At 65.3% G+C, this 53,826-nt stretch carries 55 protein-coding genes (2 of these 55 running past the window's edge); 26 read left to right on the top strand and 29 right to left on the bottom strand.

Annotation, left to right across the window (positions count from 1 at the left end):
• The 15 genes from AB3G45_RS19100 to AB3G45_RS19030 form a co-directional block, all read right to left on the bottom strand.
• Positions 1–3,386, bottom strand: partial view of a hypothetical protein gene (locus tag AB3G45_RS19100; protein WP_367832038.1) — the 5' portion only. Its footprint begins 16 nt before the window's first position; the window shows 3,386 of its 3,402 coding nt (coding positions 1–3,386); it begins with the start codon at positions 3,384–3,386; its stop codon lies off the left edge, out of view.
• A gap of 2 nt (positions 3,387–3,388) precedes the next feature.
• Positions 3,389–4,462 carry a hypothetical protein gene (locus AB3G45_RS19095; protein ID WP_367832037.1) on the bottom strand — a complete coding sequence of 358 codons (1,074 nt, stop codon included), beginning with the start codon at positions 4,460–4,462 and terminating at the stop codon, positions 3,389–3,391.
• A gap of 126 nt (positions 4,463–4,588) precedes the next feature.
• The gene (locus AB3G45_RS19090) at positions 4,589–4,918 is read right to left on the bottom strand and encodes a hypothetical protein (RefSeq protein WP_367832036.1); all 330 of its coding nucleotides are present in this window, start codon (positions 4,916–4,918) and stop codon (positions 4,589–4,591) included.
• A gap of 102 nt (positions 4,919–5,020) precedes the next feature.
• Positions 5,021–5,317, bottom strand: a complete 297-nt coding sequence (locus AB3G45_RS19085; RefSeq protein ID WP_367832035.1) for a hypothetical protein — start codon at positions 5,315–5,317, stop codon at positions 5,021–5,023.
• Positions 5,310–5,492: a hypothetical protein gene (locus tag AB3G45_RS19080; protein ID WP_367832034.1), complete on the bottom strand. Its 183-nt coding sequence runs from the start codon at positions 5,490–5,492 to the stop codon at positions 5,310–5,312. Before AB3G45_RS19080 ends, AB3G45_RS19085 begins: the two co-directional genes overlap by 8 nt.
• Complete coding sequence (locus AB3G45_RS19075) at positions 5,489–6,400, bottom strand: YdaU family protein (protein ID WP_367832033.1); 912 nt, start codon at positions 6,398–6,400, stop codon at positions 5,489–5,491. The genes AB3G45_RS19080 and AB3G45_RS19075 overlap by 4 nt, the downstream gene beginning before the upstream one ends.
• 1 nt (position 6,401) lies before the next feature.
• On the bottom strand, positions 6,402–7,832 hold the full coding sequence (locus tag AB3G45_RS19070; RefSeq protein ID WP_367832032.1) for a replicative DNA helicase: 1,431 nt from the start codon (positions 7,830–7,832) through the stop codon (positions 6,402–6,404).
• The gene (locus tag AB3G45_RS19065; protein WP_367832031.1) at positions 7,829–8,275 is read right to left on the bottom strand and encodes a hypothetical protein; all 447 of its coding nucleotides are present in this window, start codon (positions 8,273–8,275) and stop codon (positions 7,829–7,831) included. Before AB3G45_RS19065 ends, AB3G45_RS19070 begins: the two co-directional genes overlap by 4 nt.
• Positions 8,272–8,580: a hypothetical protein gene (locus AB3G45_RS19060; protein WP_367832030.1), complete on the bottom strand. Its 309-nt coding sequence runs from the start codon at positions 8,578–8,580 to the stop codon at positions 8,272–8,274. The genes AB3G45_RS19065 and AB3G45_RS19060 overlap by 4 nt, the downstream gene beginning before the upstream one ends.
• Entirely contained in the window at positions 8,577–8,789 is a 213-nt protein-coding gene (locus AB3G45_RS19055) for a hypothetical protein (RefSeq protein WP_367832029.1), read from the bottom strand. Before AB3G45_RS19055 ends, AB3G45_RS19060 begins: the two co-directional genes overlap by 4 nt.
• Positions 8,790–8,800: 11 nt before the next feature.
• A complete protein-coding gene (locus AB3G45_RS19050) occupies positions 8,801–8,977 on the bottom strand; it encodes an AlpA family transcriptional regulator (RefSeq protein WP_084437816.1) in 177 nt (58 codons plus the stop codon).
• Positions 8,978–9,131: 154 nt separating this feature from the next.
• The gene (locus tag AB3G45_RS19045) at positions 9,132–9,878 is read right to left on the bottom strand and encodes a hypothetical protein (protein ID WP_367832028.1); all 747 of its coding nucleotides are present in this window, start codon (positions 9,876–9,878) and stop codon (positions 9,132–9,134) included.
• Positions 9,871–11,076, bottom strand: coding sequence for a tyrosine-type recombinase/integrase (locus AB3G45_RS19040; protein WP_367832027.1), 1,206 nt, complete (start codon positions 11,074–11,076; stop codon positions 9,871–9,873). Before AB3G45_RS19040 ends, AB3G45_RS19045 begins: the two co-directional genes overlap by 8 nt.
• 226 nt (positions 11,077–11,302) lie before the next feature.
• Positions 11,303–12,118 carry a tyrosine-type recombinase/integrase gene (locus AB3G45_RS19035; RefSeq protein WP_367832026.1) on the bottom strand — a complete coding sequence of 272 codons (816 nt, stop codon included), beginning with the start codon at positions 12,116–12,118 and terminating at the stop codon, positions 11,303–11,305.
• A 240-nt stretch (positions 12,119–12,358) separates the two neighbouring features.
• Positions 12,359–13,414, bottom strand: coding sequence for a porin (locus AB3G45_RS19030; RefSeq protein ID WP_367832025.1), 1,056 nt, complete (start codon positions 13,412–13,414; stop codon positions 12,359–12,361).
• 640 nt (positions 13,415–14,054) lie between these two features.
• Between AB3G45_RS19030 and AB3G45_RS19025 the strand changes: the two genes are divergently transcribed.
• Positions 14,055–15,095 carry a porin gene (locus AB3G45_RS19025; RefSeq protein ID WP_367832024.1) on the top strand — a complete coding sequence of 347 codons (1,041 nt, stop codon included), beginning with the start codon at positions 14,055–14,057 and terminating at the stop codon, positions 15,093–15,095.
• Positions 15,096–15,239: 144 nt separating this feature from the next.
• Here the strand turns inward: AB3G45_RS19025 and AB3G45_RS19020 are convergent, their stop codons facing one another.
• Both AB3G45_RS19020 and AB3G45_RS19015 read right to left on the bottom strand, forming a co-directional pair.
• Positions 15,240–16,115 (bottom strand): alpha/beta fold hydrolase, encoded by an 876-nt coding sequence (locus tag AB3G45_RS19020; RefSeq protein WP_367832023.1) that lies wholly within the window; start codon positions 16,113–16,115, stop codon positions 15,240–15,242.
• A gap of 39 nt (positions 16,116–16,154) precedes the next feature.
• Positions 16,155–18,224 (bottom strand): transglycosylase SLT domain-containing protein, encoded by a 2,070-nt coding sequence (locus AB3G45_RS19015; RefSeq protein ID WP_367832022.1) that lies wholly within the window; start codon positions 18,222–18,224, stop codon positions 16,155–16,157.
• A gap of 323 nt (positions 18,225–18,547) precedes the next feature.
• Between AB3G45_RS19015 and dapA the strand changes: the two genes are divergently transcribed.
• Together dapA and smpB are read left to right on the top strand one after the other, a co-directional pair.
• Complete coding sequence (gene dapA, locus AB3G45_RS19010) at positions 18,548–19,432, top strand: 4-hydroxy-tetrahydrodipicolinate synthase (protein ID WP_367832021.1); 885 nt, start codon at positions 18,548–18,550, stop codon at positions 19,430–19,432.
• A 1-nt stretch (position 19,433) separates the two neighbouring features.
• Positions 19,434–19,913, top strand: coding sequence for an SsrA-binding protein SmpB (smpB, locus tag AB3G45_RS19005; RefSeq protein WP_367832020.1), 480 nt, complete (start codon positions 19,434–19,436; stop codon positions 19,911–19,913).
• A gap of 130 nt (positions 19,914–20,043) precedes the next feature.
• On the opposite strand, the gene AB3G45_RS19000 is transcribed toward smpB, so the two are convergent.
• Both AB3G45_RS19000 and AB3G45_RS18995 read right to left on the bottom strand, forming a co-directional pair.
• Complete coding sequence (locus tag AB3G45_RS19000; RefSeq protein WP_367832019.1) at positions 20,044–20,520, bottom strand: hypothetical protein; 477 nt, start codon at positions 20,518–20,520, stop codon at positions 20,044–20,046.
• A 201-nt stretch (positions 20,521–20,721) separates the two neighbouring features.
• Positions 20,722–21,297, bottom strand: coding sequence for an NYN domain-containing protein (locus AB3G45_RS18995; RefSeq protein ID WP_367832018.1), 576 nt, complete (start codon positions 21,295–21,297; stop codon positions 20,722–20,724).
• Between the two features lie 410 nt (positions 21,298–21,707).
• Between AB3G45_RS18995 and rpoZ the strand changes: the two genes are divergently transcribed.
• From rpoZ to era, 8 genes are all read left to right on the top strand, one after another.
• On the top strand, positions 21,708–22,112 hold the full coding sequence (gene rpoZ, locus AB3G45_RS18990) for a DNA-directed RNA polymerase subunit omega (RefSeq protein WP_367832017.1): 405 nt from the start codon (positions 21,708–21,710) through the stop codon (positions 22,110–22,112).
• A gap of 110 nt (positions 22,113–22,222) precedes the next feature.
• Positions 22,223–24,451: a bifunctional (p)ppGpp synthetase/guanosine-3',5'-bis(diphosphate) 3'-pyrophosphohydrolase gene (locus AB3G45_RS18985; protein WP_367832016.1), complete on the top strand. Its 2,229-nt coding sequence runs from the start codon at positions 22,223–22,225 to the stop codon at positions 24,449–24,451.
• Positions 24,452–24,620: 169 nt separating this feature from the next.
• Complete coding sequence (locus tag AB3G45_RS18980) at positions 24,621–24,773, top strand: DUF3563 family protein (protein ID WP_367832015.1); 153 nt, start codon at positions 24,621–24,623, stop codon at positions 24,771–24,773.
• A 107-nt stretch (positions 24,774–24,880) separates the two neighbouring features.
• On the top strand, positions 24,881–25,474 hold the full coding sequence (locus tag AB3G45_RS18975) for a DUF2062 domain-containing protein (protein ID WP_367832014.1): 594 nt from the start codon (positions 24,881–24,883) through the stop codon (positions 25,472–25,474).
• The gene (gene acpS / locus AB3G45_RS18970) at positions 25,471–25,872 is read left to right on the top strand and encodes a holo-ACP synthase (RefSeq protein WP_367832013.1); all 402 of its coding nucleotides are present in this window, start codon (positions 25,471–25,473) and stop codon (positions 25,870–25,872) included. The genes AB3G45_RS18975 and acpS overlap by 4 nt, the downstream gene beginning before the upstream one ends.
• A gap of 102 nt (positions 25,873–25,974) precedes the next feature.
• Positions 25,975–26,718: a signal peptidase I gene (lepB, locus tag AB3G45_RS18965; RefSeq protein WP_367832012.1), complete on the top strand. Its 744-nt coding sequence runs from the start codon at positions 25,975–25,977 to the stop codon at positions 26,716–26,718.
• The gene (gene rnc / locus AB3G45_RS18960) at positions 26,715–27,434 is read left to right on the top strand and encodes a ribonuclease III (RefSeq protein WP_367832011.1); all 720 of its coding nucleotides are present in this window, start codon (positions 26,715–26,717) and stop codon (positions 27,432–27,434) included. Before lepB ends, rnc begins: the two co-directional genes overlap by 4 nt.
• 8 nt (positions 27,435–27,442) lie before the next feature.
• Positions 27,443–28,387 carry a GTPase Era gene (era, locus tag AB3G45_RS18955; RefSeq protein ID WP_367832010.1) on the top strand — a complete coding sequence of 315 codons (945 nt, stop codon included), beginning with the start codon at positions 27,443–27,445 and terminating at the stop codon, positions 28,385–28,387.
• A gap of 31 nt (positions 28,388–28,418) precedes the next feature.
• Here the strand turns inward: era and AB3G45_RS18950 are convergent, their stop codons facing one another.
• The gene (locus tag AB3G45_RS18950) at positions 28,419–30,782 is read right to left on the bottom strand and encodes a putative bifunctional diguanylate cyclase/phosphodiesterase (RefSeq protein ID WP_367832009.1); all 2,364 of its coding nucleotides are present in this window, start codon (positions 30,780–30,782) and stop codon (positions 28,419–28,421) included.
• Positions 30,769–31,818, bottom strand: a complete 1,050-nt coding sequence (locus AB3G45_RS18945; protein WP_367832008.1) for a spermidine/putrescine ABC transporter substrate-binding protein — start codon at positions 31,816–31,818, stop codon at positions 30,769–30,771. Before AB3G45_RS18945 ends, AB3G45_RS18950 begins: the two co-directional genes overlap by 14 nt.
• Before the next feature lie 229 nt (positions 31,819–32,047).
• On the opposite strand from AB3G45_RS18945, the gene AB3G45_RS18940 reads away from it, so the two are divergent.
• Positions 32,048–34,357, top strand: a complete 2,310-nt coding sequence (locus tag AB3G45_RS18940; RefSeq protein WP_367832007.1) for a Tex family protein — start codon at positions 32,048–32,050, stop codon at positions 34,355–34,357.
• A gap of 144 nt (positions 34,358–34,501) precedes the next feature.
• Complete coding sequence (gene bla / locus AB3G45_RS18935) at positions 34,502–35,395, top strand: BKC/GPC family carbapenem-hydrolyzing class A beta-lactamase (RefSeq protein ID WP_367832006.1); 894 nt, start codon at positions 34,502–34,504, stop codon at positions 35,393–35,395.
• A gap of 29 nt (positions 35,396–35,424) precedes the next feature.
• Here the strand turns inward: bla and AB3G45_RS18930 are convergent, their stop codons facing one another.
• The gene (locus tag AB3G45_RS18930) at positions 35,425–35,748 is read right to left on the bottom strand and encodes an ArsR/SmtB family transcription factor (protein WP_367832005.1); all 324 of its coding nucleotides are present in this window, start codon (positions 35,746–35,748) and stop codon (positions 35,425–35,427) included.
• Between the two features lie 71 nt (positions 35,749–35,819).
• Here AB3G45_RS18930 and AB3G45_RS18925 point away from each other — a divergent pair, with 71 nt between their 5' ends.
• Complete coding sequence (locus tag AB3G45_RS18925) at positions 35,820–36,308, top strand: SRPBCC domain-containing protein (protein WP_367832004.1); 489 nt, start codon at positions 35,820–35,822, stop codon at positions 36,306–36,308.
• 123 nt (positions 36,309–36,431) lie between these two features.
• Here AB3G45_RS18925 and AB3G45_RS18920 read toward each other — a convergent pair whose 3' ends face one another.
• Complete coding sequence (locus AB3G45_RS18920; protein ID WP_367832003.1) at positions 36,432–37,163, bottom strand: L,D-transpeptidase; 732 nt, start codon at positions 37,161–37,163, stop codon at positions 36,432–36,434.
• Between the two features lie 203 nt (positions 37,164–37,366).
• On the opposite strand from AB3G45_RS18920, the gene recO reads away from it, so the two are divergent.
• Together recO and AB3G45_RS18910 are read left to right on the top strand one after the other, a co-directional pair.
• On the top strand, positions 37,367–38,131 hold the full coding sequence (gene recO / locus AB3G45_RS18915; RefSeq protein ID WP_367832002.1) for a DNA repair protein RecO: 765 nt from the start codon (positions 37,367–37,369) through the stop codon (positions 38,129–38,131).
• Positions 38,128–38,637 carry a PaaI family thioesterase gene (locus AB3G45_RS18910; RefSeq protein ID WP_367832001.1) on the top strand — a complete coding sequence of 170 codons (510 nt, stop codon included), beginning with the start codon at positions 38,128–38,130 and terminating at the stop codon, positions 38,635–38,637. Before recO ends, AB3G45_RS18910 begins: the two co-directional genes overlap by 4 nt.
• Positions 38,638–38,659: 22 nt before the next feature.
• Here the strand turns inward: AB3G45_RS18910 and AB3G45_RS18905 are convergent, their stop codons facing one another.
• Positions 38,660–39,190, bottom strand: coding sequence for an alkaline phosphatase PhoX (locus AB3G45_RS18905; protein ID WP_367832000.1), 531 nt, complete (start codon positions 39,188–39,190; stop codon positions 38,660–38,662).
• A 163-nt stretch (positions 39,191–39,353) separates the two neighbouring features.
• On the opposite strand from AB3G45_RS18905, the gene AB3G45_RS18900 reads away from it, so the two are divergent.
• From AB3G45_RS18900 to AB3G45_RS18890, 3 genes are all read left to right on the top strand, one after another.
• Positions 39,354–42,179 (top strand): DUF2339 domain-containing protein, encoded by a 2,826-nt coding sequence (locus AB3G45_RS18900; protein ID WP_367831999.1) that lies wholly within the window; start codon positions 39,354–39,356, stop codon positions 42,177–42,179.
• A gap of 34 nt (positions 42,180–42,213) precedes the next feature.
• Positions 42,214–42,867, top strand: coding sequence for an HD domain-containing protein (locus AB3G45_RS18895; RefSeq protein WP_367831998.1), 654 nt, complete (start codon positions 42,214–42,216; stop codon positions 42,865–42,867).
• 80 nt (positions 42,868–42,947) lie between these two features.
• Positions 42,948–43,793, top strand: coding sequence for an MOSC domain-containing protein (locus AB3G45_RS18890; RefSeq protein WP_367831997.1), 846 nt, complete (start codon positions 42,948–42,950; stop codon positions 43,791–43,793).
• A 6-nt stretch (positions 43,794–43,799) separates the two neighbouring features.
• On the opposite strand, the gene AB3G45_RS18885 is transcribed toward AB3G45_RS18890, so the two are convergent.
• Positions 43,800–44,792 carry a magnesium transporter CorA family protein gene (locus tag AB3G45_RS18885; RefSeq protein ID WP_367831996.1) on the bottom strand — a complete coding sequence of 331 codons (993 nt, stop codon included), beginning with the start codon at positions 44,790–44,792 and terminating at the stop codon, positions 43,800–43,802.
• A 299-nt stretch (positions 44,793–45,091) separates the two neighbouring features.
• Between AB3G45_RS18885 and AB3G45_RS18880 the strand changes: the two genes are divergently transcribed.
• The 7 genes from AB3G45_RS18880 to AB3G45_RS18850 all read left to right on the top strand — a co-directional run bounded on the left by AB3G45_RS18880 (position 45,092) and on the right by AB3G45_RS18850 (position 51,565).
• Positions 45,092–46,327 (top strand): MFS transporter, encoded by a 1,236-nt coding sequence (locus tag AB3G45_RS18880; RefSeq protein ID WP_367831995.1) that lies wholly within the window; start codon positions 45,092–45,094, stop codon positions 46,325–46,327.
• A 171-nt stretch (positions 46,328–46,498) separates the two neighbouring features.
• Positions 46,499–47,578 carry a quinolinate synthase NadA gene (gene nadA / locus AB3G45_RS18875; RefSeq protein ID WP_367831994.1) on the top strand — a complete coding sequence of 360 codons (1,080 nt, stop codon included), beginning with the start codon at positions 46,499–46,501 and terminating at the stop codon, positions 47,576–47,578.
• 215 nt (positions 47,579–47,793) lie between these two features.
• Positions 47,794–49,392: an L-aspartate oxidase gene (locus AB3G45_RS18870; protein WP_367831993.1), complete on the top strand. Its 1,599-nt coding sequence runs from the start codon at positions 47,794–47,796 to the stop codon at positions 49,390–49,392.
• A 60-nt stretch (positions 49,393–49,452) separates the two neighbouring features.
• Positions 49,453–49,710, top strand: coding sequence for a type II toxin-antitoxin system ParD family antitoxin (locus tag AB3G45_RS18865; RefSeq protein ID WP_367831992.1), 258 nt, complete (start codon positions 49,453–49,455; stop codon positions 49,708–49,710).
• A complete protein-coding gene (locus AB3G45_RS18860; protein ID WP_367831991.1) occupies positions 49,707–50,078 on the top strand; it encodes a type II toxin-antitoxin system RelE/ParE family toxin in 372 nt (123 codons plus the stop codon). Before AB3G45_RS18865 ends, AB3G45_RS18860 begins: the two co-directional genes overlap by 4 nt.
• On the top strand, positions 50,075–50,980 hold the full coding sequence (gene nadC, locus AB3G45_RS18855; protein WP_367831990.1) for a carboxylating nicotinate-nucleotide diphosphorylase: 906 nt from the start codon (positions 50,075–50,077) through the stop codon (positions 50,978–50,980). The genes AB3G45_RS18860 and nadC overlap by 4 nt, the downstream gene beginning before the upstream one ends.
• A gap of 69 nt (positions 50,981–51,049) precedes the next feature.
• Positions 51,050–51,565 carry a superoxide dismutase family protein gene (locus AB3G45_RS18850; RefSeq protein ID WP_367831989.1) on the top strand — a complete coding sequence of 172 codons (516 nt, stop codon included), beginning with the start codon at positions 51,050–51,052 and terminating at the stop codon, positions 51,563–51,565.
• A 6-nt stretch (positions 51,566–51,571) separates the two neighbouring features.
• Here the strand turns inward: AB3G45_RS18850 and AB3G45_RS18845 are convergent, their stop codons facing one another.
• The 4 genes in view from AB3G45_RS18845 to AB3G45_RS18830 are tightly spaced (at most 2 nt apart) and all read right to left on the bottom strand, a layout consistent with a single transcriptional unit that may run on beyond the window.
• Positions 51,572–52,546: an NAD regulator gene (locus tag AB3G45_RS18845; protein ID WP_367831988.1), complete on the bottom strand. Its 975-nt coding sequence runs from the start codon at positions 52,544–52,546 to the stop codon at positions 51,572–51,574.
• Positions 52,543–53,076 (bottom strand): tyrosine phosphatase family protein, encoded by a 534-nt coding sequence (locus AB3G45_RS18840; protein ID WP_367831987.1) that lies wholly within the window; start codon positions 53,074–53,076, stop codon positions 52,543–52,545. The genes AB3G45_RS18845 and AB3G45_RS18840 overlap by 4 nt, the downstream gene beginning before the upstream one ends.
• Before the next feature lie 2 nt (positions 53,077–53,078).
• A complete protein-coding gene (locus AB3G45_RS18835) occupies positions 53,079–53,708 on the bottom strand; it encodes a YfbR-like 5'-deoxynucleotidase (protein ID WP_367831986.1) in 630 nt (209 codons plus the stop codon).
• On the bottom strand, positions 53,705–53,826 hold the 3' portion of the coding sequence (locus tag AB3G45_RS18830; RefSeq protein WP_367831985.1) for a folate-binding protein YgfZ. The gene runs 724 nt beyond the window's last position; the window shows 122 of its 846 coding nt (coding positions 725–846); its start codon lies off the right edge, out of view; the stop codon is at positions 53,705–53,707. The genes AB3G45_RS18835 and AB3G45_RS18830 overlap by 4 nt, the downstream gene beginning before the upstream one ends.

The following is a 53,826-nucleotide window of genomic DNA, read 5'->3' as shown; positions in this document are numbered from 1 at the left end:
GGCACCGTGATTTCCAACGGCACCTTGTCGGTGTCACCGTTGCGCTGCCCTCTCCAACGAGATGCGGGAGTGTTCGGGCTCTGTCCCAGCGTACCTTCCAGGATGTACCGGATAGCTGCCCCCTTATCGGCCTCGGAGAGGTTCATGCGCTCCAAGCCGATAAGGTCTTTCATCACTCTCCCGGCGGCCCCCGATCGATCGGAGCGCAACGCATCCATGACACCGCTGATTTCATCGTCACCCATGCCACCGAATGCACTGAGGCGTTGCGCAATCCACTGGTGCGTTTGATTGCCGCCGCCGAGCCGAGCCGCCTTCTTCTGGCGCTCGCCGTCATCGCGAATGGTTCCGGCCGTAGCGCCAGGCACACGACGGTAAAGCTCCGTCAGCCGATCAAGCGCGCTGCTTTCGACGTTCTTCGGCATCTGCTGCAACAGGAGCTTGGCGCGCGCCGGGTTCAAAAGGGCGTCGGCAAGGATATCATCGACGCTCTGGAAACCGGCCTCGCGAAGGGCTGACGCCATCTTCCCACCCACCGCGGACACGATGCTGCCGCCCGTCGCATATGCCCCCAGGATCCGAGAAAGAACCGAACCGGCCGCATCGCTCTTGGCCGCGGCGTAGATATCTTGGGCGGTGTTGCTGCCGCCGGGAATGCGCAACGCAGAAATCGAGCGGTTCGACTGGCGAATGTCTGCGGCAATGTTCTGGATGGTCTTGATTTCGTCATCGGTGAAGCCGGCGGATCGCAGCGCACCCACCTTTTCCTTCACGAACGTCTGGAAGGCCTCGCCCCTGATGAGGGATTGGCCGCTCGTACCGGCCTCAGCATTGCCAACGAATTTCCCGAGAATGTGGTCCACGACTGCACGGCGAAGGCCGGCCCGCGCCTCCGGGTCGCCCCGCGTGGCAAGGTTCAGCTTCATCATCTCCGATCCGGCATCCTGTCGGGCGAAGACATTGCCGATCTGCCTGACGACGGCTTCACCGCTGTCTGCGTTCATGACCTTGCCGAGGCGGCTGCGCTGCGCCGCGTCCGTCATGAGCCGCTGGCGACGGGCGGCCGCGGCAATCTCCGCGTTCGACGCCTTGGCGGCATCCTTGCCAATCCGAGTGGCCGCCTCTGTCCGATCGGCAAGACCGCGTGAGGACATGGCAAGCTGGTCAACCTGCTGGCGGAGGGCAGGAAGCTTGTCGAGTGCATCAGCATGCGAACGCCGCCAGGTGTCCAGCTTGGACGGGTTGACCGTGCCATCGGCATTGAAGGCGGCCTGCCGCAGCTTCGAAACCGCATACTGCTGGATTTGCTGGTCGGCGACTTCCTGGCCGACTGCCCGGCGATATTGATCGATGGCGCGCGCGCTCTCCGGCCGGCCATAGAACACCTTCGCCGGCACCGATTCAGCCGCCATATCATAGGGGGCGGTATAGGCGGGGCGGCGGCGCATCGGGCCGAGCGTCTTGTTGTCGAACGTGTCAGCGCGCTCTCGGGTGGCCGAGCGGGCGGCGTCTAGTCGGTCTCGGGCGCCGGGGTCGAAGTTGGGGAGGAGGCTCGTCTCCTGTACGCCCGGATTGCCCGAAGCGTCGTTATGTCCGCTCCGCGCTTGGCTTCCGCCTCCAGATGCTGGAGAAATAAAGGCCTGTCGGCCGGCTCCAACGGTTCCAGTGCTTTCGAAAGCTCCCTCACCAGCTCCGCGTCCGCGATTTTCGAGCCATCGATTTCGAGATTGTTCGACAAGGGAGCCCCAACGCGCGGCGAGCGTGTCAGCCTCAGCCATTTGCCCGTTGGCAACCGCCTGCGCTTCCTGTTGGATCCTGCCCGCGACTGCAGATTCAATATCAGCATCGGTCGCCTTGCTCAACATGGAGAGGCGGCGATAGGCGGGCGTCTCCCCGAAGTTGCGGCGCTCGGCGCGCATCTCCGTCTTGATGCGGCTCTGGAGCGCGGTCAGTTCGGAAAACGGTATCGTGTCGCCATACTGACCCGCCACCTCGAAGATGGCGCCCTCTTCCCCGCTCGGGGGCTTGGCAGAGCGGGGAAGCTCAGCAATCAGGGTTGCCGCCTGCTGGCGCGTGTTCTGCGCAGGAAGGGCGAGAGAGCCGTCCGGGTCCACGGCCTGCCACAGCGAGCGTTCTGCGGCCTTGGCGGCGGCGCGAGCCTCCTCAAGAGACGAACGCATTGCATCACCGCTGGCACGCGAGCCGACACCTTCGCCCATGCGCTGAGAGAGGATGCCGAGACCACCAGCCGCGTCATCGACAGATCGGCGAGCATTTGCGGCGGTTTCATCCGCCCGCGCCGTCGCCCTGGTAACCACATCGTCATAGGCCGCCTGCGCCCGCTCGCTGACGGCCTGGACGATCTGCCGGGCGGCATCGGCCACCTTTTCAGGAGAGCCGTCACGCTGGACGCCTTCAAGGGCGGCAAGCCGGGCCGAATTCTGATCAACACGCCGCTGCTGGAAAGCTTCAGGGCGTTTCGTCTGAATACCACGCTCCAAGCCGCCAACGCCCATATCGCCTGTCTGCTGGAACGTGGTCGGCCGAGATCCGGCGACAAGCTCCTCTGCGGGCTCCTCCAGAGAGCGTCGGAACGTGGACAGGTCTGTCGCGCTATCTGCGAGTTGGCTGGCTGCCAGTCGTTCACGGCCGGCCTGATAGAGCGGGGCGGCTGCATCCCTTGCCATGCGGTATCCACTCTGAACCATCGCAGGGATACCCGCTGCAAGCGCACCAACGCCGCCGCCGGCCATACCACCGCCGATACCGGCCAAGGCGTCGTATTCGTCAGGGGCGGCATCCATGGCGGCGGCAGCACCGGCACCGGAGGCGCCGCCCACTATGGCGTCTCCAGCCAAGCGCCCAACACTGTTGCCGGGGCCGAACATCCGCGTTGCTGTATCGAGCGCGCGCCCAGTCAGCGCACCAGTTCGCGCGGCACCACCAACGACACCGGCAGGCGTGACGGTATAGCCGACACCTTCGCCGACACCGCGGGCAATCCGCTCCTCGGGGGTGAGCGCCTGAATGTCCTTCGGTTCGGGGACGCCTACTGCGCCGAACATGGAGGAAATGGATTCGCTGCCCCCGAAGCTGTCAGACGGGATGGAGGGAAGGTCTGCGCCGAGTGCGTTCGCGCCCGCGACACCCTTATTGATCAGCCAGCGCGAGAAATCGACCGGGGCGCCGAGGGTGTTATAGATCCCCTGGTTAAGCCCGGCCGTCGCGTTCAAAGCCAGCCCATCACCCTCCGGTGCTGGCTCCTGCGCGGCCGACTGCTCCCGGCGCATGCGGCCGACCTCGCGGGCAAGCTCGGTTGCCGCCTCCGTGTCGCCGGCTGCATCAGCATTGATGAGGGCCGTTTCAAGCTGTTGAAGAGTGGCCATGCTTAGCCCCCGTATTTCTTCACGAGTTCGTCAATGCGGCCCGAACCCTGCTGAGGCGATTGGAAGCCACCACGGCCCTTACCAGCCTCCGACGCCGTGGCCTGAAGCTCTGCGGTGAGGCGGTCCAGCTTTTGAACGGCTGTTTCGGCCGTGTCCATGGTGCCCGGCAGATACCGGCGGGCGTAGGCTTCTGCCTCGGTTTGGTTCATGCCGGCACCCGTCAGAAGGCGCATCAGAACATCGACGCCGGACTCCAGTTCCTGATAAACTTGCCCTTTTTCACCAAGCCCGTTTCGGGCCATACGTTGGTCCCAAGGGCCTGTGACATCGCCCTGAGCGAGCCGCTGGCGAAGCGCTGGGGCTCGCTCCAGAAAAGATTTGGCCATGCCGATCCGGGCGGCAAGTTCGCCGGGGATTTCCTCGCCGGGTCCGCCAGGGATGGGTTCAAGCGCGGACTGCGTGTCATCGGTCCAACGGTAACCTGACGGAGCCTTACCGCCCTGGCCCCCGTTGGCACCGCCGCTCTTCTTCAACTGAACATAATCGGTGAAGCCGCCTTCAAACCCATTCTCTTTCGCGAACTGGTATTCCTGCGCAAGGGCGGGCTGGGTCTTTTCCTTCGGCGCCGTGCCCAGAGGCATCCACGTTCCCGCATTTTCGTCAGCCCATCCGAACGTGCCATCGGGCAAGGTCTGAAATTTTCGGCTGGGGCGCTGAGCCTTCTTCGCTTCCTGCGCCTCTTTGTAGTGCAGGCTGAAGGCGTCGGATGGGGTGAGGATACCGGCTTCGACGGCCTGCACGAGCTGAGGGTTGTCCTTCCCCAGTATTTCCAGCGTGCGGTTTCGCTGGCGCGCGTCCTTGCGGTAGTTGGCGAACCCCATGGCCGCGTTGCTAAGCTGCTCCTGAGGGTTGCTGCCGGTCAGGAGCCCTGTGCTGATCGCGAGGAGCGCATCGGGGTTGAAGCCGCCCAGGAAACCATTGCCCTGCGCCCGCTGAGGTGTTGCGGCAGGCGTTTGCGTGCCTCCAGCATTGCCGGCGCCCATACCGCGGAAGAGATCCAGAAAAGTGCCTGCCATGGCGGAATTCCTTGGTTTGAATTTCGAAAAATATACAGTTGTTTCAGTCATTTAGCAACGTGGACACCGTTGGACATAGTTGCCCACCGTTGGACATGGTTGGACATTCGGGCCAACTTTTTTTGCTCAATCGAGGTCGGCAAGCACTCGGTAGAACGTCACAAGGCGGTGAGCGCGGTCGCCAGCCTTCAGCCGCTCCAACGCTGGCCAGTCGCCATGGATCACCATGTCGAGCGCGATCCGGGAGACCTGAACCGGGGAGTTCTTGCGCACCTGGCGAGAAATGCCGAACTCCTCGCACCAGCGCCGAATGGTTTTCGTGGTCTTGCCGGCATGGGCCGCTGCCTCGGCAACTGTCATGACCTCGTCGGGCAGGATGTGGAGCCTGACTGTCGAAGCATCGACGAGCGCGATGACGTTGCCCTCCTCGGGCTCGATCCGATTGGCGGCGTTCATCGGTTCAGCCTCCAGATGGTGAGCCCGTAGGCCGGAACGATGCAGACAGCGAAGACGATGAGGCAGGTTTGCAGGTAGTCACCAATCGACATGACCGCCCCCTCACATCTGTGCACGCCGCGCGGCCGGAAGCGTGCAGTCGACGAGAGGCACGCCGAAGCTCTCGGCAAGGCCAACAGCACTGTCCCGGATATCAGCCAGCGGAGAGCTGAGAGCGATGCCCACGGCCGTCCGGTTGTTGTCGGTGGATACCAGCTCCAGCACGATGCACGGCAGATCCGTGATGGTCTGAACAAGAACGAGGTCGTTCCTGCTGTCCTCGCGGAAGTAGGCGCCAAGCGTGACACTCACGATTTCGAGCCGCACCCACGGGGCGCCGGTTTCAATCTCTTCATTCATCGTTCTGGCCTCCTGGCTGGGGCGTGATGTTTCTTGCGAGGGCGATGGCCTGGCAGGCTTGGAGCCCGGTCAGGCCGAAGCGCTCCTTCAGGGCGGGGATGACGTGCGGGACAGGCTCGGACTGTGCGGCCAACCAGAGAGCGGCGGCGCGCATCGGATCGTCGGGCGCCGTCATGCTGCCACCTCGAATTTCGTCCAGCCGTCCCCGTCGCCAGCTTGGAGCAACGAGGCCGGGACGAGGCAACCATCGGAGCCAGGGCACGGCCCCCATCCCGCGAAATCCCACTTCCCATGGTGCCGGGCATAGTTGAGGCGGGTCGCCCATCGAGCGTCGTCCACCGCCGCGGCTGAGGAGGTGGCGGTCGCAACGAAACCCTCGAACCGGCGCTTGCTGATGAAGCGGCAGGCGTGGATCGTCTCAAGGTCGGGCTTCGTCTTGAGGAAGGCGACATAGCCGGGAATGGCCTGGAGGCACTGGCCCCGCTCTTCGTCGGTCAGTTTCTTCCAGGCGTCGAAGGCTTCCTTCTTCGCCATGTTGGGGGTCTTCGGATATGCAGTCCAGAAGGCTTCGAATGCCTCGGGGTAGCTGGTCCTGACCTTCTTTCCGGCACCGTGGTCCGAACCCGTTTCGGACAAAATAGAAGAAGATTTATCTTCTTCTTTAAGGTTCAGGGTTTGGGAGGCATCAAGGTGGCATCCATTCGGGATATGCGAATGGGGGTCAGTGGCATATGCATCGGCATGCCTCATATCTCTATTTTTCCTCCACTTAGCCCGTGCGTTGTCAGACTGCTTGGCCGTCTTCTGTCTGACGGCAACTAGCTCATCTGTCAGACGGCCTTGGGTGATGCTGTCAGGAGAGACCTTGAAAAACGGCATCATCGTCGGCTTGATCCGAGCCCACTGCGCAGCCGTCATTCGCGCATATCGGGCAAGCTGCTTATCGTCGTTCGGGAGGGAGCCGCCAGCGCGCCACATGGTCATGAGCAGGAGCATGTAAGCGCCGTGCTCGATCGTGGTCAGGTGGCCCGTATCGGCGAGATAAGCGTCCGTCCAAAGGGGGAAGGCAGGGAACTGTGCCATGCTATGTCCTCGCTGCGTTTCTCACCGCGGAGCTGGCAACGTCGATGAACAGGTCCACCGTCCTGGTGGCGCCCATCCGCTGCTTGGCGATGATGAATTCAAGCTTGTTCTGGCAGGCCGCAAGCTTCTCCATGCGGTCGGCCTCGTCGTCGGCGTTCTTGCCCTTGGCCTTGCCGAGATAGTAGGCCTCGCGGAACAGGAAGATGACCGTATCGGCGTCCTGTTCGATCGAGCCGCTTTCCCGCAGATCGGAGAGCATCGGGCGTTTATCGTCCCTGCTTTCGACCTGGCGCGACAACTGTGAGAGCGCCAGCACCGCCACATTGTATTCGCGGGCGAGATTTCGCAGGCCGGCCGATATCTCGGTGATTTCCGCCGTGCGGTTGCCCTGATAGCGTGCCGAGGCCGCGATGAGCTGGAGATAGTCCACCGCCAGCACCTTCAGCGGCGTGCCGGCCCGCTCGGCGTTCTCCGCCATGCGATCCACCTTGGCGCGGATCTCGGGCATGGACAGGCCGGAAGCGTCCTCGATCATCAACGGAAGCGCATCTAGCTTGCGTTGCGACAGGACGATGTGTTCGAACTCCGCTTCACTGACGCGGCCGGTCAGGAGGTCGGCATAGGCAATCGAACCATGTTCGTTGAAGGCAATGTCGGTCAGCGCGCGCAAAGCCAAGGAGCGTGCGGCCATCTCCAGCGAGATAAATCCTACACCGGCACCGGCCTGTGCCGCCTGGATGGCGATGGAGAGGGCCACGGCCGTCTTGCCCATCGACGGGCGGGCGCCGATGATGGTCATCTCCCCCGCCTGTATTCCACCCGTGGCGCGGTTTACATCGGCGAGGCCCCAGGTCGTGCCCGTGAGGCCGCCGCCCTGCTTCATCGCTTCAGATACCGCCGAGACAGCATTCTCTGAAGCTTCGCCGATGCTGAACAGGGTCTTGCGATGCTTGCCGCGCCGGAGAGCGGACGAAACATCGTCAAGAGCGTGAGACGCCGTGCGGATCAACTCGGGTGGACTGGTGCCAGGATCGGCCGCGGCGAGAAGCAGGCGTTCAGCCTCCCGCCCAACCGAAAAGCGTGCCCATTGGTGCATCATGGCAGGAACGCTGTCCTTCAAGCCGGCGGCGCCGCGGACGGTGCCCCCGACCAGACGGGCGAGGTATTCCGGCACGGGAATGCCGATCTGCTTTGCGACCCCCTCCAGGTCGACGGTCGCGGCCAGCACATTGCGGACGAGATCCAGCCGGACGGAACGATATTGGTCGGCCGCCTGCTTCATGCTGGCGAACAGTTCGCGGTGGAAGGGTTCGATGAAGTGTCCCGGCTCCAAAGAGCCGGGTACATGTTTGACGTCACCGGAGAGGAGGAGCGCGCCAAGCACCTCTTGCTCCAGTTCAGGGATATAGCTGGCGTCGAGGGCGGTGCTCATTTTCCACCCCGCATGAATGGGCCGCCCTGATTGTGAAAGGCATCGGCAAGCTGCGCGATGGGCAGCGGCCAATGGTCAGCCATCATCTGGCCAGCAGCTACGCAGTACGCGGTTTCTGCCGGGCCGCCGCCCCATTCATCATCGGATTTCTGATAGTCGTGTAGTTGGTCGATTGCGCCGCAGAGGCCTTGCGCCATGGCGTGGCACATGATCGTCACGATTGAGCTACCGTTTTGAGCAGCTACTACGGGCCGATTATCCCGGTCGAAGTTTTGACAATGCTCCAGCATCCGGCGCGCTGCGTCTTCTGGCAAGAACGCCCCGGCCAAAGCCTCAACCTCGACCCACAGGAAATCCGGTTCGCCGTGCGGCGGGGTAAAGAACCCCACCGCCCGGCCGTTGATTTCTTTGCAACCGATGTGGCGAGCTTTGATATTCTTCATGCTGCCACCGCCTTCCGGCTGTCCGAAATGATCCGGACCCTAGACAGGAGGCGGAACCGCCCATGTCTTCCCGGGAATTGCCCCCCGTGGTCTTCATACTCGGTATCGATGTCGAAACCGGCTCCGCGAAGGCGGAAAATGTAGTGTGAAATCCGTGGTGCCGGCCGCTCGATCGATGTCAGGCCGCGGGGTCCTGCCTGTATCAACTGATCGAGCATCCAGGCCTGCCGGCCGATGACGGTAACCGGCAGGCTTTCGGAGCCGTCCGGCAGGGTGATGACTGCGCGCAAGGTGAACTTTTTCATGCTGCCGTACCTCCAAGGCCATGGAGCTGGCAGACGGTTACGGCATGGAAATAGGAGATGCCGAACCTGCGCATGACGGAGCGGGCCGCCAGCATTTCAGATTGAGTTTTGTGGGTGTTTTCGGTAAGGTTCGAAACATCAGCTCCGCCAAGATGCTGGATATTTCGAGCCTCGCCCCGGATACCCGCGGCGGGGTTCTTCCTTTTCATGGTCGCCCCCGTTAAGCGGCAACCGGAAGATTCTTAAGGTAGGCCTCAAGCTCTTCCACGATAACGAGAGTGCGCGAACCGATTTTCCGCGGCTTCAGCGTGCCGTCCTTGAAAAGCTGGTAGAGCTTCGTGCGGCCGATGCCGCTCAGCGCAACAGCTTCAGGAAGAGTTACAGCGATTTTCGTCATGTTGTTCATCCTTGCTCGCTAACAGACGAGCGGATGGTCACATGAGCGCGAGGGTTATGCGCTGCCCCAAATACAAATAATTTTCATCGACTTAAATGGGGTAAAACTCCACCAAATACTTCTCTACCAGTGCGCAGTATTTGGGGGTGGCACGCTACTTGGCCTCTAATTCCCTCTCCAAGCGTCTACCCAGTGCAGACGCGCGTTTAACACTTGAACGATATGCCTCGGGGAAGTGCTGATTAAGCCGGAAGAGGAAAATAGCTAGCGGCGTCCCGTCCGGCCTGTTCGTCTTGTCCAGAAACCCCTTGGGGAATTCGTGCTCGCTTGCCCACGCTCTGACCTTCACGCCAAAACGTTTGAATGACGACCCCGGCTCAAAGTGCTTCGGCTTCTCGGCAATCGCCTGCTCATAGTCCTGTCTCACTCGGTTCAGGGCCACCTTCATCTCTATGGCGACGTTGCTCACGTCATTCATTGTAAGTTCGTATCGGGTTGGTAGCGCAGTTTCATAGTCCTCTCCCGTCTCCGGATCGCGCATCGATAGGCGCGTCGGTGAGAGGGGAATGTCGCTCGACCGCAAAAAGTATTCGAAGTCAGCCATGACCTTATACGATGCGTCGGACTGGTCTGGCGCGTGGACAAGCTCCCAAAATCCGGCCAGCTGCTTCTCCATTTGACCTACAGCACGCAAGGCGTCGGCATATGTCGCCGCGTTATCTTCCGCTCGTTTGTGATCGAAGTAGTTGGACACAAGGTGGAGCAGCTTTTCCCTGGCGCTGGCGTGGATCTTACGCTCCAGAAGTACTTCGAGCTCTAGCCAATCCTCCTCTGTGAGGTTCAATTCGGGCGTAGGGCCATCAAACGAGGAGAAAGGCAAGCGCGGGGTTGGGTTACCCATTCTTAGCCCCTTTCAGTTTGACGACGTTCCCACTCGTTTTCGGCTCGAGGTATTTGGCCCAAGCCTCCATCAGTCGGCGCCGCTTCTCCAGTGCGTCCGCACGACGATAAGCCTGCTCAGTGGCGTCTCCGATTTTGTGGGCGAGTGCCATTTCGGCAATGTCCCGCGGGAAGCTGGTCTCATCGCCGCACCAGTCGCGAAACGAACTGCGAAAGCCATGCGCCGTGAAATGCCCCATGTCGAGCCGGCGCAATTGCATGGTCAGCGCCATAACGGAAAGCGCTTTGTCTCGCTTCTGGCCGGGAAAGACGTAGCATCCGTGACGCTGCTCATGAAGCTTACGAAGCATGTTGATCGCGGGATCCGACAAAGGAACGCGGTGTTCTTTGCCCATCTTCATGCGCGCAGCAGGGATAACCCATAGCTTGGCGTCAAGGTCGAACTCTGACCATTCGGCCAACCGCACCTCCGCCGACCGGTTGGCGCAGAGAATAAGCAACTCCAGGGCGCGCGCTGAAAGTCCTTCGGCCTCGCGCAAGGTGGCCATAAAGGATGGCAGGACATCGTACGGCATCGCGCTATGGTGACCGCGGCTGAGCCGCTTTCTGGACGGGAGCAGGAGCTTGAGATTGCCTCGCCAGGCGGCAGGGTTTTCGCCGGAGCGCCAGCCACGAGCCTTTGCAAAGTCGAGCACGCGTTCAATGCGACCGCGCAGCCGCGAGGCTGTCTCAGCCTTTTCCGTCCATATCGGAGAAAGCACCTTTAGAACATGGTCGGTGCCAATGTTAGAAACCCGGAGCGAACGAATATCCTTGCAGTAGGCGTCCCCGAGCGTCATTTCCCATTGGTCCTGATGCTTTTCATTCCGCCAGCCGGATTTCATGGTTTCCAGGAACATCTCTGCGCACCGTGCAAACGTCGGCTCTTCCTCCTTCGCCTTGTCGGCGATGGGGTCTCCGCCCAGGGCGACGACTTCGCGAAACTTGGTAGCAGCGGCCCGTGCCGTCGCGAGGCCGATGGCTGGATAAGCCCCTAAGCCCATTTCGCGCCGCTTGCCGTCGCGGGTCCACATAAATAGCCAGCTTTTCGAGCCGCCCTTGGCGACATTGAGATACAGTCCTCCGCCGTCACTATGCCGGCCGGCCTTCTTGATGTTCTTCGCCTTCACATCGTTGAGTGTGTTGAGGGCCCTTGTCATCCTTCCCCACTTCCTTCCCCATTTTCGTTCGCGGCTAGACGTGAACAAAAGTGAACGCCGCTGAACATGCCATGGCGCGGACCATAGGGGAATAAGGATTATTTTGAACGGGGATGAACAAGCGCGTATGCGAGTGTAGCGGACTTCTTCTCCGCCAGTTTTTCCCTTTTGAATCAAATGGCTGATAACGTCTCCCGGGAGAAGCGCGGGTGGCGTTTGGAAACGGTCAGGCCTGGCCGGCGGGCGCGGCGCGCTCCAGGATGGGCACGCATATATCCAGGTCGCTGGAGGCGAGGTGGGCATAGCGCATGGTCATCTGCAGCGTCTGGTGGCCGAGCCAGGTCTGGACGCGCCGGATGTCTATGCCGCCCTGGACGAGGCGCGAGGCGCAGGTGTGACGCAGAATGTGCGGCACGACGTCCGGATCCGTGCCGAGCCCCACCTCCAGCTTCGCCTCGTTCCAGGCCGCACGGAATTTCGCCTGCGAGATGCTCGCGAAGGGACCGCGCCTTCGTCGGTCCGAGGCACGGACGGCGGCTGCGGCGCGCTCGGTGAGCGGCACGGAACGGCTCCTGCCGCTCTTCGTCACCCAGAAGGTGACGCGCTCGCCCTGGATGTCCTGCCATTGCAGGCCGATGCCTTCGCCGAGGCGCGCACCGGTATCGATGAGGAAGGTGCAGAAGCGGCCGTAGAGATCGGATTTATCGAGGATGGCCGCGAAAAGCCGCGTTTCCTCGTCCGGGTCGAGAAAGCGGATGCGGCCGGCCTTTTCCCGCTGGCGCTTGATTTCCGGCAGGCCCGCTATGTCGCCCATCTTCTGCGCCTTGCGCAGAAGCTTGCTGAGTGCCGCCATCTTCCGGTTGATCGTCGCATTGCTGTTGCCGCGTGCGCGCAGCGCCGCGATCAGGCCGTCCACCATTGCATCGGTGAAATCGGAAAAGGTGGCGCCCAGCAGGATCTCGTCCAGTTCGCCGAGGAAGGACGACACGTTATACTTGTGGGAGCCCGGTTCCCAGAGGATATCGACGTAACTGTCGAGCAACCATCACAGGTTGATTGCTTTTTCCTGCTTGAAGGGATTTTGACCGGAGAATCCGTAGTGAAGGCTGTAATTGCCGATACTCTGGGCAATTTTTAGCATATTTGGGACCTCTTTGCGTGTGCAGGTCGCGCATTGGTTGCACGAAATGGTTACGAGATCCCTGCCGTTCGGTCCCCAAAACTAGCAGGTACGGGAAAGCCCGGCGCTGGGCCGGGCTTTCGATTTTCGATGGCTGTTCTATCAGAACGAGCGCTCGAGACGGACGAAGCCGGACCAGTCGTCCTGGCCGCCCTTGATGGCGCCGCGCGGGCCGTCAACGTCGGTGTACTGCAGGCTGACCTTGGCCGTGAGGTCGGTCACGATCGTGTAGTCGAGCGTGACGCCGGCGCGCCATGCATCGCGGTCACCAACGTAATCCGTGCCGAGACCGTTGTGGTCGATCGTGCCCCAGTACTGGAAGCCGGGGGTGATGGCCAGCTTGTCGCTCAGGTTGGCCTTGTACGAGGCGGCAACGGCCCATTCAGAAGCATCCCAGTAACGGCTTGCACCCGACGACCAGACAACTGCGCCCTGCAGGGTGCCCGGACCGACGTCGGCGGAAAGGCGACCACGAAGAGCTCCCTGCTCAGCGAGGAAGTCGTAGGAGCCAATGAGGTCAATGCTGACGGCGCCGAACGAACCGGTTACGATACCGGAGATGCCGAGACCATTATCAAGCTCGGCCCATGCATTGTTGGCAAAGGACTCAAGCGACGCGCCAGCGGAGAATGCGCCGCCATCGTACTTGTACGAGATTGCGTTCAGCAGGGTATTGCCGATATCGCCACCGCCGACGAAGCCGAGGAAGCCGCCATCGAGCGAGTCGGTCTCGCCGTTGATGCCCGTATCCCAGTAGTTATAGAAATAACCGACCGTGAAGCCGCTGACCTGAATGAATGCGCTGTCGAGGCCCGTTGCGCCATTGGAGTTGGTTATCAGGTCGATGTGACCGGTCAGCGTGCCGAGCTCGGTGTCGCTCTTGGCGTCGAACGTGAGGAAGCCGCGGGAAAAGGCCTTGTAGCCGGCGTCGTTGCCGACAGCGTTTTCCTTGAAGTCAACCTGGAAACGGACGTAGCCGCCGATCTGCAGGCAGGTCTCGGTGCCGGGGATGTAGAAGTAACCCGTGCCGAATGCGTCGCAAACGCGAACGTATTCCATCGGCTCCGGCTCGGCGGCAACGATAGCGTCGGCGGCCTGGGCGCCGGATACTGCTGCGAGAGCGGCAGCGGAGCCGATGAGAAGGCTCTTGATGTTCATTTTCTGACCTCCAGTCAGAAAATGAAGACCCGCATGCCGGCGACGGCTCCAGGCGCCGGCTTCCCCGACATTAGAAGACGCCGGCGCCGCGCCTATATATAAAGGAGACGTGGACGCCGCGCCGGAGACTTGAGATTCGACGGAGTCTGGAATTTTTTAAGCCCGACCCGTGGAACCCTGTTGGAATCACCTCGAATCGACGCGCCGGCGGCGGTATCGAGTTCTTCGATTCCGCCCGGATCAAAAACCGCATGACGGCACGCCGTCTTGCGGAAAGGGCCTCTCCGCCCCACCAAAGAGCGGCCTTTGCCCTCGTTTCGCCCCGTCTGTGGCATGGTCAACGCCGGATCGGCAGCCGCTAAGTGCCCGCTTCATAAGGCGTTTTGTTAAGGATCCATAAACTTTTAGCAATCCGTCCGGCCATTTTGTGTCCTTTCCGCAACAGCGCGGGGCGAAGGCTGACACAAACCCTGCCTCCTTTCAGTTTGGAGATTGCTTACAGAACGGCGTCTTGTATTTTCACCTTCGGAAGCAGGGGCGGTTGATCGTCCGCTTCCTGAACTTGGGGATGGGGCAGGGAACGCTGTCCTTCAGCAAAAAACCCAGACCCGTTTGAAACTTTTTGACTGGAGGTCAGAAAATGAACATCAAGAGCCTTCTCATCGGCTCCGCTGCCGCTCTCGCAGCAGTATCCGGCGCCCAGGCCGCCGACGCTATCGTTGCCGCCGAGCCGGAGCCGATGGAATACGTTCGCGTTTGCGACGCATTCGGCACGGGTTACTTCTACATCCCCGGCACCGAGACCTGCCTGCAGATCGGCGGCTACGTCCGTTTCCAGGTTGACTTCGCTGACGACGTCGTCGGCAACGACGCTGGCTACAAGGTCTTCACGCGTGGTTACCTCTCGTTCGACGCCAAGAGCGACACCGAGCTCGGCACGCTGACCGGCCACATCGACCTCGAAACCAACTCGAACGGTGACAGCCATCTCGATGGTGCATGGATCGAGCTCGGCGGCTTCAAGGCCGGCTACTTCTACACGGAGTGGGATAAGGGCATCAACGGCGAAACCGACTCGCTCGACGGCGGTGCCTTCGGCATCATCGGCGGCAACTCGCTGCTGAACGCTGTTTCGTACAAGTACGAAGGCGGCGCCTTCTCCGCCACCGTTGCTCTCGAATCGTTCGCCAACAACGCCTGGTCGCGCTTCGAAGACAACCTCGGCATCTCCGGCGTTGTCACCGGCTCGTTCGGCGCTGTCAGCGTTGACCTGCTCGGCTCCTACGACTTCGACGCTGAAAACGGCAACATCCGCGGTCTCGTTTCCGCTGACGTCGGCCCGGGCACCCTGCAGGGCGCAGTCGTCTGGTCGTCGGGCGCAAACCGTTACTGGGACGCTTCCGAATGGGCTGTCGCAGCTTCGTACAAGGCTAACCTGAGCGACAAGCTGGCCATCACCCCCGGCTTCCAGTACTGGAACACGATCGACTACAACGTGAACGGCGACTACCGCGGTAGCCGCGACGCTTGGCGCGCTGGCGTTACGCTCGACTACACGATCGTCACGGACCTGACCACCAAGGTCAGCCTGCAGTACACCGACGTCGACAACGGCGCTGGCAACAAGGGCGCTGGCTTCGACAACTGGGGCGGCTTCGTCCGTCTGCAGCGTTCGTTCTAATCTGATCTGACTTTCGTCAGTGACGGGAGACCCGGCTTTCGAGCCGGGTCTTTTTCGTTTCGGGGTGCCGGATCGAAGAATGCGCGCCGGCGCCCGGCGCCGCGCGAAAGGCGCAGGCTCGTTCCCTTGGAAATCGGGGAGGGCTCAGCCGCGGTCGGCGAGGAACGCCCGGACCGACGGCAGGATATCGCCGTGGTGCAGAAGCGGCGCATGGCCCTGGCCCGGCGCGGTGATTGCCCGCACGCTTGCGGCATGGGCGGCCATGCGGGCGAGCGTCTGCCGGGAAAACAGGCGGGACCGTTCGCCGCGCACCACCAGCAGCGGCTTTTCCGCCAGCAGCGCGAATTGCGGCCAGAGCGTCGCGAGCGGCTTTGAGAAATCGACGGCCTGCACCTGTTCCGTCAGCCTGGGGTCGAAATCGGCGACGATCCGTCCGTCCCGCTCGGCATAGATCGCCTCGGCCATGTCGCGCCAGTCGCCGGCCGAAAGCGCGGGGAAGGCGGGCCCGTGCAGGGCCTTCAGCCCCTCGGCCGCTGCCGCGAAACTCGTGGGGGACGAGGCGCGTGCGAGATAGTCGCGAATTTCCCGAAGCCCCTCGGCCTCTATTTCCGGGCCGATATCGTTGAGGATCGCCCCGGCGATGCAGTCCGGCTGCACGGCCGCCATGACGTGCAGGATGAGCCCGCCGCGCGAGGTTCCCGCAAAGAGCGCGCGGGTGATCCCGAGGGCGGCGAGCACGGTCAGGACGTCCCGGCATTCCACCGCGACATTGTAATTGGCGGGATTGTCGTCGCGACCGGAGAGGCCCCGCCCGCGATAATCGAGGGCGATGACGCGGCGCGGCTGCGCGGGGTCCTCGGCAAGGCATAGGGCGAGCGGATGGAAGTCGCGCGCATTGCGGCTGAGGCCGGGCAGGCAGACGAGCGGCAGCCGGCCGCCGTCCTCGGCCGGCGCGTAATCGCGCAGATGCAGCTTCAGGCCGTCCTCGGCTGGGAAGAAGCGGCTTTCGAATTCAACCATGTTCCTGTGTCCGCTCGAGGATGGGGGCGCCGAAAGGCCTCAGCGGCCGACGCTGAGATCGTGCACGATATCGGCCTTCTGGCCGAGGCGGGTCTTGTAGACCTGATAATTCTCCATCACGCGCTGCACGTAGCTGCGGGTCTCGGAGAAGGGGATGCGCTCGATCCAGTCGACGACCTCGTCGACCGGCTTGCCGCGCGGGTCGCCATAGCGGGCGATCCACTGCGGCACGCGGCGCGGGCCGGCATTGTAGGCGATGAAGGTCAGCACGTAGGAGCCGCCGAAATCGTCGATCTGCTCGCCGAGATAATGAGCGCCGAGGGTCGCGTTGTAGGCGGCGTCCGTCGTCAGCCGTTCCCGGGAATAGGCAAGGCCGTAGCGCTTGGCGACGCCCTGTGCCGTGCCGGGCATCAGCTGCAACAAGCCCTGCGCATTGGCGGGGGAGACGGCGGCCGGGTTGAAGGCGCTTTCCTGCCGGGCGATGGCATAGGCGAGCGCCTTGCCCGAGCCGGCAATGTCGGCGCTGTCGGGAATGACGCCGATCGGGAAGGCGAGCGCCGCCACGTCGATGCCGCGCCCGAAGGCGATCTTGCCGATCTGCAGCGAAAGCTGGTGGTTGCCGCCCTTTTCCGCCTGCGCGGCGAGAAGCGCAAGCTCGCCCGGGCTCATCAGTTCGCCGGCGAGCGCCCGATAGAGGCTGTCGCCGCGCCAGCCGTGGCCGGCCGCCTGCAGGCGGGCGATCGCCTGCACGGCCTCGCGCCGGTTGAAGCGGGCGCGCTCCTCGACTGTCGGCTTCGGATAGGCGACGTTCAGCGCCGTGCGGCCGAGGCGCGCTGCGGCAAGCTGGCCGTAGAAGGTGCCGGGAAAGTTCGCGGCCTTGGCGAAATGCGCCTTGGCCTCCTGCGGATTGCCCTTCTCCGCCGCCCGCCCCAGCCAGTACCAGGCGCGGGAAACGGACAGCGGCCGGTCGGAGACCTGCAGGATGCGCTGGAAATGGCCGCTCGCGGTCCTCGGGTCGTCGAGGTCGCGCAGCGCGTACCAGCCGGCGTGGAATTCCGCCTCGACGATATCCGTCGGCTCGTCCGCGCCGTGCCGGGCGGCGACGCGATAGGCATCGCGAAAGTCGCCGAGATCGGCAAGGCCGCGGCTGACGATGCGCTGCTCGTTCCACCAGGCGCCGGGATTGACCAGGCGCGCCGGGTCTTCCGGCATGGCGGAGAAGAGTTTTGCGGCCGCGCGATATTCCTCGGCGTTGCGCAGATGGCGGATGCGCAGGAACGTATAGGCCGGGTCCTTCTGCCAGCGCGCGTCGACGGCCTTGATCAGGGCGCCCGCCGTCTTGTTCTTGCGGATGACCGCCGCCCAGGCGCGGTAGAGCGACTGCGCCTTGCCGAGATCGCCGAAACGCTGCGCCTGGTCGGCGCGGTCGCGGTAGAGCAGCATTTCCATGCGCGCCCTGTGGTCGCCTTCGGTCAGAAGCGTGCCGAATTCGTCGAGGATCCTCGTCTCGATCTCCGTGGAGAGCGCTTCCCTCGACCAGTAGGAGCGCAGCACCTCGCCGGCGCGTGCGGCATTGCCGCTGGCGATAAGGGCGCGGCTAAGCACGATGGCTCCTTCCGCCGTTTCCGGACGCGTCGTGCCGAAGGCGGCAAGCACGTCGGCGGTCGGCGGGTTCTCGCGGGAAAGCGCCCGTTCGGAATTGGCGCGCAGCGCCTTCAGGCCCGGCCATCCCTTCAGCTCCTTCTGGGCGGCGGCGATTTCGAAGGAGGGCACGCCGCGCTGGCCGGAGACGGCGATCGCCCAGGTCAGGATATGCCGGTCGAGGCTGTCCTTGGGCAGGCGGTCGCGGGCGGCGATGGCGGTCGCCGCGTCGCGGTTGGAGAGCGCGTCGAGCCCGGCGGTGAGGTCGGCGCTCGCCGGCTGTCCGACGTCCAGGCGCGGAATGGCATTGGTGACGACGTCCCTGGAGGGCATGTCGGCGGCAAAACCGAGCGGCTTGACCGCCGGAACGGCCGCATTGTCGGCCTCCACGGGCGAGGAGCCGAGCGCAAGGCCGGCCACACCGGCAAGGAGCAAGGCGCAAAGGGCGAAACTGTTCGTCGAGATCATGTCACATCCCGGATGACTGGCCGGCGGGGCGTTACGAGCGTGATCTTCCGCCGGATCCTTGACAATCAATTAACCCTTCGTTGCCTTAACGAAACCTAAACGCCGCGCTCACCAAGCCGTGAAGGCGCCCGCATCGAAGGCGACGGATCAGAGAAGGGGAATATTCGCGCCTCCGCCGTCCTTCCGCCTTGATCATGCATGAAAAACGCCCCGCGCGCCGCTTGCCGCAGGGCTGCCACATGATTATTGTGCGGGCGTTTTTAACCACGGAATACGGCCAAAGCATGTAAGCCCAAGGGCGGCTCTGGCTTCAGGAGTTCTCGATGCTCAAGGGATCCTTTCCCGCTCTCGTCACCCCGTTCACCGATGCCGGCGCCGTCGATGAAGACGCCTTTGCCGCGCATGTCGAATGGCAGATCGGCGAGGGTAGCCACGGCCTCGTCCCGGTCGGCACGACCGGCGAATCGCCGACGCTGTCGCATGACGAGCACAAACGGGTGGTGGAACTGTGCATCAAGGTGTCGGCCGGCCGCGTGCCCGTGATCGCCGGCGCCGGCTCGAACAACACGAAGGAAGCGATCGACCTCGCCCAGCACGCCGAGAAGGCAGGCGCGGACGCGATCCTCGTCGTCACGCCCTATTACAACAAGCCGACGCAGAAGGGCCTCTTCGCCCATTTTGCGGCCATTGCCGAGAGCGTGAAGCTGCCGATCGTCATCTACAACATTCCCGGCCGCTCCGTGGTCGACATGTCGCCGGAGACGATGGGCGCGCTGCACAAGGCGCATCCCTCGATCGTCGGCGTCAAGGATGCGACGGGCCGGATCGAGCGCGTGTCCGAGCAGCGCATCACCTGCGGCAAGGATTTCGTCCAGCTTTCCGGCGAGGACGCGACCGCGCTCGGCTTCAACGCCCATGGCGGGACGGGGTGCATCTCGGTGACGGCCAATGTCGCCCCGCGCCTGTGCGCCGAATTCCAGCAGGCGACGCTTGCCGGCGATTACGCCACCGCGCTGGAATACCAGGACAAGCTGATGCCGCTGCACAGGGCGATCTTCCTGGAACCCGGCCTTTGCGGCGCGAAATACGCGCTGAACCGCACGCGCGGCATGAACCGTTTCGTCCGGTCGCCGCTGCTCTCCTCGCTGGAACCGGCCACGGAGGCAGCCATCGACGCGGCGCTGCGCCACGCCGGCCTTTTGAACTGACATGGCGACGAAAGCGCGCCCGGCGACGGTCAAGAAAATTGTAGCGGAGAACCGCAAGGCCCGCTTCAACTACGAGATCATCGATACCTACGAGGCCGGTCTCGTTCTGACCGGCACGGAGGTCAAGTCGCTGCGCGAGGGCAAGGCGAACATCGCGGAATCCTACGCCTCCGACGAGGGCGGCGAGATCTGGCTGATCAATTCCTACCTGCCGGAATATCTCCAGGCCAACCGCTTCAACCACGAGACCCGCCGGCGGCGCAAGCTGCTCTTGTCGAAGCGCGAGATCCATCGCCTGCGCGTCGCGATCAACCGCGAGGGCATGACGCTGGTGCCGCTGAAGGTCTACTTCAACGATGCCGGCCGGGCCAAACTGGAACTTGCGCTCGCCAAGGGCAAGAAGCTGCACGACAAGCGCCAGACCGAGAAGGAACGCGACTGGAATCGCCAGAAGGGCCGCCTGCTGCGCGAACGCGGCTGAGGCGAGCCGTCTCCTCGCGTCTCTTTCCTAGAGCATTTCCGGCGAACTCCGGTTCACCGGAAATGCTCTAGATTCTTGTTTTTACCGCATTATCCGATGCCGAAGCGATCTCGCTTCGGCTGGAAATGCTCTAGAACTGGCTGTAGAGCTGCGTGATGACCGATTGGCGCGCGCTGCGGGCAAGCTGCTCGCCGCCGGTCTCCGCGGGCACGTCCGGCGAGGCGGCCGGATTTGCGCTCGGCGTGCGGGCGGAAAGGAAGCTCGCCATGAGGCTGTTGAGGTCGTTGCTCTCGATGGCGAGGCGCGCGGCCGGGTTGCTGCCGCCGGCAAGGCGCGCATCTGTGGCCGCCTGCGAGGGCAGAACGGCATAGGAGGGCAGGGCGGACACGCCCGGCAGGCCGTTCGACGCATAGAGGAAGCTGAGGTCGCCGATCTCCTCGGCACTGTCGGACGGCGTCGAGACGCGGGTGACCGGCTGCGGTGCGGCGAGCGCCGCGAGGGCGGACACGGCCGGACGGGTTTCCGCCGCCATGGCCGGCGCGCGGGCATCGAGCGTGCTCGATACTCCCCGGTAGCTGTTTGCCGAAAGCGATACTGCGTCCACCATCGTCCCGATGTCCCAATGCGAAATGATTGTCCGATATCGGGAATAGCAGGGGAGTCTTGAAGAACCTTAAGGCCGGGCGGCGCTATTTGATTCAATGTTTAAGGAAGGCCTTACTCCACCCTCCCGGCACCCACGGCATGGAGGGTCGGGGCGAGCCCGACGATGACGGAGGCGAGGGAGGACATCCCGGCTCCGGCCGCCTCAGTCGGTGGCCGTCTCCACCGGCTCGACCGCGCGCTGCGGGCGTTCGGAGGGGTCGCGGCCGATCTCGGCCTTCAGCGAGCCGAGGTCGATGAAATAGTCGGCCTGGCGGCGCAGGTCGTCGGCGATCATCGGCGGCTGGGTCTGCATGGTCGACACGACCGAAACCTTGCGGCCGCGCCGCTGCAGCGCCTCGACGAGCGTGGTGAAATCGCCGTCGCCGGAGAAGATGACGAGATGGTCGACGGTCTCGGACTGTTCCATCGCGTCGATGGCCAGTTCGATGTCCATGTTGCCCTTGATCTTGCGGCGGCCGAGAGAATCGGTGAATTCCTTGGCCGGCTTGGTGACGACCTTGTAGCCGTTATAGTCGAGCCAGTCGATCAGCGGGCGGATGGAAGAGTATTCCTGGTCTTCGATCAGCGCTGTGTAGTAATAGGCGCGCAGCAGGTAGCCGCGCTTCTGGAAGGCTTTCAGGAGCTTTCTGTAGTCGATGTCGAACCCGAGTGTCCTGGAAGCCGCATAGAGATTTGCACCGTCGATGAAGAGGGCAATTTTCTCGCGGGGGTCGAACATTCTTTGCAATCCTTTTAAATAGACGTTGATGTAAACGGTTGGGTTCTGGCCAGGTGCCGGGGTGGCCGGATGCACTATCCAGTTGAATTAACTCTTTTTCATATAATCTTCATTTAGGGCACGGAGCGGAGCTTTCCAAGCAAATCTAGGTTGCGAAGGCGATTTTTCTCTCCGGCATCGTTTCAGAAGAATCGGGGTTTGCGAATTGGAGAATAGTTCCCGTCCCTTACCCAATTTGTCCGATATTTCGATCTTTTACTTTCCCTAACGTAAGGGCTAAATCAGAAGTTACATGGGTAGCCTTACGACACGCGCCGCCGCCGCCTAGGGAAGGAAAAACTTGAATTTGCCGCCCATTGCCTGTATCGGGCATGCAAACTCATGAAATTCTCGATCACAAAGGACAGGCAATGGCCCGTGTCACCGTTGAAGATTGCATTGACAAGGTAGACAACCGCTTCGAGCTGGTTCTCCTTGCAAGCCATCGCGCCCGCCTCATCTCGCAGGGCGCGGCCATCACCATCGATCGCGACAACGACAAGAACCCCGTCGTCGCGCTGCGCGAGATCGCCGACGAGACCCTGTCGCCCGACGACCTGAAGGAAGACCTGATCCACTCGCTGCAGAAGCATGTGGAAGTGGACGAGCCCGAGCCCGATCCGGCAAGCCTGGTCGTCGATGCCGCGACCGGCACGGCCGTGATCGAAGAGGACGAGGACCAGCCGGAGACCATCGCCTTCGACCGCATGTCGGAAGAAGAGCTCCTGGCCGGCATCGAAGGCCTCGTGCCGCCGGAAAAGAGCGACGATTACTGATTTCGGTTACTTTACCGAAACCTTTGATATTGCGAATGTCGGTGCGCCCCTCTTAATCTCGGGGCGCACTTTTTTTTGCCCCGCCGCGCCGGGGAGGGAGCCGACCGAGAATGATGCGTCAATATGAACTCGTCGAACGGGTTCAGAAATACAAGCCGGATGCCAACGAGGCCTTGCTGAACAAGGCCTATGTCTATGCCATGCAGAAACATGGCCAGCAGAAGCGGGCGAGCGGCGATCCCTACATTTCGCATCCCCTCGAAGTCGCTGCCATCCTCACCGAGATGCGCCTGGACGAATCGACCATCGCCGTCGCGCTGCTGCACGACACGATCGAGGACACGAGCGCCACCCGCGCGGAAATCGACGAACTGTTCGGCGAGGATATCGGTGCTCTGGTCGAGGGCCTCACCAAGATCAAGAAGCTCGACCTCGTCTCCAAGAAGGCCAAGCAGGCCGAGAACCTGCGCAAGCTCCTGCTCGCCATCTCCGACGACGTGCGCGTGCTCCTCGTCAAGCTGGCCGACCGGCTGCACAACATGCGCACGCTCGACCACATGACGCCGGAAAAGCGCGCCCGCATCTCCGAGGAGACGATGGACATCTATGCGCCGCTCGCCGGCCGCATGGGCATGCAGGACATGCGCGAGGAACTGGAGAACCTCTCCTTCCGCCATATCAACCCGGAAGCCTTCGAGACCGTCACGCGCAAGCTGGAGGACCTGTCGCAGCGCAACGAGGGCCTGATCCGCAAGATCGAGGAGGAGTTGCGCGAATTGCTGGTCGTCAACGGCCTGCCGGACGCGCTCGTCAAGGGCCGGCAGAAGACGCCCTATTCGGTCTTCCGCAAGATGCAGTCGAAGTCGCTGTCCTTCGAGCAATTGTCCGACGTCTACGCCTTCCGCATCCTCGTCGACGACATTCCCGCCTGTTATGCCGCGCTCGGCATCGTGCACACGCGCTGGCGCGTCGTGCCGGGCCGGTTCAAGGACTATATCTCGACGCCCAAGCAGAACGACTACCAGTCGATCCACACGACGATCGTCGGCCCGTCGCGCCAGCGCATCGAGCTGCAGATCCGCACCAAGCGCATGCATGAGATCGCCGAATACGGCATCGCCGCGCACTCGCTCTACAAGGACAAGGAAACGGTGAGCGGCGAGGTCGCCCGCTCGCCGGGCTCCAACGCCTATGCCCGGCTGCGCCGGACGATCGAATCGCTGGCGGAAGGCGACAATCCGGAGGAATTCCTCGAGCACACCAAGCTCGAGCTCTTCCAGGACCAGGTCTTCACCTTCACCCCGAAGGGCCAGCTCATCACGCTGCCGCGCGGCGCGACGCCGATCGATTTCGCCTATGCGGTGCATACCAATATCGGCGACACCTGCGTCGGCGCCAAGATCAACGGGCGCATCATGCCGCTCGTCACCCGCCTCAGCAACGGCGACGAGGTGGAGATCATCCGCTCGGGCATCCAGGTGCCGCCGCCGGCCTGGGAGGAGATCGTCGTCACCGGCAAGGCGCGCGCCGCGATCCGCCGCGCCACCCGCGCCGCCGTGCGCAAGCAGTATTCCGGCCTCGGCTACCGCATCCTGGAGCGCACCTTCGACCGCGCCGGAAAGTCCTTCTCGCGCGACGGCCTGAAGCCCGTGCTGCACCGGCTCGGCCAGAAGGAGGTGGAGGACGCCATCGCCGCCGTCGGCCGCGGCGAACTCTCCTCGCTCGACGTGCTGCGCGCCGCCTTCCCGGATTACCAGGACGAGCGCGTGACGGTGAAGCCGAACACGGAGGAGGGCTGGTTCAACATGCGCAGCGCCGCCGGCATGGTGTTCAAGCTGCCGGGCAAGGCGAAGTCGGCGCTGGAGGAGGGGGCGGGCGAGACCGGCCCCGAGGCGCTGCCGATCCGCGGCCTCTCGGGCAATGCCGAGGTGCATTTCTCCGCCGGCGGCGCCGTGCCGGGCGACCGCATCGTCGGCATCATGGAGAAGGACAAGGGCATCACCATCTACCCGATCCAGTCGCCGGCCCTGCAGAAGTTCGACGACGAGCCGGAACGCTGGATCGACGTGCGCTGGGACCTCGACGAGGCGAACAACACCCGCTTCATGGCGCGCATCATGATCAACGCGCTGAACGAGCCGGGCACGCTGGCCGAGGTCACCCAGACGATCGCCACAAGCGACGTCAACATCCGCTCCATGTCGATGGCGCGGGTGGCGACCGATTTCACCGAGGTGCATATCGATCTGGAGGTCTGGGACCTGCGCCAGCTCAACCAGCTGATGAGCCAGTTGAAGGAACTGCAGTCCGTCTCCACCATCCAGCGCGTCTTCGCCTGACGGTTCCATGCAAAAATGTGGCATCCTGCCCCGAATAAGGCAGGTTTGCCCAAGATTTGACCAGCCATTATGCGCTCTTTGCATGGCTGTGTCGCCATAGTGTCGCTGGTGCCCGTGGGGTGGAAATCCTATCTTCTGTGTCGGGAGGTCAACCGAAAGAGGTTTACCAATGTTGAAGCAGATCAGGAATTTCACCCGCGCCCTGCGCGTCCCCACCCCCGAAGACCGCGAAATGGCCTACCTCAACGGCGCCATCGACCGGATCGACCTGGAATACCGCCAGCGTCAGATCGACCGCGGCCTCTTCCGCAAGTCCTACTAAGTCCCCCCGGTCCGTGTGGCGCAGCCGCTGCGCCACGGCGCCCGCCGGCGTGTGGCGCCTTGAGGGCGCCATTGAAATGCCATCAACGGATCGGCTATGTCTGGGCCATGTTGTTCCGACGCCGAAAGAAGGCCGGCTGGCTTGGCCGATTGCGCGAATTCTTCTGGCCGCGCAAGGGGTTCACGCGTCCCGCGCGCTACCTCGCCAAGCGCATCCTGCGCCTGTCCGCCTCGCCGCATGCGGTGGCTGCCGGTGTCGCCGCCGGCACCTTTTCCGCCTTCACGCCGCTCCTCGGCTTCCATGTCGTCCTGGCGCTGGCGCTCGCCTATCTGATGGCCGGCAACCTGCTCGCCGCAGCGCTCGCCACCACCATCGCCAATCCGCTGACCATTCCGCTCATCGCGCTCGCGACCTTCCGCGTCGGCGAGGCGCTCATCGGCATCAAGTCCGCCGAAGCGGTGACGGCGGCCGAACTCTTCCACCGGCTGGAGCATCTGCAACTGTCCGAACTCTGGCAGCCCGTCCTGAAGCCCATGCTGGTCGGCGCCGGCCTTCTCGGCGCGGCGGCGGCCGTGCTCGCCTATGGCCTCACGCGCTTTGCCGTGCGCTCCTTCAAGGCGCGGCGGCATGCGCGCCTCCTCGGGCGCGCCGGCCTTGCGGGCGCCCATCCCGTCCTTTCCCCCGGAGACAAAGCCTCATGATCATCGGCATCGGCAGCGACCTCATCGACATCCGCCGGGTGGAGAAGTCGCTGGAACGGTTCGGCGAGCGGTTCACCCGGCGCTGCTTCACCGAAATCGAGCAGGCGAAATCCGACGGGCGCAGGAACCGCGCCGCCTCCTACGCCAAGCGCTTCGCCGCCAAGGAGGCCTGTTCCAAGGCGCTCGGCACGGGGCTGGCGCAGGGCGTCTTCTGGAAGGACATGGGCGTCGTCAACCTGCCGGGCGGCAAGCCGACCATGAAGCTGACGGGCGGCGCGCTGGAACGCCTGAAGCAGATGACGCCGGAAGGCCACGCGGTGCGCATCCACATCACCATCACGGACGATTTCCCGCTCGCCCAGGCCTTCGTGATCATCGAGGCTCTGCCCGCCGATTAAGGCGGCGGGCGCGGCGCGGCGACTTTTTGACCGACACGATTTCCAACGCGCAACCTTTCCTCTATAGAGGGCCCCATGTTTGCAGATAAGGACAGATCCGGCGTGGCAGAGAAGACTGAGAAGGCCGAAGGCGGCCTGTGGGAAAACGTCAAGGTGATCATCCAGGCGCTGCTGCTCGCCGTCGTGATCCGCACCGTGCTTTTCCAGCCCTTCACCATTCCCTCCGGATCGATGATGCCGACGCTGCTCGTCGGCGATTATCTCTTCGTCAACAAGTTCTCCTACGGCTATTCGAAATATTCGCTGCCGTTCTCGCCGAACCTGTTCTCCGGCCGCATCTTCGCGAGCGAACCGGAGCGCGGCGACATCGTCGTCTTCCGCTTCCCGCCGAACCCCGACATCGACTACATCAAGCGCCTCGTCGGCCTGCCGGGCGACCGCATCCAGGTGCGCGACAGCGAGCTTTACGTGAACGGCGTGCCGGTCAAGCGCGATCACAACGGCTTCTTCCGTGCGGACGACCAGTACGACACCGGCGAGGACGTGCCGGTCTTCCGCGAGACCATGGACAACGGCGTCGCCTACGACACGCTGGACACGCGCCCGGGCACGGTCGGCGACAACACGCGCGAGTTCATCGTGCCGGAAGGCCACTATTTCATGATGGGCGACAACCGCGACAACTCGGCCGACAGCCGCTTCGACGTCGGCTTCGTTCCGGCGGAGAACCTGATCGGCCGCGCCAGCCTCATCTTCTTCTCGCTCGGCCATGACACGGCCTTCAGCGAGATCTGGAAATGGCCGACGAACCTGCGCTGGGACCGCCTGTTCAAGGTCGTGGAATGAAGGGCGCCATCCCGCTGAACGACGTCAACCGCAAGGCCCTCGAAGAGCTGATCGGCTATGTCTTCACCGACAAGGACCGTCTCGACCGGGCGATCACCCATGCCAGCGCCCGGCCCGGCAAGGGCAGCAATTACGAGCGGCTGGAGTTTCTCGGCGATCGCGTGCTGGGCCTGTGCGTCGCCGAAATGCTGTTCCGCACCTTTCGCGAGGCCAAGGAGGGCGAGCTTTCCGTGCGCCTGAACCAGCTCGTCAGCGCGGAAAGCTGCGCGGCGGTGTCCGACGATCTCGGCCTGCACCGCTTCATCCGCACCGGCGCGGACGTCAAGAAGCTCACCGGAAAAGCCATGCTGAATGTCAGGGCCGATGTGGTAGAGTCGCTGATCGCCGCGATCTATCTCGACGGCGGGCTGGAGGCGGCGCGCGGCTTCATCCTTTCCAACTGGGAGGGCAGGGCGGCGTGCGCGGAAGGCGCGCGGCGCGACGCCAAGACCGAATTGCAGGAATGGGCGCATGCCAAATTCGGCGTGACGCCGAGCTATAGGGTGGACGAGCGCTCGGGACCGGATCACGATCCCCGCTTCACCGTGACGGTGGAGATTCGGGGCGTTTTGCCGGAAACCGGCATCGACCGATCGAAACGGGCCGCCGAACAGGTGGCCGCGACGAAGATTTTGGAACGCGAAGGCGTCTGGCCGAAGAGCCAAGCCGCGGATTGACGGATATCATGAGCGAAGAACACGAAAACCCCGCCGAGAAGAGCACGAACGGTGAGGGCACGACCCGCTCGGGCTTCGTCGCGCTGATCGGCGCGACCAATGCCGGCAAGTCGACCCTCGTCAACCGCTTCGTCGGCGCCAAGGTGTCGATCGTCAGCCACAAGGTGCAAACGACGCGCGCCATCGTGCGCGGCATCTCCATCCACAACAATGCGCAGATCGTCTTCATGGACACGCCCGGCATCTTCAAGCCGCGCCGTCGGCTCGACCGCGCCATGGTGACCACCGCCTGGGGCGGCGCCAAGGATGCCGATTTCATCATGTTCCTGATCGACAGCGAGCGGGGCCTGAAGGGTGACGCCGAGACGATCCTGGAGGGCCTTAAGGAGGTCCATCAGCCGAAGATCCTCGTCCTCAACAAGGTCGACCGGGTGAACCCGGAGGACCTCTTGAAGCTCACCGCAGCGGCGAATGAAGTCGTGAAATTCGAGCGCACCTTCATGATCTCGGCGCTGAACGGCTCGGGCTGCGAGGATGTGATGGACTATCTCGCCGCCGCGCTTCCCGAAGGCCCGTGGTACTATCCGGAAGACCAGATCTCCGACCTGCCGATGCGCCAGCTCGCCGCCGAGATCACGCGCGAAAAACTCTTCCTGCGCCTGCACCAGGAGCTTCCCTATTCCTCGCATGTCGAGACGGAGAAGTGGGAGGAGCGCAAGGACGGCTCGGTGCGCATCGAGCAGGTCATCTATGTCGAGCGCGACAGCCAGAAGAAGATCGCGCTCGGCAAGAACGGCGACGCCATCAAGGCGATCTCCATGGCCTCGCGCAAGGAACTGTCGGAGATCCTCGAACAGCCCGTGCACCTCTTCCTCTTCGTCAAGGTGCGCGAGAACTGGGGCGACGACCCGGCCCGCTTCCGCGAGATGGGCCTGGATTTCCCGACCTCGTGAGTGGCTATGGGGGTGTTTTCGCCCACCTTAATCAAGCCCGCACCCGCCGCTCCGGTGCCTGCGCCGCCTCGCGGGCCTTTTCCACCAGCCGCTGCATCGCCCAGATGCCGATCTCCTCGAGGGTGAGGGGGCGGCTGATGAGATAACCCTGGTAGAGGTCGCAGCCCGCGGCGGCCAGCAGCGCCATCTTCTCGGTCGTGTCGACGCCTTCCGCGATGACGGACATGTCCTGCGCATGGCAGAGCGCGACGAGGGCGCGCAATGTCGGCAGCGCCGCCGAGCGGGTGAGGCTTTCGACCAGCTCCCGGTCGAGCTTGATGGTCTCGGCCGGGTACTCGATGATCTGCTGCACCGAGGTGTAGCCCGCGCCGAAATCGTCGATGGAGATCCGGAAGCCGCGGGCGCGCAGGATCTCGATGTTGCGGCGCGACTGCTCGCCGAGCTTGACGGCGAAGGTCTCCGTCAGCTCGATCTCGATCATGCGGGCATCGATGCCGTGCCGGTCGGCGCTGTCGCAGAAATGGTCGCTGATCGATTTCGTGTAGAGTTCGGCGGACGAGATGTTGATGCAGAGGATCGTCTGGCTGCCGAACAGCTTGCGGATCTGCCCGTATTCGGCCATCGCCTTGTCGATCACCCACCAGTCGATCTTGCTGAAGAGGCCGGTCGTCTCGGCGATCGGGATGAACTCGTCCGGCGTCACGCGGCCGAGCACCGGCGAGGTCCAGCGCAGGAGCGCCTCGCAGCCCGTCACCTTGCCGTGCCCGTCGACGATCGGCATGTAGACGAGGTGGAATTCGCGGTCGGGGTCGAGGACGCGCAGTTCCTCCTCGATGCGCCGCCGGCGGTTGCGCTTCTCGTGCAGGGAGCGGGAATAGCGGGCCGAGCCGTTCTTGCCCTGGGATTTCGCCTGGTACATGGCGGCATCGGCATTGGCGACGAGTTCGGCCAGCGTGCGCGCGTCTTCCGGATAGACCGCGATGCCGATGCTGGCGGTGACCGGATAGGCCTTGTCCAGCACCTCGAAGCCCTCGGCAAAGAGCGCAAGGATCTTTTCCGACATCTCGGTGATCGTGCCGCTGCCCGGCTGGCAGCGCAGCATGATGGCGAATTCGTCGCCGGAAAGCCGGGCGAAGAGCCCGTCCGGCAGGCCGCGCTCGGCGACGACGCACGCGACGATTTCGGAGATGCGGTCGGCCAGCGTCTTCAAAAGCTCGTCGCCGATCTTGTGGCCGTGCTTATCGTTGACGAACTTGAAATTGTCGACGTCGATGAACAGCAGCGTGCAGCCGATATCCTCGGCCGCTGCCTCTTCGAGGATCTGCGTCGAGCGGATATTGAAATATTCGCGGTTGGAAATGCCCGTCAGCGTGTCGGTCCAGGAGGCGTTCTGCACGAGGTCGAAGGACTGCATGGAATGGTCGTGCAGCCGCTTGACGTTGGCCGAGAGGCGGCCGATCTCGCCGATCTCGTTCATCTCCGGCAGGGCGCTGCGGTTGCCGGTCATCACGTCGGTGAGCTGGCGGTCGAGCCGGGCGATGGGGTTGGTGATGTAGCGGCGCACCAGGCCGAGCACGAGGATGATCGTGCACAGGCTGAGCGCGATGGCGCCGAGCGCCAGCAGCGACTTCAGCGTCCACAGCCGTTCCTTCAGGAAGGCCGGATCCGGCGTCAGGCGGGCGAAGAGCGAGGGGCTGAGCGTCGCGGTGGCCGAAAGGCTGCCCTGCGCCAGAAACTGGTGCTGGCCGATCTCGATCGTCGCGCCGTATTCCTTCTCCAGCGCCCGCTTCATGTCCAGGAAGAGTTTTGGCCGCACCGCGGTCTGCAGGAGGATCGCGCCCCTCTTGGCGCTGGCGACCGGGCGGTTGAAGGTCAGCGGGTCGATGAATTCCGAATGCACGATCAGCGGTTCGATGCCGGCGGCTTCGAGGTAGCTCCAGGAGGACAGGCGCGGGCTGTCGATCACCTGCCGCGCATGCTCGATCTGCTGCGGGGTGATTTCCGCGAACGGATCGTCGCTGTCCTCGAAATAATAGTCGACCGTCAGCGGCGGGCGGATGATCGCCACGGAGATGAAGCGGTTGCGGTCGTCGGAAAGCGAGGTGATGCTCTGCTGCAGGCGCACGCCGAGCGCGGTGTTGCGGTAGGCGGCGTCCGGCTCGTTGACGAAGAGGCGCACCGCGCCGCCCTCGACGAGCGAATAGATGAAGCTGCGGTTCTGCGTCACCTCGTTCTGGAAGACGGCGGTCAGAAGGCCCATCTGCTGCCAGAGACGCGCCCGCTCCAGCCCGAGAATGGAGGAGCCCTGCACGTAGTATATGAGGGAGGCGGCGAGTACGTAGCCCGCGAGCACGACCGGGAAGATGAGGGAAAGGGCGCGTTTACCGAGCGTCACTGATCTGGGCCAGACTGCTGATGATGCGGCGGCGGGCCTGGACCGATTGCACGGTCAGTTCCTCCTGAAACTGGCTTTTGGCCAGGATTTCCGGTGCGGCATAGATTTCGGGATTGGATCGCATGTCTTCCGGCAGCAGGGCGAGGGCGGCGGAGCTGGCGGTCGGCATGTTGAGCTTGATGGCGTTGCGGGCGCCGTTCTCGGCATTGCTGATATAGTCGACCAGTTGCAGCGCCAGGGCCTTGTTGGTCGAGCGCTCGCTGACGGAGATGCAGTCGAGCCAGGAGAGCGTGCCTTCCTTCGGCACGACATAGCGCCAGAGGCCGGGCGCGGAGACCTTGTCGTTCAGCGTGTACTGGTCGCCGCTGTAGCCGAGCGCCATGTGGATGTCGGGGCCTTTGTCGGCGCTCTGGATCGAGGTGATGACGTAGTCGTAGGTGAGCACATAGGGAGCCTGCGCCTTCATCAGCTCGAAGGCGGCCTTCAGCGTCTCGTTGTCGTTGGCGTTCACCGACTTGCCGAGCAGGACGAGCGGCGCGACGAAGGCCTCGGCGTGGTCGTCGTACATCGCGATATGGCCGCGCAGGCTTTCGGCCGGCTTCATCATGTCCGCCCAGGAGGTCGGTGCCGCCGTGATCTTGTCGGAGCGGTAGAGGATACCCATCGTGCCCCAGAGATAGGGCACGCCGTAGCCGCCGCAGCGGCTCGTCCAGTCCTGCGTATAGTCCTTCAGAGACGGCACATTGCCGGTGTCGAGCACGGCGATGACGCCGCGGTTGCCGTAGAGCCGCGCGCCGTTCTCGTTGGTCACGACGACATCGACGTTGCTGTTCGGGTCGGCGAGGACCTCGTCGCGCACGTCGCCGCTGTCGTAGAAGGTCTGGCGCACCTCGACGCCGGTTTCGGCGGTGAAGTCGGCAAGGATCTGCTCGTCGATATAAGCTTCCCAGATCAACAGGTTGAGCATTGCCGCGCGTGCCGGATCCGCGGTGGCGAATGCTGCCAGTGAGACTGCTGCAAGAAAAGCGCCGCGCATTCCGAAGGCCCCGTTGCCGTTACGTCGGGTGAGGATAGTCGGCAAGGCTTTATGAAGCGTTACAACCTGTAAGCCCGCCATAGCGGGTGTTCAACCCTGGCGCTTTCCTGCCATATTCGCCAGCCTTGATATATATTGTGGACGTGACGTCGCGCCGCCCGGCCTGCGGTTGGCCTGCCGCCGGCCGCGCACTATGGTCGCCAGCCGCGCCAACCCAGAGGAATCCGACATGGCCCCGACACCGCTCAAGATCGCGAACCTGATCGCCGCCGAGATCAAGGCGACCGCCGCGCAGGTTACCGCCGCCGTGGCGCTCATCGACGAGGGAGCGACGGTGCCGTTCATCGCGCGCTACCGCAAGGAGGTGACGGGCGGTCTCGACGACACGCAGCTGCGCACGCTGTCCGAGCGGCTGACCTATCTGCGGGAGCTGGAGGCGCGGCGTGCCTCGATCCTCGATTCGATTTCGGGGCAGGGCAAGCTGACGGACGAGCTGGCCGCGAAGATCGCCGCCGTCGCGACCAAGGCGGAACTCGAAGACATCTACCTGCCCTACAAGCCCAAGCGGCGCACCAAGGCGGAGATCGCCCGCGAGCGCGGCCTCGGCCCGCTCGCCGAACAGATCCTCGCCGACCGCGCGCCGGTGCCGGCGGAACTCGCCGAAAAATTCCTCTCCGCCGAGGTGCCGGACGTCAAGGCGGCGCTGGAAGGCGCGCGCGACATCGTCGCCGAGCAGTTCACGGAAAATGCCGATCTCCTCAAGCGCCTGCGCGACTACATGAAGGACAATGCCTTCCTGCGCGCGCGCGTCGTCGAGGGCAAGAAGGAGGCCGGCGCGAAGTTCTCCGACTATTTCGACCATACCGAACGCTGGGCGAGGGTGCCGGGCCACCGGGCGCTCGCCATGCTGCGCGGCTGGAACGAGGAGTTCCTGTCGGTCGACATCGTCGTCGATCAGGACAGCACCGAAACGGTGAAGCCGGTGGAGCGCATCATCGCCTCCTTCTACGCGATCGGCACGAAGCCCGGCGACAAGTGGCTGGCCGAGGTGATCGGCTGGACCTGGCGGGTGAAACTCTCCATGTCGCTCTCGCTCGACCTGATGCGCGAGATGCGCGAACGCTCCGAGGAGGAAGCGATCCACGTCTTCGCCCGCAACCTCAAGGACCTCTTGCTCGCAGCCCCTGCCGGCACGCGCGCCACGATGGGCCTCGATCCGGGGATCCGCACCGGCGTCAAGGTCGCCGTCATCGACAATACCGGCAAGGTGCTGGAGACGACGACGGTCTATCCCTTCCCGCCGAAGAACGACGTGCGCGGCACCCAGGCGGAACTCGCCAGCCTCATCCGCAAGCACAAGGTCGAACTGATCTCGATCGGCAACGGCACCGGCAGCCGCGAGACGGAACGGCTGGTCGCCGACATGCTCGCACAACTTCCTGCGCCAAAACCCACCAAGGTCATCGTGTCGGAGGCGGGCGCCTCGGTCTATTCGGCCTCGGAGACGGCGGCCGCCGAATTCCCGAACCTCGACGTGTCGCTGCGCGGCGCCGTCTCCATCGCCCGCCGCCTGCAGGATCCGCTCGCCGAGCTGGTGAAGATCGAGCCGAAGTCGATCGGCGTCGGCCAGTACCAGCACGACGTCGACCAGGGGAAGCTGTCCCGCTCGCTGGATGCGGTGGTGGAAGACGCGGTGAACGCCGTCGGCGTCGACCTCAACACCGCCTCCGCGCCGCTGCTTGCCCGCGTCTCCGGCCTTGGCAAATCCTCGGCGGAGGCGATCGTCGCGCATCGGGATGCGAACGGCCCGTTCGCGAGCCGCAAGGAACTGATGAAGGTCCCGCGCCTCGGCGCGCGCACCTTTGAACAGTGCGCCGGCTTCCTGCGCATCCCGAACGGCAAGGAGCCGCTGGACGCCTCCTCGGTGCACCCGGAAGCCTATGGCGTCGCCAAGAAGATCGTCGCGGCCTGCGGGCGGGACGTGCGCACGCTGATGGGCGACAGCGCGGCGCTGAAGAGGCTCGACCCGAAGGTGTTCGTCGACGAGCGCTTCGGCCTGCCGACGGTCAAGGACATCCTCGCCGAACTGGAAAAGCCCGGCCGCGACCCGCGCCCGGAATTCCGGACCGCGACCTTTGCCGACGGCGTCGACGACATCAAGGACCTGAAGGTCGGCATGCTGCTGGAGGGCACGGTGACGAACGTCGCCGCCTTCGGCGCCTTCGTCGATATCGGCGTGCACCAGGACGGGCTCGTGCACGTCTCGCAGCTTGCCGACCGCTTCGTCAAGGACCCGCACGAGGTGGTGAAGGCCGGCGACGTGGTGAAGGTGCGCGTCACCGAGGTGGACGTGCCGCGCAAGCGGATCGGCCTCACCATGCGCAAGGACGGCGGCGCGCCGCCCGCCCGCGACAACGACCCGCGCGGCGACCGTAACGCCCAGATGAAGCCGAAATTCAGCCAGGCGGCGCCCAAGCAGCAGGCGCCCGCGCAGGGCGCGTTCGGCGCGGCGCTGGCCGAGGCGATGAAGCGGAAATAAGGCGAGCCCCAGTTTTCCTAATGGCTGCCGGCAGAAATCGTCGTTTGCCCTGAATCGCCCCGCCGTCCATTGTTGCGGCGTGGGCGGGCGCAAACGGGCCGGGCCGCAAGGCGCGGCCGGTATCCGACAGACAGGAAAGCAGACATGACGATCACGATTTCACGCCGGCAGGCCATGGCCGGCGCCCTTCTTGCCGTTCCCGCGGTTTCCGCGCTGACGGCCGGCACCGGCCTTGCCGCCGGCGGGGACCTTGCCGAACGGCTCGCCGCGCTGGAGGCGCGCCATGGCGGACGCATCGGCGTTGCCATACTAAATCTTGCGACGGGCGCGCGGCTCGGCCATCGCACGGAGGAACGCTTCCTGATGTGCAGCACCTTCAAGGCGCTGCTGGCGGGCCACATCCTCGCCCGGGTGGACCGGGGCGAGGAGACGCTGGACCGGCGCATCGTGGTGAAGGAAGCGGACCTCGTGGACTGGTCGCCGGTGGTGGAGAAACGTGTCGGCGGGGAGGGCATCTCGATTGCCGAACTCTGCGAGGCGACGATCACGCTCAGCGACAATGCCGCCGCCAACCTGCTGCTTGCCGCTTCGGGCGGGCCGAAGGCCGTCACGGCGTTCCTGCGCGGCCTCGGCGATGCGGTGACGCGGCTCGACCGCACGGAGCCGACGCTCAACTATCATGAGGCGCCGGACGACGAGCGCGACACGACGACGCCGACTGCCATGGTGGAGACGCTGCGCAGGCTGCTCTTCGCCGAGGTGCTGTCGGCCCGCTCGAAGGCGCAGCTTGCCGCCTGGCTGGTGATGAACAAGACGGGCGACACGCGGCTGCGCGCCGGCTTCCCGGCCGGGTGGATGACCGGCGACAAGACCGGCACGAACGGCGACAAGGCCGGAAACGCCAACGATGTCGCCGTCGCCTGGTCGCCGGACCGCGGCGCCGTCATCGTCGCCGCCTTCTGCGAAATCCCCGGCATTTCCGGCGACGCGCGCAATGCCGTCATCGCCGGGATCGGGCGCATCGCCGCCGAAGTCTGAGACGGGAGCGCCGTCCTTGCGGCGGCGCTTCAGCCCTCCAGCTCGCCCTTGAGGGCGGAGAGAACATTCATCGCATGGCCGGCATACCGGCTGATCCAGCGGTCGTGGATCGCCTGGATCGGCAGGGCATTGAGGTGGTTCCAGCGTTCGCGCCCCTCGCGGCGGGCGACGATGAGGTCGGCTTCCTCGAGCACCTTCAGATGCTGCATGACCGTGCAGCGGTCCATCTCCGCGAAACGCTCGCACAGCGCGCCCGTCGTCAGCGGCGCATCCTTGATCGCATCCAGCATTTGCCGCCGTTTGCCGTTGGCCAGCGCCTTGAAAACGGCGTCCTCTTTCGATTCGCTTGACATGTTATGTTTTTATAACATATTTTGGCGGCAGACAAGATCGAGAGGGGCCGTGCGCCCAGGAGGAGGACGGCATGACGCTGGAATTTCGTGTGAACGGGCGCATCGGCAGGCCGGTCGCCGAGGTGTTCGACGCGGTGGTCAATCCGGAAAAGCTCAGCGGCTACTTCACCACCATCGGCGGGGCGAGCGCCCCGCTGGTCGAGGGCACGAAGGTCACCTGGTGGGGCATGGCCCCGGTCATCGTCGACAGGGTGGAGGAGAACGCGCTGATCGTCTTGCGCTGGGATGCCATGGTGGATGAGGGGGAGGCGCCCTACAAGACGCGCGTCGAGATGCGCTTCAAGCCGCTGGAGGACGGCGGCACGATGGTGACCATCGCCGAGACCGGCTGGCGCGACAACGCCCGCGGCCAGAAATCGTCCTACATGAACTGCGAGGGCTGGTCGCAGATGCTGGCCTGCTTGAAGGCCTATGTCGAATACGGCATCAACCTGCGCGAGGGCTATTACCCGAGCGAGCTCAAGGGCGTCGTCGCTTCCGAGCAGCAGGACTTCACTTGAGAGGGGAGGCGCCGCGTCGCTTTTCCAGGGGAAACCCCCTCTGCCTGCCGGCATCTCCCCTTTGTGGGGAGGGGCCTTCAGGCCGATGCAGCCGCCCCAAGGCCGTCCTGCAAAAAAAATGCCTCAGATGGCGGCGGGCGGGGTCAGGCCGTCGGCGGCGGCCATCGGCACAGGCTGGTCGGCCGGCGCCTGGTGCTGCAGCACGACGACGCGGCTGCCGGTCGGCACGCGGCCGTAGAGGTCGACGATGTCCTGGTTGAACAGGCGGATGCAGCCGCTCGACACCGCCTTGCCGATCGACCAGGGCTCGGACGTGCCGTGGATGCGGAAGAGCGTGTCCTTGCCGTCCTTGTAGAGGTAGAGCGCGCGCGGGCCCAGCGGGTTGGTCAGCCCCGGCTCCACGCCGTCGGCCCATTTCAGGTTCCGTTCCGGCTCGCGCGCGATCATGTTCTGGGTGGGCGTCCAGCGCGGCCATTCCGCCTTGCGGCCGATGCGCGCGCCGCCCTCGAATTCCAGCCCGGCCTTGCCGACGCCGATGCCGTAGCGCATCGCCATGCCGTCGCCCTGCACGAGGTAGAGGAAGCGGTTCTGCGTGTCGATGACGATGGTGCCGGCCGGCTCCGCCGTCCGGTAGGCGACCTGCTGGCGGAAATATTTCGGGTTCACCTTGCTGATGTCCATCGCCGGCAGCGGAAAGCGCTCTTCCGGATGCGGCCCGTACATGGCGACATGCATCGGGTCCGGCCCCTTCTTCACCGGCTTTGCGGTGGTGGTGCAGCTTGCGAGCGTCGCCGCAAGGGCAAGGAGGGCGAGGGGGCGGAGAGCCGCGAAAGCGCGGGCGCGGGACACACACATCAAGGGGGCACCTGTCGTTCTTCGATTTTGAAATCCGGCTTGAAAGCCTTGCGCGGGTTCTTGTCGGCAAAGCGGGCATCGGCGGGGCGAGAAGAAAGCGGAACTGTGGCAAGGGCCTGGGTGTGTCCCCACGGCCACGCGTCGTTCCGCCGCACAGGTCGTGCCGCTTGCCCCCGCGCGGGCGAGGGCGTAAGGCTTTGGCCATGCAATGGAGTGAGGAAGCCATCGTTCTCGGCGTGCGGCGCCACGGCGAAAGCTCGGTGATCGTGGAGGTGATGACGCGCAGCCGCGGCCGGCATCTCGGCATGGTGCGCGGCGGGCGCTCGCGCGCCATGCAGCCGGTGCTCCAGCCTGGCAATACCGTCGACGTCACCTGGCGCGCGCGGCTCGACGAGCATCTCGGCGAGTTCCGCCTCGAGCCGCTGGAACTGCGCGCCGGGCGGCTGATGGAGACGGCGACCGCCGTCTACGGCGTGCAGGCCATGGCGGCGCTGCTTCGCTTCCTGCCGGAGCGCGACCCGCATCCCCATCTCTACGAGGCGCTTTCCGTCATCCTCGATCACCTGCACGAGCCGGCCGATGCCGGGGAGCTTTTCATCCGCTTCGAGCTTGCCGTGCTCAACGATCTCGGCTTCGGCCTCGACCTCCTCGAATGCGCCGCCACCGGCACGCGCGATGACCTCTGCTATGTCTCGCCGAAATCCGGCCGGGCCGTCTCGCGCGCGGCCGGCGCGCCCTGGGCGGGCAAGATGCTGGCGCTGCCGGCCTTCCTCGGCGACGAGAGCCGGCACGCCGCCGATGCCGCCGCCCTTGCCGATGGCTTCCGGCTGACAGCCTTCTTCCTCAACCGCCATGTCTGCGAACCGCGCGGGCTGGAACTTGCCAGCGCCCGCGACGGCTTCATCCAGGCGGCGCTGAAGGCGCTCGGCACGCCGCGGCACGATGAACCCCGAAAGGCGCAGGCATGACGGTCGAAATCTATCCGGGGCTGACGGTCGCCGGCGTCGGCACGCTGCCGCTCGACGTGGTGAAGCGCGACGGCGGGCTGAAGGTGCTTGCGGCGATGCTGGCCGGCGACCTGCCGGCCCCGCCGATGGCCAAGACACTGGCGTTCAGCCTGACGGAGGTGGAGGAGGGGCGCGTCGTCTTTGCCGGCCTGCCGTCGGCCGACCACCTCAATCCGCTCGGCACGGTGCATGGCGGCTGGACGGCGACGGTGATGGATTCGGCGCTCGGCTGCGCCGTCTTCTCCGTCGTCAGGCCGGGCGAGGCCTATACGACGATCGAGTTCAAGCTGAACCTCGTGCGCCCCGTCCTGCCGGGCATGGGGGAGGTGTTCTGCGAGGGCAGGATCGTGCATCGCGGCCGCACCATCGCCACGTCCGAGGCCTGGCTGCGCGATGGCGGCGGCAAGCTGCTCGCCCACGGCACGGAGACCTGCGCGATCTTCCCGATCGAGAACCTGACGCGCTGAAGTGCGTTCGCCCCCGGGCCTGTCACCGGCCGGTTCGGGTGGAAAGCACTTCCCAGCGCGCGCGCGCCGCGGCGAAGTCGCCGCCGGCTTCGATGATCTCGACGACATGGCTGAACCGGTCGCTCTCGCCGGACAGCCGGAGGCGGACCGTGCCGGCCCGCGCGTCCGCCGCCACGGCCCGGAGGCCGTCCAGGCGGGTGGGACGGGGCGTTTCGGGCCGGATGTCCCCCGGCCGGGCCGCAACCGGCCTCCATGTCAGCGTGCCGTTTTCCATCACCAGCGGCGCCGCGCCGAACGCGACGGGCATCCAGTCCTCCTCGTCGTCGGCCGAAAAATGCGCGACATGGAGGGTGCCGTCATCGAGGCCTTTCCGGCCGTCGGCCAGCCGGGCGCGGTTCGCGACGAATTTGTAGAGGTGCCCGCCATCGCTGCAATAAGTGACCGTGCGGCTATCCCTCTCTACGCGGCAGGCGAGGGCATATGCAGGGCCGAAGCCGTCCTTGGGCCGCCGGTCCGCCTGCGGGACGTCGGCGTTGCGAAGGATCTGGGACATGGCGCGCTCCGGGCTGGCATCGATAAAGAGGCCATTGTGCCCGCCTTGCATGAAAACCGTGCGACAAGCCGAAGAGAACGCCGGCCTCAAACGTAACCCCGTTTGGACTTTGAAAAAAACCGGGTAGTGTCCGCGCCCGGACAATGCCCGTGTTGGAGTCGCAATGCTCGAAATCCTCTCCCTGGTCGCGATCGGCCTGGCGCTCTATACCCTCAATGCATCGCGAAACAGCGCACAGAAGCTCGGCGAGGAGGTTCTGCGGCTGAAGCGCGAGGTCGAGGCGCTGAAGGCCGGCGGCGTCGACCTGCCGGCCGAGACGGCGGCGGCCGAAACGGCTGAGGTCCTTCGCGAGGACGCGGCCGAAGAGGAGACGCCGGCGGATTTCGCCAGCCCCTGGGCCACGGTAGCGGCGGCCGAGGCCGGCAAGGGCCGGGCGATCTTCGGTGGCACGCCGGCCGAAACGGTTACCGCAAGCGAGGGCGAGGTGGCGGACGAAGCGGTCGCGACGGCCTCCGCCGTTCCCGCGGCAAAGCCGAAGGAGAGCTTCGAAAGCCGCATCGGCGCGCGCTGGGCCGTCTGGGTGGGCGGCATCGCGCTGGCGCTCGGCGGCATCTTCATGGTCAAGTATTCCATCGAGGCGGGGCTGCTCAGCCCGGCGGTTCGGCTGTCGCTGGCCGCCGTCTTCGGCCTCGTCCTGATGGCGGTCGGCGAGTTCGTGCGCCGCCGCACCCTGCCGGTCATCGCCAATGCCTTCCAGAACGCCATGATCCCGGGCGTGCTGACCGCCGCCGGCACCACGACGCTCTTTGCCGTCACCTATGTCTGCTACGCCTTCTACGGCTATTTCGGCCCGCTGGCCGCCTTCGTGCTGCTGGCCGCCGTCGCCTTCGTGACGCTCGGCCTGTCGCTCCTGCACGGTCAGGCGCTCGCCGGCCTCGGCCTTCTGGCCTCTCTCGTGACGCCCGCGCTCGTCGCCACCGAGGAGCCGAGCGCATGGGGCCTCTTCGGCTTCCTCTCCGTCGCCTGGCTCGCCACCTTCACTGCTGCGCGCATCCGCCGCTGGCAGGTCGTGCCGGCGCTCGCCAATGCCGGCATGGCGCTCTGGGCGTTGCTCTACCTCTCCGGGGCCAGCACGGTCGAGGTCCTGCCCGTGCTCCTCGCCATGCTCGTCCTCGCCATCGGCCACGGCGTCGTCTGGCCGGGCGCGATCACGGCGGACGACGTGCCGCCCGCGACGGGCGCCGCGTCCGCCGATCCACTGGACCGCCTGTTCGCTCCGCCGGCCGTCGCCGTCTCGCTGACCGGCGCCCTGGCGCTCACCTTCCCGGCACTGGGCCTTGCCCATGCCGTGCCGGCGCTTGCCCGGGCGGATTACGCTTTCGCCGCGATCGTGATGGCGCTCGCCCTTCTCGGCGCGCTGCGCGGCTGGGCGGTCTATCCGGCGCTCTTTTCCGCCATCCCCGCGGTGGTCGGCGTCGGCGCGATGACGATCCGGCCCGGCGGCCTGTTCGACGATTTCTCCGCGCTGGCCCCGCCGACGCTGGAGGGGGCTTCGGCGCTGCCAGTGCCGGTGCTCGGCACCGTGCCGGTCGACCTGCTGCTGGCCCTTGCCGTCCTCTATGCCGCGGTCGGCCTTGCGGGCGTGCGCCTGCGCATGGCCGGCTCATCCGTCTTCGCCGCGCTCTGGAGCCTTATCGCCCCGGCGGTTCCCTTCGCCATCCTCGCCCTGAGCTTCCTTCATTTCGGCAACCTATCCTTCGACCTGAAGCATGGTCTCCTCGCCGTGGCGCTCGGCCTTGCCTTCTTCGGCGCCGCGGAGGCCTTTTCGCGCGGGCGGGCGGAGGAGGGCGGTCTCTTCGTTCCGCAATGGGCGCTCGTTTCCGGCGGCTTCGCCTTCCTCGTACTGGCGCTGCATGCCATGACGGACGGCCTTGCCACGACGCTCGGCATCGCGGTCCTCGGGGCGGCGGCCGTCTTTGCGACGCGCCTTCGCCGCTGGCCGGTCCTGCCCTGGCTGATGGCCGGGGCGGGCGCGATCGTCGCCGGCCGCATCGGCTGGGAGCCGACCATCGTCGGCGCGGCGAACCTTTCCAGGACGCCGGTCTTCAACCAGTTGCTCGCCGGTTACGGCATCCCGGCCGCTCTGCTTGCGCTCTCGGCCTTCGAACTGCGCCGCTGGCCGGGCGAGCGCATCCGCAATCTCCTGCAGGCGCTCGCCGGCCTCTTCCTGCTTTTGACGGCGGCGATCCTCGTGCGGCACGGCATGAACGGCGGCGTGCTCGACAGTTCCGTGCCGACGCTCGGCGAGCAGTCGATCTATACGCTCCTGGTCATCGGCGCTTCGGCGATCCTGATGTCGCTCGACCTGAAATCGCCGAGCCCGGTCTTCCGCTACGGTTCCATGGCGGTCGGCGGGCTCTCGGTCCTGTCGATCCTCAGCGCCCATTTCATCGGCCTCAACCCCTATTTCACCGGCGAACTGCTCGCCAAATGGCCGTTTGTCGACCTTCTCCTCGTCGGCTACCTGCTGCCGGGCATCGCCTATGGCGGCCTTGCTCTTCATGCACGCGGCCGGCGGCCGATGCCCTACGTGATCATGCTGGCGCTGACCGGCGTGGCGCTCGCCTTCGCCTGGGTCACGCTCAGCGTGCGCCGCTACTGGCACGGCGAGGGCATCGCCGACTGGAAGGGCTTCCTCCAGCCGGAGACCTATACCTATTCGGTCGTCTGGCTGCTGCTCGGCGTGCTGCTGCTGGCGGTCGGCTCAAGGGTCGATTCCAGGAGCATCCGCCTTGCCTCCGCCGGCCTCGTCCTGATCGCGGTGGTCAAGGTCTTCCTGATCGACATGGCCAATCTCGAAGGCATCCTCAGGGCGCTCTCCTTCATCGGCCTCGGGGCGGTGCTGATCGGCATCGGCCTGTTCTACCAGAAGATCCTCTCGGGAAAATCCGGGACCGGCGAAAAGGCGGAATTGAACGCAAAGGCGTGACAGGCTAGTCAGGGCGATCAATGATGGATCGTCCATGACCTTTGCCTGCCTCGCCGCCGCCTTCTCGCCCCTCGGGCCGCTTGCCGAGCGCCTGCTGCCGCAGGCCTTCTCCGCCGATGACGGCTCGCACGATGCCGCGCACCTCATCCGCGTGTGGAAGAGCGCGCGCCGCATCCAGGCGGAAGAGGGCGGCGACCCGCGGCTGCTGGCGGCCGCCGTGCTGCTGCACGATTGCGTGGCGGTGGAGAAGAACTCGCCGCTGCGCGCCGAGGCCTCGCGCCTTGCCGCCGAGAAGGCTGCCGGCCTGCTTGCCGCCGAGGGCTGGAGCGAGGGGGACGTGGCCGCCGTCGCCCATGCCATCCTCACGCACAGCTTTTCTGCCAGTCTCGCCCCGCAGACGCTGGAGGCAAGAATCCTGCAGGATGCCGACCGGCTCGACGCGATCGGCATGATCGGCGCGGCGCGCTGCTTCTACATTGCCGGCCGCATGGGCAGCGGCCTCTACGATCCGCTGGACCCGCTCGGCGAAAACCGCCCGCTCGACGACAAGGCCTTCGCCATCGATCATTTCGAGGTCAAGCTGTTCAAGCTGGCGGAAGGGTTCCAGACGGCGGCGGGCGCGCGCATGGCAGGGGAGCGGACGGAGCGCCTGAGGGCGATCCGCGCCATGCTGCTGGATGAAATCTGAAGAAGAACATGGCTTTGTGCCGCCGCATTGAATCTCTCCGGCAGGCCGTTGAATCAACGTTTTAAGGAAAGGTCGCCCACATGAAGGTCGAGGGTCTCAACATTCACCCGCTGAAGAGCGGCCGGGCCATTCCCGTCGAAAGCGCGGCGGTGCGCCTCGACGGCCTTGCCGGCGACCGGCGCTTCATGGTCGTCGAGCCGGACGGCCGGTTCATCACCCAGCGCGAACTGCAGGCGCTGGCCCGAGTCGAGGCGACGGCGGTGGGCGACAGCCTGCACCTCGAAATGGAGGGCCGCCAGCTTCTCGCCAGCTTCGATCCCGAGGACCGCCTCGACGTGACGATCTGGGACAGCCCGGTCAACGCCGCGGTCGCCGACGAGGCCGTCAACGACGTCCTGTCGGACTGGCTGGCGCGCCCGGTCAGGCTGGTGCACATGGATGCCGCGGCCGCGCGGCTGGAGGGCGAGGAATGGGCCGGCAGCCCGGCGCCGGTCGCCTTCGCCGACGGTTTCCCCATCCTCGTGACGACCACCGGCTCGCTCGCCGACCTCAACCGCACGCTGGTCGCCACGGGCCAGGAACCCGTCGGCATGGACCGCTTCCGCACCAACATCCTCGTCTCCTGCGAGGAGCCCTGGGCGGAGGATTTCTGGCAGACGATCGAGGTGGGCGGCATCGCCTTCGATTTCGTCAAACCCTGCGCCCGCTGCATCATGACCACGCAGGACCAGATGACCGGCGAGCGCATCGGGGGCAACCCCATCCAGGGGCTTGCCGAAAAGCGCATGTCCGCCGACCGCCGCGTGCCCGGCATGCTCTTCGGCTGGAACGCCGTGCCGCGCGGCGAGGGCGAGATCCGCCTCGGCGACGAGGTGCGCGTGACGACGACGCGCAGCGAGCGCTGGCCGATGAAGGTGCGCGCCTGAATTGCCCTAAACCCACCCGCGCCGCTTGAAGTAGAGGAACGGCATCAGGGCGGAAAAAATCATCAGGCCGATCGCATAAGGGTAGCCGAAGGTCCATTGCAGCTCCGGCATCAGCTCGAAGTTCATGCCGTAGGCCGAGGCGACCAGCGTCGGGGGCAGGAAGACGACCGAGGCGACGGTGAAGATCTTGATGATCTGGTTCTGCTCCAGGTTGATGAGGCCGAGCGTCGCGTCGAGCAGGAAGTTGATCTTGCCCGAAAGGAAGGCGGCATGGTCGCCGAGCGAGGCGGCATCGCGCTGCACGAGCTTGACGAGCTGGCGGATGTCCTTCGACGGCCGGTGGGTCGGGTTCTCCACCGCCGCGTGATAGGCGACGAGGCGCGAGATGCTGACGAGGCTTTCGCGCACGCCGGAGAGGAAATCGCCCTTGCGGCCGAGCTGCTCGATCAGCGCCTCCAGGTTCCGCGTCTTCTTGGTGGAAGAACCCGACTTGCTGCGAAAAATCTCGCGCGAGATGCCGTCGATCTCGTTGCCGAGCCGTTCCAGCACGTCCGCCATGCGGTCGATGACCGCCTCGATGACGCCGAGCATCACGTCCTCGCCGGTCTCGTAGCTGTGGCCGTTGCCGCGCAGCGCCCGGTTGCAGAAGGTCGCGAAGGGTTTTGCATCCGCATGGCGCACCGTCACCAGCGTCGGGCCGGCGAGGATGAAAGTCACCGGCATCTTGGCCGGCTCGTCGCCGTCGAGATTGGTGAGCGCCGTCATCGTCATGAATTCGGCGCCGTCCTCCTGGTAGAGGCGGGCGGACAATTCGATGTCCTCCATCTCCTCGCGCGTCGGGATGGTGATGCGCAGCGCCGCCTCGACGTCCTTCACCTCTTCCGGTGTCGGGCTGAGGAGGTCATACCAGAGGGCAGGCGAGATCGCCTGTTCGATGGCCGGGTTGGAAATTTCGCGCAGGCAGAAGCGGTCCGCCCTGCGGGCATAGATGTGCAGCATGCTTTGCTCCTTGGAGGCATTCTCGCCATCCGGAGCGAAGCCGCAGGCCTCCTACCGGATAGGTCGCTCGATTGCTCTCGATAGTCGACTGTCGGGGTCCATGGTCTTATCCGGGTTCGGTTGGCGCCGTATGACGCCGGCGCGGGCATGCGCCTAAATTCCTGCCGCGTCAAGCACACAAGCCTGTCGCTGAAAAAGCGCTGTTTTATCAATCCGGCTGATTGTCCGGTCAATTAAATTTGCTTTTGTTAATGCATGGCCCGGCGTAGGTTCCGGCCATTCAATCCCGGAGACGCACCATGTCCACCCCATCCGTCGTTGCGGCACCTGCCGCCAGCCGGCCCATGCCGTGGCTCATCATTCTCGCCGGCTCGCTGATCGCCGTGCTCACCTTCGGCCCGCGCTCCGCCATGGGCTTCTTCCAGCTTCCCATGCTGCAGGATACCGGCTGGGATCGCACGACCTTCGGCCTTGCCATGGCGCTGCAGAACCTCGCCTGGGGCGTCAGCCAGCCGTTCTTCGGCGCCATCGCCGACAAGTTCGGCACCTGGCGCGTGCTGCTCGTCTCGGGCCTCGTCTATGCGCTCGGCCTCGTCCTCATGTCGCTCGGCACCTCGCCGCTCTGGCTGCATGTCGGCGGGGGCGTGCTGGTGGGGCTCGGCGTCGGCGCGGGCTCCTTCGGCATCCTGCTGTCGGCCTTCGCGCGCAATGTGACGCCCGACCAGCGCTCCATGGCCTTCGGCATCTGCACGGCGGCGGGCTCGGCCGGCATGTTCCTCTTCGCGCCGCTTTCGCAGGGCCTCATCAGCGCCTATGGCTGGTCGGACAGCCTCGTCTATCTCGGCATGCTGATGCTCGTCGTGCCGCTCATCGCCATCCCGCTGCGCGGCAATTCCTCCTCCGGCATCACGGCGGCGAGCGAATACAAGCAGACCATCGGCGAGGCGCTGCGCGAGGCGCTCGGCCATCGCAGCTACCTGCTGCTGGTCGCCGGCTTCTTCGTCTGCGGCTACCAGGTCGCCTTCATCACCGCGCATTTCCCGGCCTATCTCGGCGATATCGGCATCGATGCGCGCTATGCCGTCATCGCGCTGGCGCTGATCGGCTTCTTCAACATCATCGGCTCGCTCGCCGCCGGCTTCATCGGCCAGCGCTATTCGAAGCCCTATTTCCTCGCCTATATCTACCTTGCCCGCTCGGTCGCGGTGGCGGCCTTCATCCTCCTGCCCAAGTCGCCGGCCTCGGTCATCGTCTTCGCCATCGTCATGGGCCTGCTCTGGCTTTCCACCGTGCCGCCGACCAACGGCCTCGTCGCCATCATGTTCGGCACGAAGCATCTCGGCCTGCTCGGCGGCATCGTCTTCTTCTCGCACCAGGTCGGCTCGTTCCTCGGCGTGTGGATGGGCGGCTATCTCTACGACCATTTCGGCACCTACGATCCCGTCTGGTGGCTCGGCGCGGCGCTCGGCATCTTCGCGGCCATCGTGCACTGGCCGATCGAGGAGAGGGGCGTCGCACGCCCGGCCTCCGCCTGATCCGGACCCTTTGCCCCGCCCGAAGGAATTCGGTCGGGGCTCCTTGCAAACCGTCACAAAAGTTTCTAAATCTGAACCACCGGCAATGCCGGTTTTGTTTTGGAGCTATTATGCTCAAATTGAGCAAAATAGCCTTTCCGCCGAAGGGCGGCGGAAGAAAGGGAGGGTTCCATGACCGTTCTGGCCCAGCATGTGGAGATGGCGGAAGCCGTGCGCCCGCTCACGGCCGCCGAGCGCTTCGACGTCGCCGAGAAGCCTGACCTCGCCTTCACGCCCGAGATCGCCCGCGAGACGAAACACCTCTACGAGAAGGTGAAGCAGTTCATCCCCGCCTTCGAATGGCCGGTCTATGCGCCCTATGTCGCTGCCATCAACCGGCTGAAGAAGGAGCGCGGCGCGGTCATCCTCGCGCACAATTACCAGACGCCGGAGATCTTCCACTGCGTCGCCGACATCGTCGGCGATTCGCTGCAGCTCGCCCGCGACGCCACCAGGGTGGATGCCGAGATCATCGTCCAGTGCGGCGTGCACTTCATGGCCGAGACCTCCAAGCTGCTGAACCCGGAAAAGACGGTGCTCATCCCCGACGCCAAGGCCGGCTGCTCGCTGTCGGACAGCATCACCGGCGAGGACGTTCGCCTGTTGAAGCAGCGTTATCCCGACGTGCCGGTCGTCACCTATGTCAACACCTCGGCCGACGTGAAGGCGGAGACGGACATCTGCTGCACCTCCTCCAACGTGCTGGCGGTCATCGAAAGCCTGGAGAGCGACACGGTCCTGTGCATTCCGGACGAATATCTGGCGATGAACGTCGCCAAGCAGACGAACAAGAAGATCCTTACCTGGAAGGGGCATTGCGAGGTGCACGAGCGCTTCACCGCGGCCGAGCTGCTCTCCTACAAGGAGGCCCATCCCGGCATCGAGATCATCGGCCATCCGGAATGCCATCCCGACGTCATCGCCGTCTGCGATTTCGCGGGCTCCACCGCCGGCATGATCAACTATGTGAAGGACAACCGTCCCCCGCGCGTGCTGCTCGTCACCGAATGCTCCATGGCCTCCAACATCCAGGCCGAGCTGCCGGGCGTCGATTTCGTCAAGCCGTGCAACCTCTGTCCGCACATGAAGCGCATCACGCTGCCGAAGATCCTCGACAGCCTGGTCAACATGACGGAAGAGGTCCTGGTCGATCCGGCGATCGCCGACCGCGCCCGCCTCGCCGTCGAGCGGATGGTGAATTTGAAGCAGTAGTGCGGCGCCATGTGCGCCATTGGAGAGAGGCAGCGCGAACCAAATCGATCGATCCTGCCGTCGTCGCCCCTCATCCCCCTGCCGGGACCTTCTCCCCGCAGGCGGGGAGAAGGGGCAGAACGGTGACCCATCGCTCCTCGCCCCGTTTACGGGGAGAGGATGCCGGCAGGCAGGTGAGGGGCAGATCGGGTTGGCGGCGCGTCGGAGGAAAGAACATGCCCATTGATAGTTTCCGCCCGCAATCCTGGAACGGCATCGACGATATCGTCATCGTCGGCGGCGGGCTTGCCGGCCTGTTCTGCGCGCTGAAGCTCGCGCCGCGGCCCGTCACCATCCTCGCCGCCGCGCCTATCGGCCAGGGGGCGTCCTCCGCCTGGGCGCAGGGCGGCATCGCGGCGGCGATGAGCCCCGGCGACACGTTCGAAAAGCACGTCGCCGACACGCTGGAGGCCGGCGCCGGCATCGTCGACGAGAAGATGGCGCGCTTCATGGTCTCCGAGGGCCCGGCGCGCATCCACGACCTTCTCGAATACGGCGTGCCCTTCGACCGCGATCTCGAGGGCAAGCTGCTGCTCTCCCGCGAGGCCGCCCATTCGGAGCGCCGCATCGTGCGCGTCAAGGGCGACATGGCCGGCAAGGCCATCATGGAGGCGCTGATATCCGCCGTGCGGAAAACGCCGTCGATCCGGATCCTCGAAGGCTATGTCGTCGAGGAGCTGGTGCGCGAGGGCCGCTTCATCTCGGGCGTCGTCGCCCGGCCGGATGCCGGCCAGTCGAAGAACCGCGTGCATTTCCCGGCCCGCGCCGTGGTGCTCTGCTCGGGCGGCGTCGGCCATCTCTATGCCGTCACCACCAATCCGTGGGAGGCCTGCGGCCAGGGCGTCGGCATGGCCGCGCGCGCGGGCGCCATCATCGCCGATCCGGAATTCGTGCAGTTCCACCCGACCGCCATCGATATCGGCCGGGACCCGGCGCCGCTCGCCACCGAGGCGCTGCGCGGCGACGGCGCGCATCTCGTCAATGCCGACGGGCACCGCTTCATGCTGGATATCCACGCGGACGGCGAGCTCGCCCCGCGCGACATCGTCTCGCGCGGCGTCTTTGCGGAAGTGCAGGCCGGGCGCGGCGCCTTCCTCGATTGCACCAAGGCGGTCGGCGCGCATTTCCCCGACATGTTCCCGACGGTCTACGCTTCCTGCGTCGCCGCCGGCATCGACCCGGTCATTCAGCCGATCCCCGTCGTGCCCGCCGTGCATTACCACATGGGCGGCGTCCTGACGGATGCGGAAGGCCGCACCTCGATCGACGGCCTGTGGGCGGCCGGCGAGGTCACCTCCACGGGCGTGCACGGCGCAAACCGCCTTGCCTCGAACTCGCTGCTCGAAGCCGTGGTCTTCGCCGCGCGCATCGCGGAGAACATCAAGGGCATGCTGCCGGAGCCGAAGATCAACGACTGGGGCAAGAATGCCGGCGAGAGCGACGATCTCGTCACCATCGAGGACAGCCCGGCGCTGAAGCGCCTGCGCCGCGTCATGAGCGACCATGTCGGCGTCATCCGCAGCCGCGAGGGCCTGAAGACGGCGATCCGCGAGATCGCCGCGCTGGAGCGCGAGAACAGCCGCATGCGCTTCCACAACATCGTCACCACCGCCAAGCTCATCGCGACGGGCGCCTATCTGCGCGAGGAAAGCCGCGGCGGCCACTTCCGCTCCGATTTTTCCGAGCAGAGGGCCGACTGGAAGCACCGCACCTTCCTCACCCTCGCCGATGCCGAGACGGTGGTGGCGGACCTTTCGGAAACGGCGGCGGCGTGAGGCTTGGCAAAAATTGACAATCGCTCTTCCCGCGCTAGAATCGGGCGAAAGGAGTGCACCATGCCGACGCTGAATGTCAGTCTGACTCCGGAATTCGCCGATTTCATCGAGGAGGCCGTCGCAAGCGGCTCCTATGTCTCGGCGAGCGAGGTCGTGCGCGATGCGTTGCGCCTGATGCGCCAGGAGCGGGAAAGCGAGGCGGCCAGGCTCGCACTTCTGCGCAAGGCGGTCGATGCCGGGCTGGCCCAGTCGGAGCGGGGCGAGTTTTCCGGCCGCTCCGTCACGGACATTTTTACGGCTGCCGCCGGCGAGACATGACCGTTCGGCTGACGGTTGAGGCGGAGCGGGACCTTGCGGAGATCGCGCGCTACACGGTGACGGCCTTCGGCATTGCCCAGGCGATGGACTATGCCGCGTTGATCGAGCACGCGATCAGCCTCCTGGCTGAAAATCCGCGCCGGCCGGCATCGCGCGCCCGCGACGAGCTTCGCCCCGGCGTGCGCTCCATGCACCTTTCCCGCGCCGCCGCCCGGCGCCATGCTGCCGCGCATGTGCTTTATTATCACCTTGTCGCAGGCACGGATGAGGCACAGGATATCGTCATTCTCCGCGTCCTGCACGAACGCATGGAGCCGCTGAAGCGGCTCGTCGACGCCAACAGCCCTGAAAAGGATCCTCCGCCATGACCACCCCCTATCTCCCCGTCCTCTCGCCGCTGATGGTCGAGGATCAGGTGCGCGCGGCGCTGTCGGAAGACCTCGGGCGCGCGGGCGACATCACCAGCCAGGCGACGATCGCGCCGGACAGCGTGGCGCGGGCGGAGCTGAATGCGCGCGAGGAGGGCGTCGTCGCCGGCCTCGACCTCGCCCGCGCGGCCTTCCGGCTGATGGATCCCGAAATCCGCTTCGAGGCCTTCGTGAAGGACGGCGACCGGCTTTCGCCCGGCACGGTGATCGCGCGGGTCGCCGGCCCCGCCCGCGCCGTGCTGTCGGCCGAGCGCGTGGCGCTCAACTTCCTCATGCATCTTTGCGGCGTGGCGAGCTACACGGCGCGTTTTGCCGCCGAGATCGCCCATACGCAAGCAAAGGTCTGCTGCACGCGAAAGACCATTCCGGGCCTGCGGGCGCTTGAAAAATACGCCGTGCGCATGGGCGGCGGCTCGTCGCACCGCTATGGCCTCGACGATGCGATCCTCATCAAGGACAACCATATCGCCGTGTCCCGCGGGGTTGCGGGCGCCATTCGTGCCGCCCGCGCCTTTGCCGGCCACCTCGTCAAGGTGGAGGTCGAGGTGACGACGCTGGAGGAGCTGGAGGAGGCGCTGGAGGCGCAGCCCGACGTCATCCTGCTCGACAATATGGGGCCGGAACTCCTGCGCCGCGCCGTCGAGATCAACCGCGACTGCGCGGGGCTCAGCGATGCGGCCTACGCCGCCGATCCGCGCCGCGTGAAGCTGGAAGCCTCCGGCAATGTGAACATCGGGACGATCCGCGCCATCGCCGAGACGGGGGTCGACTACATCTCGACCTCCAAGATCACCATGGCCGCGCCGACGCTGGATATCGGCCTCGACGTCGTCGTGCGCTGACGGGGCCGGAACAGGCCGGCGGACGATGCGTTCCGCTTCCATGGACAATGGAAACCGGAAGGACGCATCATGTGGAAGATCGTTGCTGGCGCCGTGCTGGCCGCCCCGCTCCTGAGCCTGCCCGCCGCCGCCCAGCAGGCGACGGATACGGCGCGGGCGAATTTCGTCGATCGCGACGGCAAGGAGACCGGCCGCGCGCAGGTGACCGCCGGGCGCGACGGCGTGCTGTTCGAGGTGGAGGTCTCGGGCCTCGAACCGCGAAAATGGGTGGCGCTGCACATCCATGAGAGTGGGACCTGCGACCCTGCGGGCGGTCACGAATCGGCCGGCGGTCATTTCAACCCGGATGAGAAGAGCCACGGCTTCGTCTCGGCGGACGGCCCTCATGCCGGCGACCTGCCGAACCAGTATGTCGCGGACGACGGCGTGCTGCGCGCGCAGGTCTATTCGACGATGGTCCGCCTCGACGATGCCGAGCGCGGCATCCGCGGCCGCGCGCTCGTCGTCCATGCCGGCTCGGACGACTATCGCACCGATCCGGCGGGCGGCGCGGGCGACCGGATCGCCTGCGCGGTCATCGAGTAGGCCGCCTCAGCGCATGCCGACCTTGAGCCCCGGGGCCGGGCGCTCCTCTAGAATCCGCCGGCGGAAACGGAAGAGCGCGGCGGGGCGCCCGCCGGTGGCGGCGGTGGAGCCGCCGGTCGCCTCGACCAGTTCGGCGCCCTCGACCAGGCGGCGGAAATTCTGCTTGTGCAGGTGCCGCCCGGAGATCGCCTCGACCGTCGCCTGCAGTTCGGTGAGCGTGAATTCCGGCGCCATCAGCTCGAAGATCACCGGGCGGTATTTGATCTTGCCGCGCAGCCGCGCCATCGCGGTCGCGAGGATGCGGCGGTGGTCGTGGCGCATGGCGACGCCCGCCGCGGGATGGCACGATCCGGTGCGCCCGTCCGTCACCGCCTCCTCGGCAAGGCCTGCCTCGTAGAGCAGTTCGTAGCGCTCCAGCACGCGCTCCTCGTCCCAGGGAAAATCGTCGAGGCCGAAGGCGAGGCGCAGGCGCGTGCGCATCGAGGGCAGGGCGCTCGCCCGTTCCTCGCGGGCATTGTCGGCGGCAAAGGCCGTGAGCGCGGGGAGGATGAGCTGGTCAATCAGCGCCGGCCGCCCCTGCCGCCAGTCCTCCCAGGGAAGGTAGGTGTACCAGTCGCGCCAGGCGGCGCCGGCTTCGGCCAATTGCTCGTTCGCCTCGGCATCGGTGCGGGTCAGCGCGATATAGCCGACGGAGACCATGTGCGTGCCGACCTCGTCCGGCAGCTTCTGGCGGCCGCGATCGCCGAAGGTGTAGAGCTGCTCGATATAGCCGAGCTTCAGCGCCGTCTGCGCCTCGACGCTGGCGCGCAGGCTCGTCTCGAAGGTGCGGTGCTGGCGCGGGTCGAAGGGGCCGAAGGGCAGGGTGTCCCGACCGCCCGGCCCCCCGCCGATGGCGAGGATGGAGGGGCTGCGGCCGGAGATCGCGACGACCGCCGCGTTGAGGCCGATCTCGACCGGCGGCCGGGCGCTGTTCTCGGTCATGGCCGCACCGTCTCCGGCGTGGCGGAGAAGGAAAAGGGGCTGTCGCCGACATAGTCTGCTCCGCGGCCGATGGCCCTGACGGCGGCGACGAGCCGGCCGCCGCGCGACAGGACATGGTCGCCGATCTCCACCAGCCGGGCATTGGGCGTCGCCTGCACGGAGGCGCGGCGCAGGCGCGCCGCAAGCTCATGCTCGTCCTGGTCCGGTTCCACGGCGAGCGCGGCGATCAGCGCGGCGGCGGGGGAGCGGGAAACGCCCATCATGCAATGGACGAGTAGCGGCGCCTGCCGGTCCCAGCCGCGGGCGAAGCCGACGATCGCGGCGACATGCTCCTCGCCGGGCGCGACGAGGTTTCCGGTGCCGGCAAAGGCGATGTCGTTGACGCCGACGATCAGGTGGCGATCGGCGGCGATGACGGCCGGCCGGTGGAAGGCCTGCTTCGGCGCGACGAGGCTCAGCATCTCGCGGCAGCGGTGGCGCACCGCGAGTTCCGCGATCTTTCCGAGCGGCGCAACGACGATCGTGCCCATCGTCACACCGCCGCGGCGAGCGGGCCGCGATCGCGTTCCAGCGCTTCGAAGCGATCGGCGAAGCGCTGCTGGGCGAGCGTGGCGGTGAGCGGCGAAATCTCGATCATGTCGAGCGTGATGCCGCGCGGCGCGCCGAAGAATTTGACCGCCTCGGCATGGGAGAAGCCGGCAAGCTCCGTCGCCTCGAAGAAGGCGGCGATCTGGTCGGCCTTCTTGATCTTCGCCTTCAGGCCGGCAGGCGTTGAGGGCGGCAGGCCGAAGCGCAGGTGCACGGCCGCCTCCAGCCGCTTCTCCACCGTCTTGTAGCCGCCGCCGACCACCGCCTTGAACGGCGAGATCATGTCGCCGATCACGTATTCCGGCGCGTCGTGCAGCAGCGCCATCAGGCATTCATCGGCATTGCAGCGGTTCTGCCGGCGAAAGATCGCCTCGACGACGAGCGAATGCTGCGCCACGGAAAAGGCGTGGTCGCCGTTGGTCTGGCCGTTCCAGCGCGCGACGCGGGCGAGCCCGTGCGCGATGTCGGACAGCTCGATGTCGAGCGGCGAGGGGTTGAGCAGGTCGAGGCGGCGGCCGGACAGCATGCGCTGCCAGGCCCGGGGCTCCGTCTTGGCGCGGGCGGCTGCGCTCATTGCGCCGGCACCTCGGCGCTCTCCTGCGGGAAGGAAAGGCCCGTCCATTGCGGCAGGGCGACGGTGACGGGGACGCCGGCGGCCGTGATCGGCGTGCCGTCCTGCATGGCGTCGGCCG

The sequence above is a fragment of the Shinella sp. S4-D37 genome (genome assembly GCF_040812195.1).
Classification (GTDB): Bacteria; Pseudomonadota; Alphaproteobacteria; order Rhizobiales; family Rhizobiaceae; genus Shinella.
The sequence above is the reverse complement of the archived record's forward strand: the minus strand, read 5'-3'. Positions and strand labels throughout refer to the sequence as shown.

Bases quoted from the DNA above. Each gene is read 5' to 3' on its own strand.
- AB3G45_RS18980 (WP_367832015.1), top strand. From the start codon at position 24,621: ATGTTGAAGCAGATCAGGAATTTCACCCGCGCCCTGCGCGTCCCCACC.
- AB3G45_RS19095 (WP_367832037.1), bottom strand. From the start codon at position 4,462: ATGGCAGGCACTTTTCTGGATCTCTTCCGCGGTATGGGCGCCGGCAAT.
- AB3G45_RS19090 (WP_367832036.1), bottom strand. From the start codon at position 4,918: ATGAACGCCGCCAATCGGATCGAGCCCGAGGAGGGCAACGTCATCGCG.
- AB3G45_RS18840 (WP_367831987.1), bottom strand. From the start codon at position 53,076: ATGGGCACGATCGTCGTTGCGCCGCTCGGAAAGATCGCGGAACTCGCG.
- bla (WP_367832006.1), top strand. From the start codon at position 34,502: ATGACGATCACGATTTCACGCCGGCAGGCCATGGCCGGCGCCCTTCTT.
- AB3G45_RS18845 (WP_367831988.1), bottom strand. From the start codon at position 52,546: ATGACCGAGAACAGCGCCCGGCCGCCGGTCGAGATCGGCCTCAACGCG.
- dapA (WP_367832021.1), top strand. From the start codon at position 18,548: ATGCTCAAGGGATCCTTTCCCGCTCTCGTCACCCCGTTCACCGATGCC.
- AB3G45_RS18860 (WP_367831991.1), top strand. From the start codon at position 49,707: ATGACCGTTCGGCTGACGGTTGAGGCGGAGCGGGACCTTGCGGAGATC.
- smpB (WP_367832020.1), top strand. From the start codon at position 19,434: ATGGCGACGAAAGCGCGCCCGGCGACGGTCAAGAAAATTGTAGCGGAG.
- AB3G45_RS19030 (WP_367832025.1), bottom strand. From the start codon at position 13,414: ATGAACATCAAGAGCCTTCTCATCGGCTCCGCTGCCGCTCTCGCAGCA.
- AB3G45_RS18900 (WP_367831999.1), top strand. From the start codon at position 39,354: ATGCTCGAAATCCTCTCCCTGGTCGCGATCGGCCTGGCGCTCTATACC.
- AB3G45_RS19020 (WP_367832023.1), bottom strand. From the start codon at position 16,115: ATGGTTGAATTCGAAAGCCGCTTCTTCCCAGCCGAGGACGGCCTGAAG.
- AB3G45_RS18920 (WP_367832003.1), bottom strand. From the start codon at position 37,163: ATGTGTGTGTCCCGCGCCCGCGCTTTCGCGGCTCTCCGCCCCCTCGCC.
- AB3G45_RS18910 (WP_367832001.1), top strand. From the start codon at position 38,128: ATGACGGTCGAAATCTATCCGGGGCTGACGGTCGCCGGCGTCGGCACG.
- AB3G45_RS19070 (WP_367832032.1), bottom strand. From the start codon at position 7,832: ATGAGCACCGCCCTCGACGCCAGCTATATCCCTGAACTGGAGCAAGAG.
- AB3G45_RS18925 (WP_367832004.1), top strand. From the start codon at position 35,820: ATGACGCTGGAATTTCGTGTGAACGGGCGCATCGGCAGGCCGGTCGCC.
- acpS (WP_367832013.1), top strand. From the start codon at position 25,471: ATGATCATCGGCATCGGCAGCGACCTCATCGACATCCGCCGGGTGGAG.
- AB3G45_RS18895 (WP_367831998.1), top strand. From the start codon at position 42,214: ATGACCTTTGCCTGCCTCGCCGCCGCCTTCTCGCCCCTCGGGCCGCTT.
- AB3G45_RS18985 (WP_367832016.1), top strand. From the start codon at position 22,223: ATGATGCGTCAATATGAACTCGTCGAACGGGTTCAGAAATACAAGCCG.
- AB3G45_RS19045 (WP_367832028.1), bottom strand. From the start codon at position 9,878: ATGGGTAACCCAACCCCGCGCTTGCCTTTCTCCTCGTTTGATGGCCCT.
- nadA (WP_367831994.1), top strand. From the start codon at position 46,499: ATGACCGTTCTGGCCCAGCATGTGGAGATGGCGGAAGCCGTGCGCCCG.
- AB3G45_RS19050 (WP_084437816.1), bottom strand. From the start codon at position 8,977: ATGACGAAAATCGCTGTAACTCTTCCTGAAGCTGTTGCGCTGAGCGGC.
- recO (WP_367832002.1), top strand. From the start codon at position 37,367: ATGCAATGGAGTGAGGAAGCCATCGTTCTCGGCGTGCGGCGCCACGGC.
- AB3G45_RS18945 (WP_367832008.1), bottom strand. From the start codon at position 31,818: ATGCGCGGCGCTTTTCTTGCAGCAGTCTCACTGGCAGCATTCGCCACC.
- nadC (WP_367831990.1), top strand. From the start codon at position 50,075: ATGACCACCCCCTATCTCCCCGTCCTCTCGCCGCTGATGGTCGAGGAT.
- AB3G45_RS19085 (WP_367832035.1), bottom strand. From the start codon at position 5,317: ATGAATGAAGAGATTGAAACCGGCGCCCCGTGGGTGCGGCTCGAAATC.
- AB3G45_RS18885 (WP_367831996.1), bottom strand. From the start codon at position 44,792: ATGCTGCACATCTATGCCCGCAGGGCGGACCGCTTCTGCCTGCGCGAA.
- AB3G45_RS18890 (WP_367831997.1), top strand. From the start codon at position 42,948: ATGAAGGTCGAGGGTCTCAACATTCACCCGCTGAAGAGCGGCCGGGCC.
- AB3G45_RS19025 (WP_367832024.1), top strand. From the start codon at position 14,055: ATGAACATCAAGAGCCTTCTCATCGGCTCCGCTGCCGCTCTCGCAGCA.
- AB3G45_RS19060 (WP_367832030.1), bottom strand. From the start codon at position 8,580: ATGAAAAAGTTCACCTTGCGCGCAGTCATCACCCTGCCGGACGGCTCC.
- AB3G45_RS19080 (WP_367832034.1), bottom strand. From the start codon at position 5,492: ATGACGGCGCCCGACGATCCGATGCGCGCCGCCGCTCTCTGGTTGGCC.
- AB3G45_RS18865 (WP_367831992.1), top strand. From the start codon at position 49,453: ATGCCGACGCTGAATGTCAGTCTGACTCCGGAATTCGCCGATTTCATC.
- AB3G45_RS19040 (WP_367832027.1), bottom strand. From the start codon at position 11,076: ATGACAAGGGCCCTCAACACACTCAACGATGTGAAGGCGAAGAACATC.
- AB3G45_RS18930 (WP_367832005.1), bottom strand. From the start codon at position 35,748: ATGTCAAGCGAATCGAAAGAGGACGCCGTTTTCAAGGCGCTGGCCAAC.
- rpoZ (WP_367832017.1), top strand. From the start codon at position 21,708: ATGGCCCGTGTCACCGTTGAAGATTGCATTGACAAGGTAGACAACCGC.
- rnc (WP_367832011.1), top strand. From the start codon at position 26,715: ATGAAGGGCGCCATCCCGCTGAACGACGTCAACCGCAAGGCCCTCGAA.
- AB3G45_RS18850 (WP_367831989.1), top strand. From the start codon at position 51,050: ATGTGGAAGATCGTTGCTGGCGCCGTGCTGGCCGCCCCGCTCCTGAGC.
- AB3G45_RS18870 (WP_367831993.1), top strand. From the start codon at position 47,794: ATGCCCATTGATAGTTTCCGCCCGCAATCCTGGAACGGCATCGACGAT.
- AB3G45_RS19055 (WP_367832029.1), bottom strand. From the start codon at position 8,789: ATGAAAAGGAAGAACCCCGCCGCGGGTATCCGGGGCGAGGCTCGAAAT.
- era (WP_367832010.1), top strand. From the start codon at position 27,443: ATGAGCGAAGAACACGAAAACCCCGCCGAGAAGAGCACGAACGGTGAG.
- AB3G45_RS18835 (WP_367831986.1), bottom strand. From the start codon at position 53,708: ATGAGCGCAGCCGCCCGCGCCAAGACGGAGCCCCGGGCCTGGCAGCGC.
- AB3G45_RS18975 (WP_367832014.1), top strand. From the start codon at position 24,881: ATGTTGTTCCGACGCCGAAAGAAGGCCGGCTGGCTTGGCCGATTGCGC.
- AB3G45_RS19000 (WP_367832019.1), bottom strand. From the start codon at position 20,520: ATGGTGGACGCAGTATCGCTTTCGGCAAACAGCTACCGGGGAGTATCG.
- AB3G45_RS19065 (WP_367832031.1), bottom strand. From the start codon at position 8,275: ATGAAGAATATCAAAGCTCGCCACATCGGTTGCAAAGAAATCAACGGC.
- AB3G45_RS19015 (WP_367832022.1), bottom strand. From the start codon at position 18,224: ATGATCTCGACGAACAGTTTCGCCCTTTGCGCCTTGCTCCTTGCCGGT.
- AB3G45_RS18995 (WP_367832018.1), bottom strand. From the start codon at position 21,297: ATGTTCGACCCCCGCGAGAAAATTGCCCTCTTCATCGACGGTGCAAAT.
- AB3G45_RS18940 (WP_367832007.1), top strand. From the start codon at position 32,048: ATGGCCCCGACACCGCTCAAGATCGCGAACCTGATCGCCGCCGAGATC.
- AB3G45_RS18905 (WP_367832000.1), bottom strand. From the start codon at position 39,190: ATGTCCCAGATCCTTCGCAACGCCGACGTCCCGCAGGCGGACCGGCGG.
- AB3G45_RS19075 (WP_367832033.1), bottom strand. From the start codon at position 6,400: ATGGCACAGTTCCCTGCCTTCCCCCTTTGGACGGACGCTTATCTCGCC.
- AB3G45_RS18880 (WP_367831995.1), top strand. From the start codon at position 45,092: ATGTCCACCCCATCCGTCGTTGCGGCACCTGCCGCCAGCCGGCCCATG.